This is a genomic window from Hydrogenophaga electricum (genome assembly GCF_030160815.1).
Taxonomy (GTDB): domain Bacteria; phylum Pseudomonadota; class Gammaproteobacteria; order Burkholderiales; family Burkholderiaceae_C; genus Hydrogenophaga; species Hydrogenophaga electricum.
The window spans coordinates 1-57671 of sequence record NZ_BSPB01000001.1 but is presented as its reverse complement, the minus strand read 5'-3'; the positions used below and the strand labels follow the sequence as shown (position 1 = coordinate 57671).

The following is a 57671-nucleotide window of genomic DNA, read 5'->3' as shown; positions in this document are numbered from 1 at the left end:
CAACATCCTCATCGAGCAAACCGATCCCGAGCTGTTCGCCGCCATCCAGGCCGAAAACGCCCGCCAGGAACACCACATCGAACTGATTGCCAGCGAAAACTACGCCTCGCCGGCCGTGATGGCCGCCCAGGGCACCCAGCTGACGAACAAATACGCCGAAGGCTATCCGGGCAAGCGCTACTACGGCGGCTGTGAATTCGTCGACATCGCCGAACAACTGGCCATCGACCGCATCAAGCAACTCTTCGGCGCCGACGCCGCCAACGTCCAGCCGCACTGCGGCGCCTCCGCCAACGAAGCCGTGTTTCTGGCCTTCCTCAAGCCCGGCGACACCATCATGGGCATGAGCCTGGCCGAAGGCGGTCACCTCACGCACGGCATGCCGCTGAACATGTCGGGCAAGTGGTTCAACGTCGTGTCCTACGGCCTGAACGACAAGGAAGAGATCGACTACGACGCCATGGAAGCCAAGGCGCGCGAGCACAAGCCCAAGCTGATCGTGGCAGGCGCCTCTGCCTACAGCCTGCGTATCGACTTCGAACGCTTTGCCAAGGTCGCCAAGGAAATTGGCGCCATCTTCATGGTCGACATGGCCCACTACGCCGGCCTGATCGCTGCCGGCGTGTACCCCAACCCGGTGCCGTTCGCCGACGTGGTGACCTCCACCACGCACAAGAGCCTGCGTGGCCCGCGCGGCGGCTTCATCCTGATGAAGGCCGAGCATGAGAAGGCCATCAACAGCGCCATCTTCCCCGGCCTGCAGGGCGGCCCGCTGATGCACGTGATCGCCGCCAAGGCCGTGGCCTTCAAGGAAGCGCTGAGCCCCGAGTTCAAGGCCTATCAGCAGCAAGTCGCCAAGAACGCCCAGATCGTGGCCGAGACGCTGACCTCGCGCGGCCTGCGCATCGTCAGTGGCCGCACCGAGAGCCACGTCATGCTGGTCGACCTGCGCGCCAAGGGCATCACCGGCAAGGAAGCCGAGGCCGTGCTGGGCAGCGCCCACATGACCATCAACAAGAACGCAATCCCGAACGACCCCGAAAAGCCGTTCGTGACCAGCGGTGTGCGCATCGGTACCCCGGCCATGACCACCCGCGGCTTCAAGGACGAAGAAGCCCGCCTGACTGCCAACCTGGTGGCCGACGTGCTGGACAACCCGCGCGACCCGGCCAACATCGAAGCCGTGCGCGCCAAGGTCAACGCGCTGACCGCCCGCTTCCCGGTCTACAAATGATGTCCGGGCGTCGTCTTGCCCCTGGAGCGCTCGTTTCGGCGGGCACGACGACGCACAGCCACGCCCGTATCACCGGGCAAACCGCAGGCTGATCATGAAATGCCCTTTCTGTGGTCATCTGGAAACCCAGGTCGTCGAGACCCGGGTTTCCGAAGATGCGGACTTCATCCGGCGCCGCCGACAGTGCGGACACTGCGAAAAACGGTTCACCACCTACGAGCGGCCGGAAGTGAGCTTTCCAGCCGTGGTCAAAAAGGATGGGCGGCGCGTCGACTACGTGCCCGCCAAACTCCGCGCGTCGTTCACCCTGGCGCTGCGCAAACGCCCGGTGAGTACCGAGCAGGTCGATGCAGCCATCGAACGGATCGAAGAAAAGCTCCTGAACCTCGGCGCACGCGAGGTACCTGCCACCCGGCTGGGCGAAATGGTCATGCGCGAACTCAAGAAGCTCGACAAAGTGGCCTATATCCGCTTTGCCAGCGTCTACCGCAGCTTCGAAGACATCGACGACTTCCGGGCACTGGTGGATGAAGTGCGGCGCTGACGATTCGCCACCGTCTGCGATATTCCACACAATTGACCATTGATGTGAATTTCTTGGCGCAATTGGCGCCAAGAATAGCCCGATAAATCTTGCGCTTGGCCTAAATTCAGGCTCATAAGATTTCAGGGGGAACGTCATGTCATCTCGCCAACACAGTCTGTGTTGCTGCGGGCGTGGGTTCACGCTCGTGGAAATGGCCGTCACGCTGAGCATATTGGCCATCCTGCTCGGCATCGGGATACCGGCTTTCAGCAAAAGCCTGGCCGCGTGGCAGCGAGATCGCGCCACCAAGGCGCTCATCGCGCACATGCAGCTGGCCCGCACCGAAGCCATCAAACGCTCGCGCAGAGTCGTGATCTGCAACAGCAGCGACGCGTCAACCTGCTCCGCACCAGCCAATAAGGACTGGAAAAACGGCTGGATCGTCTTTGAAGACGACAACGCCAACGGCTTGCGCGACGCCGCCGAACCCCTCATGGCCGCTTCGGGGGCGTTTCCAGGCATTCAGTCCATGCAGGCCAACAACGCCATCAAGCGACTCGTCTACCAGCCCAACGGCCTGATGACATCGGGCATGAGCACGATGTCCGTGACGCCCCGCGCTGGACCGACTCAGAAGATCGTCATCAACCGGATCGGGCGAGTGCGGCTCGATCAGTGAGAAAAAAGTCAAACATCAACCGTTCATCTCACCGGAAAGCGCCGCATGTCTGCCAGACGCAAACCTTTGACTACGGCCCACCTACATTGCAAGGTGGAGCCTACAAGTGAAATACCCTTCCTGCCCTTTCGCCCTCCGAAGCCGCCACCAACGGGGTTTTACCCTGGTGGAGCTGCTCGTGACCATCGTCATCATCGCGATCCTCGCGACGCTGGGTGTCCCCAGCTTCACACAGTTTTTGCGCAACTGGCAGCGCGACAGCGCGACCAGGGCATTCATGAGCCATGTTCAGTTGGCCCGGACCGAAGCGATCAAGACCTCGCGCAAGGTTGTGATGTGCACGAGCGCGAACGGCACGAGTTGCGCCTCTGGCGCCGGAAGCACCAACTGGAAACAAGGCTGGGTCGTCTTTGTGGATGCAGACAGCGACGACGATCTGGACACGAGCAAGGGCGACCGAATTTTGGCTGTCCGCAGCGGCTCTGCAGGCATTGCAAGCATGACCAGTTCAGACAACGTGGCCAAACTGACGTTTTTGTCCAATGGCCTGATGGGATCAAGTGCCACGACAGTGACCGTCACCCCGAGCGGGAGCAGCGGCCTCAAGCTCAACAAAATTGCCATTTCGCGGGTGGGCCGCACCAGCCTCTCGACAGAAGACCAAAGCTGAAATGAAGCCTTTTTCCAACCTGATCGCGCAAGCACGACGACAACGCGGTTCCAGCATGCTGGAAATCCTCGTCTCACTCTTGGTCATCTCTTTGGGGCTGCTCGGTGTCGCGGGGTTGTCTGCGGCCACTTTCAGCTACAACAAGACGGCCCAGGTCCGTTTGACCGGGCTGGGACTGGTCAACGATTATGCAGACAGAGCCAGAGCCAACATCTATGGATACGACCTCAATCAATACAACATCAATTTAACGGATACAACGCCAGATGAAATTGATGCGGCCCCCGATGAGGCGAGCGCAAGCACAGCAGCCACCAACGTCGCGCAAGATGACCGTCGCTACTTCATGACAGCAGCGAGCAACTACCTGCCTCAAGGAAAAGTGGTCGTCACCAGCGATCGAACAGTGCGAAGTATGGATATATGGCTGCTATGGAAAGAGCCTCAAACCGAAGCCAACGACATTCTGTTTTCGGCAGGGCAGGATAGCTGCCCCAACATATCTGGCACAGATGACTACAACTGCATGTATTTCAGGGTGGGGCTGTGAAAAACAAGAATTCAAATCCTCATCTGACATCCCGAAACGCACAAAGGGGTGTGACTCTTGTCGAACTCATGGTTGCCATGGTGATCGGCATCTTTCTGCTGGGAGCGGTCGCAATCATTTATGTGAGCACATCTTCGAGCGCAAGAAGCAGCACGTTCGAATCACAAATGAATGAAGATGCAACGCTGGCGCTTGAAATTCTCGCTCAGCAGATTCGACTGGCCGGATTTTCCGAGCTCGATGGCACGAGCCGAAAATTTTCAGGAATAGCTGTCAGAGGTTGCGACACAGCCTTCCAATCATCGAATGCCGACTTCGGGAGCTTGACTTGCGGAAGCACGGGTAGCAGTGCGATTGCCATCCAGTATGAGGCAACAACACGAAACACACCCAAGACATCGGACGACAAGCCCAGTAATTGCAGCTATTCAGGCATCGATACATGGAATCATGATGGGCTTGGTACCACGGCAGACATTGCACTGGCCGACAACCGGTATTTTGTGCAGAACGACAACACCAACAGCAACGCCCCCACGCTGTATTGCCAAGGCAGAACTGGCGCCACGTTTGAAGACAGCGCAACAGCACTGATTCCGAATATCGAATCGATCCAAATAAAGTACGGGGTAACCTTGGAACCGGAGGCAGACCAGATACTGCCGCACCAAATTACCGCTTACCAAACGGCGAGCGAGGTCGAAGCACTTACCGGGAACTGGTCAAGGGTGGCTGCCGTGCAAATCTGCCTGACTGCGAGATCCTCAGCACCGGTCTCAACCGGGGGCGACAGCAAAGAGAACATTTCATTCTATGTTGACTGCGATGGAAACAGAAAAACGGATATATCCGATCGCTATCTTCGTCGAGCATACACCACCACGGTTCAACTGAGAAATATGCGCCCCGGTGTGCCATTGAGTTTTCAGCTTGACGGCACGAGCGCACGCAACCCCTGGAGCTATGAGGAGGTATCTGAGTAAATTCAGATAGCACCATCATGCAGAGATATCAAAGAAAAAAACAATCACCCAGCGCAATGCAACGGCAAAAACAAGCACAAGGTATTGTTTTGCCCATTGCGCTGATAATGCTGGTCATCATCTCCTTTGCGGGATTGATGGCCGCACGGAACTCAGCGAGCTACGAACAATTTTCCAACAACATGCGCACCAATCAAGTAGCTCGACAAGCAGCTGAGGCCGCGCTGCGCTACTGTGAGCGGGCCGCCATCGACAAAGCGGAGTCGACTGGTGACAGTACTTACAGCGAAGCAGTCGCTAAAGTCTACACAGCAGACCCGGTTTTAACCAACATCGATCAAGGCATCTGGAACTCCAAATCGAATTGGGGAAGCACTGGAGCCAACCTGATTACTGTCAATTTGGCCTACACGAACGATGTGAAGTCAGCATCCCAAATAAAAGATGGCAACAAGCCAACCTGCATCATCGAGTCTTTATCGGATGATCGATATCTGGTGACTTCCCGGGGATTATCCAACGACGCCTCTGTCACTGATGGCACCCTCACGGCAGGCTCTGAAGTCTGGCTACAGTCCATTCTGGTTCCCGGCGCTCCCATTGTCTCCGCGAACAACGGGGTTCAATGACATTTTGATCGGAGAGAAAAATGCAAAAACCTTACATAAATGCATTGAGTGCTTTGACGCTTCTTGCGGTCATTGCTCTGCCTGCTGCTGCCCAGCCGTCGCAAAAGCCGTTGCTTTCGGTGCAAACGGGTGCAAAACCAAACCTTATGATTGCCCTTGACAACTCCGGGTCAATGGCCTTCTCATTTCATGAATCATATGGCGTCACATCGGATGATGAATATGAATCAAAGTATTGCCCTTCCCCTTACTCCAATTCCGATTCAACAAACTCAACCACTTTCAACAATGGTGTAGGAAAGGAAGCGACCCTCTCGGGGAGCACGTACTATTGCTATGAACGTTACCTCAGTCGTGGTCAATGGCGCACTCGCGCATTGACAAATGTAGCGCTCTCTTACTCACCCGCAAAAAAAGTAGCCAAGTGGTCTGCTCAGCGATCAGCGGACGTCAACCCCATTTACTACAACCCCCGCATCACCTACAGACCGCGGGTTGACTCCAATGGCAACCCTCTCGAAGCGGACGACAAAATTGTCTTTATTTCCAACCAGGGAAGTGCCAACTTTTTCTACCGCGCCTTCAGAAGCGACTCGAACACCAATCTGGTCAAAACCCGGCATGCTTTTTATGCGGGAGATGAAAACAGCGGCAGCATGACAGGCTGGACTCAATACACCTGGACCGGCACAAGCGATGTTCGCGTTCCACAACACATCTCTTACACCAGCGCATCCAGCAGCACTCCCGGATTCACGTATGCATATTGCGGCAATGTTGTAACCGAGGGCGGCCTTCAAGTTGATTGCAGCAACCCAACCACGGTCACCATCAAATATGGGACACCGGCCACCATCACTTTGCCATCTGGACACAGCAGAACAGACTGCACGGGCAACATTTGCACGAACGCCGATGAGATCAAAAACATCCTGAACTGGTACCGTTATTATGGATTCCGCTCTCCAGCGGTAACCACAGCCATTGGTCAGGCATTGGCTGACACCGAATACAACGACAAACTCCGCATTGGTTATATCAACATCAATGCCCGCGACAACACCACTGTTTCAGCCATTACCCAAACTCCTGGTGTGGATACTGGCAGCCTAGGCCTGCTTCGTGGCGTTCGAAACCACAAGCTGGGTACAGACTCAACAAAAGAAATATACAACTGGCTTTACGGCCAAGATGGTGCGCGCAACAAAGACAAAACCCTCATTACCACGTTGGACCGACGATACATCCCCAATGGCGGAACGCCGCTGCACAACGTATTGGACAAAACAGCCAATTATTACAAGGTAAGCACCAATGGCGCGAACAACCCTTGGGCAAAGGACCCCTCGCAGAGCGCCAGTGCTGCCAACCCTGAGATGAGTTGCCGGCGCTCATTCACCTTGTTATTTTCAGACGGCGCGTGGAATAGTGGAACCAGCTCATCAGCCACAGACAAAGATTACGACAACACTTTAGGCCCTGTATTTTCTCGAACCTTGGCTGACGGAACAACAGAGAGCATTCGTTACAAGCCACAAGGCGAATCGACAGCTTCTGATAGAAAGAAATACACCCCCTATTCGAGCTCCGCAACCAAAGGACTCTCGGATCTGACAAACCGTTACTTCTGGCATGAAGATTTCCGGAGTGCGCTGTCTAACGACATTCTTACACGGGCAGGCCAGCCAACTTTCTGGCAAAACATGGCAACTTATACTGTGGGATACATGATTCGTCCGCGCGGCGATATTCTGGATGCAACATCAGGATTGACATTCCAGCAAATTGAGGACTATCAAGCAGGGTACATTACCTCTGGCTACGGCGCGACCACCAAGCCATCTTGGGTCACTGGCAATGTTGACACCAGCAGTTCCGATCAAGATCGCGTCGATGATTTCATTCAAGCCGGATTCAGTGGCGGCGGGCGCGGCTTCAACGCTCAATCTGCAGAGGACGTACGAGGCATTTTCAAAACGGTTCTGTCTGATATTTTGAATGCCTCAGGGCAAGACGCCGGCGTGGCAGTGGGCCCAAGCGCCAGCGTTTCCAACACAATTGATGGTCAACTAAAATACCTTGTCAGTTATCGGACACAAGATAACTCTGGCGAGATTGAAGCCCAAGTCCTGGATGCCAGTGGCGACGCCAATTCAGGAACAACCTGGAAAGCCTCATCGCTGATACCATCTCACGCTGATCGAAAAATTTATACCATTTCGGATAGCAATGGCCCGACCGAATTCAAGGGACTTTTCTCTGCACTCCCTACAGACGTTAAAACCGCGCTCCAATCGGGAACAGACCCTTCCAGAATTGCTTCGGATGCCAGTTTCATCGATTATCTGAGAGGTAAGGATGCCGTTGTTGATGCACACGGTAAGCTTTTCCGTCAGCGCAGCAGTCTCATTGGCGCCATGGTCAATCCTCCTTCGCTTTATCTTGGCGGGAGTCATGATCTGCTGTACGACCTCAAAGGCGATGTTACCGGGCAAGACCAATACAAGTCTTTCATAGAGAAAAAGCGCACTGCTCCGCCTTCTTTGTATGTCGCCACGAACGCGGGAATGATGCATGCGCTCAAAGGTGCCTCCGGCGAGGAAATGGGGATTTACATGCCCCGGAGAGGGCTCAAGCGAATGCTCCATTTCTCCGACGCAGACTACACATTTGAGTACATTTTGGATGGACCGATCAGTGAGCAAGACATCTTTAACGCCAAGGATGACCGCTGGGAAAACCTGGCCATCGGGACAGGAGGCCGTGGTGAACGATTGGTTTATGCGGTGCGTGCTCCCCTGAACGGCGAGACAACGCTCAACAGAACGCCCGGTATCAACGATTTTTTATGGGAAACCGGCCCTGACAACATGGACACCAGTTCGGTGAAGACCGGCTACATGACCACCCCTGCGCGCAGTGGTGTGACACGCAGCGGTCACTGGATTGTGGCGGTTACCAGCGGGCACCACAATGGGAGTACCGGGACTGAAAACAATACCCATCATGGTCTGGTGCTCCTGGATGCTTTCACGGGGAAGAATCTGGCTACCCTTCCCATTCCGACCCAATATCAAACGGGCCGCGGCCTCGGTGCGGTCACCATGGTTCGGGACGGAGATCGGCGCGTCGTTGCCGCCTATGCGGGTGATGCCAAGGGCCATCTGTGGAGATTCAACCTGCTGGGAGAGCCTTCTGAATGGACGGTGTCTTATGGCCGCCCTGTTTTCACGACCGAGAACAACAGGCCGATCTATGGCGGCGTGGCATGGCAAGAGCATCCAGAAGGTGGCGCCATCGTGGTGTTCGGGACCGGCATCCTGCTTGATGAGGCTGATGTTAGCGATACCACCCAGCGTGAGGCCATTTATGGCATTTGGGACCCGACTCCTGTTGGCGAATCCGATGTGACCCTCAGTCTTCGGGAAGAAAATCGGCTCGTCGAGCAAACCATCACGGCCAGTTCTGCACAAGGTGCGTTGACAGCCTACAGCTTGTCAAGCAATGCCTTGGAATGGCGTGATGCTTCGGGCAACGAAAACCACCAAGGATGGAAGATCCAACTGGGGGGCGATGAAGAAGGGGAGCGCAATCTTGACCAAGTGCAAAACGCTGGGACAAATGTTTTCCTCACCACCGCAGCTATCAGTGCACCGAAGGAAACCGAAGTCTGCCGTGTTTCGGATCTTCCAGCGAACTACTTGTACATCCTCGATGCCTTGACCGGCACCATGAAGAAAACTGGCTTTACCTTCACGACAGAAGACAGCAACGGCAAAGAAACCCAAACCCGATTCGCCGCAATCAAGGTGGCTTCCGGTGGTTTTTCACGGGGGGTCGGGCTGATTCCTACATGGAAATCGACATCCGGGTCTGGAGACAATGGTTCCGGTGGTTCCGGTGGTTCCGGTGGCTCCGGTGGTAGCGACGGCTATGTTCCAGCGGATATTCGCGAGCTCATCGGCGGTGGCGGAAATATGGGGGAAGATACTGTCGATCCTCCGTGCGGAAGCGTGGGGTGGACGCCAATCGCCACGCCAACCGAAGCTGGACCCCAGATCACCGACAAGTGCACCGTGACGGGTTGGACACGCACGCAATACCAGCTGAGTGCCCCCCCGTCCAACTGAAGATTCTGCAACCATCATGATCAGATCTCTTTCTCTTTCCTCCTGGAGGTCACCTCGCCTCCACCGAGGCTTCACCCTCATCGAACTGATGATCGTGGTGGCCGTGATCGGTATCCTGGCGGCCATTGCCCTGCCGTCCTACACCGAACACGTGAAGGCGTCACGCCGGGCCGATGCGCAGCGGGCACTGATGGAGGCCGACCAGTTCATGCGCCGCTTCTACAGCGCCAAGGACACGTTCAAAGGCGCGGAGTTGCCCGCCAGCATGGCCCAATCCCCCAAGGAAGGCGCCGCCGCCTACAACATCACGCTGATCGAGAACGGCGACGCGGTGGATGAAGCCACGGCCGAAACGACCTATACCCTGCGTGCCGTGCGTACCGGCAGCATGAGCGGCGACCGTTGCGGCGACCTGAGCATCACGCAGACGGGTGCCCGCTCGGTCAGCAACAACGCCAGCGGCAGTGAGCTGGCGGACTGTTTCAAGGGCTGATACCCTCCAGCCCCCGGGCCCGACCCGCCTCGGCCGGTCGGGCTTTTTCTTGTCCCCTCAGCCCCCATGCCCGCCGATCTGTCTGCCTTGACCCTCGCCCAGCAACAGGCCACCCAGGCGCTGCATCTGTCCAACCCCAACCCGCGCGTTGGCTGCGTGCTCACCGATGCCAGCGGTCTGGTGATCGGGCAGGGGCACACCCAACGCGCAGGCGGGCCGCATGCGGAAGTGATGGCGCTGCGCGATGTGCAGGCACGCGGCCTGAGCACCCATGGCGCCACGGCCTGGGTGACGCTGGAGCCCTGCTCCCACCACGGCCGCACCCCACCCTGCTGCGACGCGCTGATCGCCGCGGGCGTGGCGCGCGTGGTGGTGTCCACGGTGGACCCGAATCCCCTGGTGGCCGGCCGAGGTGTCGAGCGCCTGCGCGCCGCAGGCATCGCTGTCGAAGTGTTGCCCCCGGACAGCGACCTGGCGCGGGCGTCGCGCGAGCTGAATATCGGCTTTTTCAGCCGCATGATCCGCGGCCAGCCATGGGTGCGCATGAAGATGGCGGCTTCGCTGGACGGTATTTCGGCCCTGGACAACGGCGTCAGCCAGTGGATCACGGGCGAGGCGGCCCGTGCCGACGGGCACGCCTGGCGCGCACGCGCCTGCGCCGTGCTGACCGGCATCGGCACCGTGCGGGAGGACGACCCGATGCTGGATGTGCGGCTGGCCCCCACCCCACGCCAGCCGCATCTGGTGGTGGTCGACAGCCGCCTGGAGCTCTCTACCGATGCCCGGCTGTTCCAGCCGCCGGCGCACGGCCTGAGCCGGCAGATTCTGGTGGCCCATGCGCTGGACGATGCCACGGCACAGGCGCGTGGCCAGGCCTTGCTGGCGCGCGGTGCCACCCTGCTGAGCCTGCCCGGCCCTGGCGGCAAAGTGGATTTGCCCGCGCTGCTGCGCGAGCTGGGTCGGCGAGAAGTCAACGAACTCCACCTGGAGGCTGGGCACAAGCTCAACGGCTCGTTCCTGCGCGAAGGGCTGGTGGACGAATGCCTGGTCTATCTGGCACCGCAACTACTGGGCTCAGGCCGAGGCCTCGCCAGCCTGGGGCCTTTCCACCGCCTGGACGACGGCACGCCCCTGCATTTCACCGCGATGGATCGCGTCGGCAACGACCTGCGCATCCTCGCCCGCGTGGCCGCGCACGACGGCTTTCTGCACCCCCAAACCGCCGCCTGACCGCCCGCGCCAGCCCTGGTCGGGCAAGCCGGCACAAACCCTGCGAAAATAGCCGGATGTTTACCGGCATCATCACCGCAGTGGGGCGTATCGCCGCCCTGTCCGAACTGGGCGCCTCCGCCCAGCATGGCAAACGCCTCACCCTCGAAACACCGGCCGGCTTTCTGGACGATGTGGGTCTGGGGGACAGCATCGCCCTCAACGGGGCCTGCATGACGGTGACCTCGCTGGACGTGCCGGCCCACCGTTTCACCGTCGACATCTCGGCCGAATCGCTGACCCGCACCACCGGCCTGGCCGAAGCCGGCCGGCGTGTGAACCTGGAAAAGGCGCTGCGTGCCAGCGACCGACTGGGTGGCCATATCGTTTCCGGACACGTTGACGGTATCGGCCAGGTGATCGCCTTCACCGCGGTGGGCGAGAGCTGGACACTGCGCGTGCAGGCGCCGCCCGAGCTGGGCAAGTACCTGGCCTACAAAGGCTCGATCACGGTCAACGGGGTCAGCCTCACGGTCAACACCGTGGAAGACAGCCCCGCAGGCTGCGCTTTCAGCATCAACCTCATTCCCCACACCGTCGAGCACACCACCCTGGGCGATCTCCAGGCGGGCAGCGGTGTGAATCTCGAAATCGACACCGTGGCCCGCTACGTCGAGCGCATGCTGACCGCTGCCGGCCCCGCCTCCCTCAAGGAAACCGCATGAACGCCCCTGAAACCCTGCGGCCTGTGGCCATCTCCCCGGTGGAAGACATCGTGGCCGACATCCGTGCCGGCCGCATGGTCATCCTCGTCGACGAGGAAGACCGCGAGAACGAAGGCGACCTGGTCCTCGCTGCCGACCATGTGACGCCCGAGGCGATCAACTTCATGGCCCGCTTCGGCCGTGGCCTGATCTGCCTGACGCTGTCCAAAGAGCGCTGTGAGCGCCTGCGGCTGCCACCCATGGTGCCGCGCAACGGCACCAAGATGGGCACCGCCTTCACGGTGTCCATCGAAGCCGCCGAAGGCGTGACCACCGGCATCTCCGCCGCCGACCGCGCCCGCACCGTGCAGGCCGCCGTGGCCCCCGATGCCCGGGCCGAAGACCTGGTGCAACCCGGCCACATCTTCCCCCTGCAAGCGGTGGAAGGCGGGGTGCTCATGCGCGCCGGCCACACCGAAGCGGGTTGCGACCTGGCCGCCATGGCCGGCTGTTCGCCCGCCGCCGTGATCTGCGAGATCATGAAGGACGACGGCACCATGGCGCGCCTGCCCGATCTGCAGCTCTTTGCCGCCGAACATGGCGTGAAGATCGGCACCATCGCCGACCTCATCCAGTACCGCAGCCGCCACGAAAGCCTGGTGCAGAAAGTCGGCAGCCGGCCGCTGCACACCGCCTTCGGTGAATTCACCGCGCACGCCTTCCGCGACGAGCCCAGCGGCGCCCTGCATCTGGCCCTGGTGAACGGGCAATGGGACAGCGACGCTGTGGTGGACGTGCGGGTGCACGAGCCGCTGTCGGTGCTCGATGCGCTCGAAATCGACCGCTCCATGCACAGCTGGAGCCTGGAAGCCAGCCTGCGCCACATCGGCCAGTCGGGTGCCGGCGTGGCGGTGCTGCTCAACTGCGGCGAATCCGCCGCGCAGTTGCTGGCCCAGTTCGAAGGCACGGCCCGCTCGGCCCAGGCGCCCGAACGCGGCCGCATGGACCTGCGTACCTATGGCGTGGGCGCCCAGATCCTGCGCGAATGCGGTGTGCACCGCATGCGCCTGATGGGCCAGCCGCGCCGCATGCCCAGCATGGCCGGCTATGGCCTCGAAATCACCGGCTATCTCGGCCGCGATCAGTAACTCTCAACGGATTCCACCATGTTTGGCGCAGACAAAGGCACCTCCGGCCCGCTTGATGGCCGCAAGCTTTCCATCGGCATCGTCCAGGCCCGCTTCAACGAAGGCATCACCAACGCTCTGTACGAAGCCTGCCACGCCGAGCTGCTGGCACTGGGGGTGCAGGAAAAGAACATCAAGCGCGTGACCGTGCCCGGCGCCCTGGAAGTGCCCGTGGTGCTGCAGGCCATGGCCGAGCAGGACGAATACGACGCCCTGATCGCGCTGGGTTGCATCATCCGTGGCGAGACCTACCACTTCGAGCTGGTGTCCAACGAGTCGGGTGCCGGCGTCACGCGCGTCTCGCTCGACACCCACACCCCGATCGCCAACGCCATCCTGACCACCGAAAACGTGTCCCAAGCCGTGGCCCGCCAGGAAGAAAAAGGCCGCGACGCCGCGCGCGTGGCCATTGAAATGGCGCATCTGCTGGAGCAACTGGCCTGATGAACACCGACACCAAGCCCCGCAAGGCCTCGGACAAATCGGCACGGACGCGCGCACGCGAATTCGCGCTGCAGGCGCTGTACCAGCACATTGTCGGCCGCAACGAGGCCACCGACATCGACGTCTTCACGCGCGACCTCTCGGGCTTTCACAAGGCCGACAGCGTGCACTACGACGCGCTGCTGCACGGCTGCATTGCCGAAGCTGCAGAGGCCGACGCCCTGATCGAACCGCTGCTGGACCGCAAGCTGGCCGAAATCTCGCCCATCGAACGCGGCGTGATGTGGATCGGTGTGTACGAATTCCGCCACTGCGCCGACGTGCCCTGGCGCGTGGTGCTCAACGAATGCATCGAACTGGCCAAGAGCTTCGGTGGCACCGACGGCCACAAATACGTCAACGGCGTGCTGCACCCGCTGGCCGAAAAGCTGCGCCCGGTGGAAACGGCTGCGGCCCCCCGCCCGCGCAGTCCCCGCAAGCCGGCCGACGGCAGCCCGGAAGCGGCCTGACCGTCGGCGCACGCAGCATGCGGATCGCCCAACGCGCCCAACGGGTGGCGCCCTTTTACGTCATGGAGCTGGCCAAGACCGCCAGCGAGATGGCAGCCCGGGCCCAGGCCGGCGACCGCCCCATGATCTACCTGAACATCGGCGAGCCGGACTTCACCGCACCACCGCTGGTGCAGATCGCCGCCGAGCGCGCCATCCGCGATGGCCGCAGCCAGTACACGCCCGCCACCGGCCTGCCCGCGCTGCGCGAAGCCATCAGCGGCTGGTACGCCAGCCGCTTCGGCCTGCAGGTTGATCCGGGCCGCATCGTCGTCACGGCCGGTGCTTCGGCCGCGCTGCAACTGGCCTGCCTCGCGCTGATTGAGGCGGGTGACGACATCCTGATGCCCGACCCCTGCTACCCCTGCAACCGGCAGTTCGTGCAGGCGGCCGAAGGGCGACCTGTGCTGATTCCGACCGGGGCCGACAGCCGCTTCCAGCTCAGCGCCGCCCAGGTCGAAACCGCGTGGGGCCCATCCACGCGCGGCGTGCTGCTGGCCTCCCCCTCCAACCCCACCGGCACCAGCATCGCCCGCGACGAACTGGAGCGCACGGCCCGCTTCGTGCGCGAGCGCGGCGGGATCACCCTGGTGGACGAGATCTACCTGGGCCTGAGCTACGAGGACGCCTACGGCCACAGCGCCCTGGGCCTGCCCGACGGGTTGGGCGAACAAATCATCAGCGTCAACAGCTTCAGCAAATACTTCAACATGACGGGTTGGCGCCTGGGCTGGCTGGTGCTGCCCCCTGCGCTGGTGGCGCCGGTGGAAAGGTTGGCGCAGAACCTGTTCATCTGCGCCAGCACCATCGCCCAGCACGCGGCGCTGGCCTGCTTCGAGGCCGAGAGCCTGGCCGAATACGAGCGCCGCCGTGCCGAATTCAAGGCGCGGCGCGACTGGTTCATTCCCGAACTCAGCCGCCTGGGCCTGACCGTGCCCGTCATGCCCGACGGCGCCTTCTACGCCTGGGCCGACGTGCGGGGCCTGTGCCAGCGCTGGGGCATCAGCACCGACCCCAAGGGCGACACGCCCGGCGGCAGTTGGCCCCTGGCCTTCGAGCTCATGAAGCGCACCCAGTTGGCCACCACACCGGGGCGCGATTTCGGCGTCGCCGACCCACAGCATTGGCTGCGCTTTTCCACCGCCAATGCCCTGCCGCAGCTGCAGGAAGCCATTGCCCGGCTGGAGGCCGCGCTGTGAGCGCGCACAGCGTGGGGGCCACCGATCCGGCGCCGGGCCGTTCCCAAGCCGGATCAGCCCCCTCGGGAGGCAGCGACCCGCGCAGCGGTGGAGCGTGGGGATCCACTTTCTCCTGGCCCGTGCGCGTCTACTGGGAAGACACCGACGCTGGCGGCATCGTCTTCTACGCCAACTACCTCAAGTTCTTCGAACGCGCCCGCACCGAGTGGCTGCGCGAGCGTGGCGTGCACCAACGCGCACTGCGCGACGAAGCCGGTGGCATGTTCGTCGTCAGCGACTGCCGGTTGCGCTACCTGCGCAGTGCCCGCCTGGACGATTTGCTTCTGGTTACCGCGCAGGCCACTGAGGTGGGCAAAGCCTCCCTTACCATTGTGCAGAGCGCGCTCCTGAAACCGCAGCAGGAAGGCGAGCCGCCCGTTCTGCTGTGCGAAGGCGAAGTCCGCGCTGGCTGGGTCGATGCCCAGACCTTGCGGCCCGCGCGCATCCCCGCCAGCGTACTGCAGCGCCTGCAAGCCGCGCCCGACTGACGAACTCCGACTGACGAACTTTTTCCCGCCACCTCCGCTCTAGAAACCATGCCGCAAGATCTCTCCATCGTCCAGTTGCTGCTCCACGCCAGCTGGGTGGTCCAGGCCGTGGTCGTCCTGCTGGTGCTGATGTCCGTCATCAGCTGGGCCGCCATCTTCCGCAAGGTCTTCGCGATCAAGCGCGTCAAGGCGCACGACGACGACTTCGAGCGCGAGTTCTGGTCCGGCACCAACCTCAACGACCTGTATGTGGCCGCCGCCCAGAGCGCCCGCCACGGCGGCCCGATGGAGCGCATCTTCGCCAGCGGCATGCGCGAATTCAACAAGCTGCGCGAGCGCCGCATCAACGACAGCGGCACACTGCTCGACGGCGCCCGCCGTGCCATGCGCGCCAGCCTGCAGCGCGAGCTGGACACGCTGGAGTCCAACCTGTCGTTCCTCGGTACCGTCGGTTCGGTCGCACCCTATGTGGGCCTGTTCGGCACGGTCTGGGGGATCATGCATGCCTTCACCGGCCTCGCGGCGCTGGCCCAGGTGACCCTGGCCACGGTGGCGCCCGGTATCGCCGAAGCCCTGGTGGCCACCGCCATCGGCCTGTTTGCCGCCATCCCGGCCGTGGTCGCCTACAACCGTTTCACGCACGACGTCGACCGCGTCGCCATCCGGCTGGAGACCTTCATGGAAGAGTTCTCCAACATCCTGCAGCGCAACCTGGGTCACCAGCCGGCCTCGGCTTCGGCTTCGGGGCACTGACGCGGAGCCGACGCCCATGCCCGCCGCCTCTTCCCGCGGACGCGCCCGCCGCACCAAGAACGAGATCAACATGGTCCCGTTCATCGACGTGATGCTCGTGCTGCTGATCATCTTCATGGTCACGGCGCCGCTGATCACGCCCAGCCAGATCGAAGTGCCCAGCGCCGGCGAGTCAGCCAGCCGGCCACCGGCCAAGTACGTCAGCGTGATCATCGAAAAGGACGAAACCATCGAGATTCGCGAAGGCCCGTCCGGCAAGGACGGCAACACCGTCAAGCTGTCGCAACTGGCGCGCGAAGTGCAGCAGTGGCGCGCGCGCATCGACACCACCCCCGACGCCAAGGTGGCGGTCATGATCAGCGCCGACAAGGGCGTGCAGTACGAAGCCGTGGTCAACGCCATGAGCACCCTGCGCGAAGCGGGCATCGGACCGATCGGCCTGGCGGTCAAGACCTCGCGCTGACGCCGCTGGAAGCCCTGTGATGAAGGCCACCGCCGAAAGCCTGGAATTCAAGCCCCCACAGGCCGGTCGCTGGACCGGGCCGGTCGGCCTGGCGCTGGTGGTGCACGGCCTGCTCATTGCGGCCCTGACCTGGGGCATCCAATGGCGGGACGATCCGGTCCTGGTGGCCTTCGAAACCGAGATCTGGTCCCCCACGGCGCGCCAGGCCGCCCCGGCTCCCGTGCAACCACCGCCCCCGCCGGCACCCGAAACCCCGCCCGCACCGAAACCGGAACCCAAGCCGGTGCCCCAGCCTGCCCCCCCGGCACCGCCAAAGGTCAAGGACGCCGAGATCGCCACCGCCCAGGCGAAAAAGAAGCAGGAAGAAGAGCGCCAGCGGCGCGAAGCCCTGGCGCAGGAAAAGCAGCGCGCCAAGGCCGAAGCTGACAAGCGCGAAAAGGCAGAAAAGGCGGCGCGCGAGAAAAAGCTGGCTGAAGACAAAAAGAAGAAAGAAGCCGAACAAAAGAAACTCGCCGAGCAAAAGCGCGAGGCCGACGAGCAGCGCCGCGCCGACAAGGCCGCCCAGGCCGCGCGCGAAGAGCAGTTGCGCCGCATCATGGGTCAGGCCGGCGCCACCGGGGGCGCCACGGCCACCGGCACCGCCCAGCGCAGCAGCGGCCCCTCATCGGGTTACGCCGGGCGCGTGGTGGCCCGCATCCGGCCCAACATCATCTACCAGCAGGAATTCCCGGCCTCCCTGCGTGCCGAAGTGGAGGTGCGCGCTGCGTCCGACGGCACCATCACCGCCCGCCGCGTGGTGCGCTCCAGCGGCGATCCCGAATGGGACCAGGCCGCCCTGCGCGCCATCGACCGCACCGGCGTGCTCCCACGCGACGTCGATGGCAGCGTGCCTGCCGTCATCACCATCGTGATGCGCCCGCGGGACTGAGCGGCGCCCCCCTGCGGGCCCATCCGGCCACAATCCCCCCGATGAGCACCCCCAACCCGGATCGCGCCCGCGCGGCCAGTGCCGCACCACTGCGCGGCCTGCTGCCCTTCATCCGCCCCTACCGCTGGCAGGTGACGCTGGCGCTGCTGTTCCTGCTGATGGCCGCGGCCGCGACGCTGCTGTTTCCGCTTGCGCTGCGGCAACTGGTCGATGGCGGGCTGACGTCCGGCCAGGCGACCGACCGGGGCGCGCAGGCGCTGGCGCTGCGAGGACACTTCCTGCAGCTCTTTGGCGTGGCGGTGCTGATGGGCGTGGCGTCGGCCTCGCGCTTTTACATGGTCAGCTGGCTGGGCGAGCGCATCACGGCCGATCTGCGCAACGCGGTCTACGCCCACGTGCTCCGGCAAAGCCCGCAGTTCTTCGAAACCACGCAAACCGGCGAGGTGGTCTCGCGGCTGAGCACCGACACCACGCTGGTGCAGACCGTGGTGGGCTCCTCGCTTTCCATGGGGCTGCGCAACGCGGTCACCGGCATCGGCGCCCTGCTGATGCTGGTGATCAGCCACCCCTATGTGATGGTGCCCGTGCTGGCCGTCGTGCTGCTGGTGGTGCTGCCGGCGATGGCCATCGGGCGGCGGGTGCGCCGGCTGTCGCGCGCCAGCCAGGACCGCGTCGCCGACTCCAGCGCCATCGCGGCCGAGGTGCTGGGCGCGGTGCCCGTGGTGCAGAGCTTCACCGGCGAAGCCCACGAAACCCGGCGTTTTGCCGCATCGACGGAAAACGCCTTTGCCACCGCCGTGCGCCGCAGCCGCGCACGGGCCTTCCTGGTAGCATTCATCATCATCGCCAACGCGGCCCTCATTCTCTGGGGGCTCTACCAGGGCACGCAGGCGGTGCTGGCCGGGCAACTGAGCGCCGGCCAACTGGGACAGGCGGTGCTGTACGTGATCATCTTTGCCGGCGCCGTGGCGGTGCTGGGCGAGGTCTACGGCGACCTGCTGCGCGCGGCAGGCGCCAGCGAACGGCTGATGGAATTGCTGGCCCTGCGCTCGCCCGTGCAGTCGCCCCCCCAGCCGCGAGAGGCGCCCCTGCCCGTGGGCGGCTCACAACTGGTCTTTGACAGCGTGGATTTCCACTACCCCTCGCGCCCGGCGCAGGCGGCGCTCAGCGGGTTCTCGCTGGCCGTGACGCCGGGCAGCACGGTGGCACTCGTCGGGCCCAGCGGCGCCGGCAAGACCACGGTGCTGGGCCTGCTGCTGCGGTTCTACGATCCGCAGGCGGGCCGCATCGTGCTGGACGGCGTGCCCATCGACCAGATGGATCTGCAGGCACTGCGCGCGCGCATCGGTGTGGTGCCGCAGGATGCGGTGATCTTCTCCACCACGGCGATGGAGAACATCCGCTACGGTCGTGCCGATGCCAGCGACGACGAGGTGGTCGCCGCCGCCCGCGCCGCGCATGCCGACGCCTTCATCCGCGAATTGCCGGATGGCTACGCCAGCTTCCTGGGCGAGCGTGGGGTGCGTCTGTCGGGCGGTCAGCGCCAGCGCATCGCCATCGCGCGCGCCATGCTCAAGAACCCGCCCCTGCTGCTGCTCGACGAGGCCACCAGCGCGCTGGACGCGCAAAGCGAGCGGGCCGTGCAGGCCGCGCTCGAATCGGCCATGCAGGACCGAACCACCCTGGTGATCGCACACCGCCTGGCCACCGTGCAGCAGGCCGACCGCATTGTGGTGCTGGACCACGGCCGCATCGTCGAGCAAGGGACCCATGCCGAACTGGTCGCGGCTGGCGGTCTTTACGCACGGCTGGCCGCCCTGCAGTTCAGCTGACCAGACAGCCTGCGTTGGCGCCGGACACCACGGCGAGCGCACAACTATGCGTTTGACGCATAACGTCCAGCCAAGCCGGCCTTGGACAGGCTGAAAAGGCCTGCGTAAGCTCTCGATCCGTCGGCTCCACCAGGGGCGACGAACCCCTTTGGAGCTTTTCGCCCATGTCACAAGCACCCTCTTCCACCCCGGTTGTGGCCACGAATTCGCCGGCCGCCTTCACCCACGCCCTGCCCTCCTACCTGGACCCGAACCACCTCGGGCCCTGGGGCACCTACCTGCAACAGGTCGACCGCGTAACACCCTACCTGGGCCCGCTCGCGCGCTGGGTGGAAACGCTCAAGCGCCCCAAACGCATTCTGGTCGTGGACGTGCCGATCGAGCTGGACAACGGCACCATCGCCCACTTCGAGGGCTACCGCGTTCAGCACAACCTCAGCCGCGGCCCCGGCAAGGGCGGTGTGCGCTTTCACCAGGACGTGACGCTCTCGGAAGTGATGGCGCTGTCGGCGTGGATGTCGGTCAAGAACGCTGCCGTCAACGTGCCCTACGGCGGTGCCAAGGGTGGCATCCGCGTCGATCCCAAGCAGCTTTCGCGCGGCGAGCTGGAGCGCCTGACGCGCCGCTACACCAGCGAAATCGGCCTGCTGATCGGCCCCTCCAAGGACATTCCGGCGCCCGACGTGAACACCAACGGCCAGGTCATGGCCTGGATGATGGACACGTATTCCATGAACGTGGGGGCCACCGCCACCGGCGTGGTGACCGGCAAACCAGTGGATCTGGGTGGCTCGCTGGGCCGCGTCGAGGCCACCGGCCGGGGCGTGTTCACCGTCGGCATCGAGGCCGCCAAGCTCACCGGCCTGCCCGTCGAAGGTGCGCGCGTGGCGGTCCAGGGCTTCGGCAATGTGGGTGGTATCGCCGGCAAGCTGTTTGCCGAAGCCGGGGCCAAGGTCGTGGCCGTGCAGGACCACACCGGCACCATCTTCAACACGAATGGCCTCGACGTGCCGGCCCTGCTCGCCCACGTCAAACAGACAGGCGGGGTCGGCGGCTTTGCCGGCGCCGAAACGATGGCCAACGACGACTTCTGGAGCGTGGACTGCGACATCCTCATCCCGGCAGCGCTTGAAGGCCAGATCCACAAGGGCAACGCGGGCCGCATCAAGGCCAAGATGGTGATCGAGGGCGCCAACGGCCCGACGACGCCGGAGGCCGACGACATCCTCAACGACAAGGGTGTGCTGGTGCTGCCCGACGTGATCGCCAACGCCGGCGGCGTGACGGTCAGCTATTTCGAGTGGGTGCAGGACTTCTCGAGCTTCTTCTGGACAGAGGACGAGATCAATGCCCGCCTGGTGCGCATCATGCAGGAAGCCTTTGCAGGCGTCTGGCAGGTGGCCCAGGAGAACAAGGTATCGCTGCGCACAGCGACCTTCATTGTCGCCTGCCAGCGCATCCTGCACGCGCGCGAGATGCGCGGCCTGTACCCCTGACAGGAAAGCGGTTCGCACATGACGCTCACTGCCGGCGGGTGGTTCGGCCACCCTGCCGGGAGCCGCTCAGGCGGCTCTGGTCACTGCAAGGTTTCCTTGATGGCGGGCAGATCGGGCAGGGGCACGACGTCGATACCCTCCTCGATCAAGGCCATCGCCACTTCGGGGCTGGCGCGTCCGCGGATGTTGCGCTGGGCGATGTCGCCCTGGTGCATGGCGCGGGCCTGATCGGCGAATCGCTCACCGACATCTTCGGTCTGGGCCACGATTTCGCGCATGGCCTTCAAAAGGCGGGCTTGAAGCTCGGGCGCCGGCGCCTGTGGCGCCTTCGGCGCATCGGCGGGCAAGCGCGAACCCTCTTCCCGGGGAGTGCCCAGGTTCAAGCGGGGCGCGGAAGGCATCTTCAAGACATGGGCTGCACCGCAGACAGGACACGCAAGCAGACCCCGATCCCGTTGCTGCTGGAAGTCGTCTTCGGAAGCGAACCAGCCTTCAAAAGTGTGCTGGTGCTCGCACTGGAGGTTGAGAACCTTCATGGCGAGATTATCGGGCGACGGCCGCTGGCATTGCCCCCGACCAATCGAGTGACCAAGCGCCCGAGAGCACATTCTGAAGCCACAGTGCCCCGACCAGGGTCTTGCTGTCGATCGTGGTGCCGTCGCGGCAGGCCTGAAGCAAGGCTTCCGGCGTGGCGCTGAAGACGTCCAGGAATTCACCGTCGTCGAGTTGCCGTTCACCGGGCACCAGGCCCCGCGCGAACCAGATATCGATGACCTCGTCGGAATAGGCGATGGTGGGCGCCAAGCGGCCGGCGAACGCCCATTCGGCGGCGGTGTAGCCTGTCTCTTCGAGCAGTTCACGGCGGGCACACGACAGGCTGCCTTCGCCCGCGTCGAGCTTGCCGGCCGGGAATTCGATGATCACCTGCCGCATCGGGTGGCGCCATTGCCGCTCCAGCACCACCTGACCATCGTCGAGCAGGCCGATGACCATCACCGCGCCCGGGTGCAGCACGTATTCCCGCGTCGCTTCCCGCCCCGAAGGGAGGCGGACCGTGTCGCGCACGGCGTGGAGAAAGTGGCCCCGCAACAGCTCCTGTCGGGCCACAGGTTCTTCGCGCAGGTGCGCGTCAGCCGGCGCGTCCACGGCTCAATTCCGGCGCTTGAACAGATAGCGCCACACAAAGCCCGGAAACGCCAGGGTCAGGAACAGCGCTGCGGTGGTGGCATAGAACTCCCAGCCCTGGGAATAGATCTGGCCCGCCGACTGCTCCAGCGCCAGACCAATGCCGCCCACAAAGAAATACATCACCAGCAGTTCAGCCAGACGCACCCCCAGGCTCTTGGGTGCAGCGGACGCACCGCGCGGCCACAGCGCCAGCCATCGGTTGTTCACAAAAGGCAGATTGGCGCCGGTCAGGGCCACGAGCAGGACAAGCCAGACGGAGAAAGAATGCGACATGCGGATGGGATCGCGATGGTGGCGACAGGTTCACACCGCCGCCACCGACCTCAGGCAAACAGCTGAGCCACCGCCTGGGCGCACAGCGCCATGAGGCCGCCAGGCAACAAACCCAGCACCAGCACGAGCGCCCCGTTGAGCGACAGGAGCGAGCGCACTTCGACTGGGGCCTCGATCGGCGCGGTCTGTGCCGGTGCATCGAAGTACATCACCTTCACCACACGCAGGTAGTAGAAGGCGCCGATCAGCGACATGATGACGGCGAACACGGCCAGACCGATATAGAACGAACCGCCATGGGCGAGCAGCGCCTGCAGCACCGACAGCTTGGCGTAGAAGCCGACCAAAGGCGGCACACCGGCGAGCGAAAACATGAAGATCGCCATGATGCCCGCGTACAGCGGACTGCGCTGGTTCAGGCCAGCCAGGTCCTGGACCTCTTCGGACTCGAAACCCTGGCGCGATAGCAGCAGAATGACCCCGAAGGTGCCCAGCGTGGTCAGCACATAGGACACGACGTAGAACATGGCCGAGCCATAGGCGTTGGCCAGATTGCTCTTGTCGTCGCCCACAACACCTGCCACCAGCGCCAGCAACAGGAAGCCCATCTGCGCGATGGTGGAAAACGCCAGCATGCGCTTGAGGTTGCTCTGCGCGATGGCGGTCAGGTTGCCCACCAGCAGCGACAGCACGGCCAGGACGGCCAGCATCTGCTGCCAGTCGACCGCCAGAGGTTGCAGACCTTCGGCCAGCAGTCGCACGACGATGGCAAAGGCGGCCAGCTTGGGTGCACCACCGATGAGCAGTGTCACTGCCGTGGGGGCACCGTGGTAGACGTCAGGCACCCACATGTGGAAAGGCACGACGCCGAGCTTGAAGGCAAGACCCGCCACCACGAACACCAGCCCGAGCACCAGCACCTGGGCCGAACCCTTGAGCGAACCCTCACCGCCAGCGATGGCTTGCATGACCTCGGTCACGTTGAGCGATCCCGTGGCGCCATACACCAGGGACAGGCCATAGAGCAGGAAGCCACTGGCCAGCGCACCCAGCACAAAGTACTTCATCGCGGCCTCGGTCGCGTTGAGGTCGTCACGGCGCAGAGCCACCAGCGCATAGCTGGCCAGGGTCAGCAGTTCCAGACCCAGGTAGATGATCAGGAAGTTGTGACCCGAGATCATCACGAACATGCCCAGCAAGGCCAGGAGCGACAGCGTGAACAGTTCACCGCCCCGCATCATGTCGCGCGCACCCGCATAACCGCGCCCATACACCAGGGTGACGAACACCGCGATGCTGGCAAAGCACTTGAGCCAGTTGCCCATGGGGTCGCTGACGATCATGCCACCGAAGCCGTGGAGGGTTTGGCCGGTGGCCGCGTAGCTGCCCTGAAGGTAGGCAACCACGGCCAGGGTGGCCAGGGTCAGCACGTAGGTGGCACCGCGCAGCGGTGTCTTGACCGCCAGATCCACCAACGCAATCACGCAGGCCATCACCAGCAGGAGGATTTCAGGGTATGCCGTGACCCAGCTGAGGTTGTCAATCATGTGAACGTCTCTCGTGTTTCGCTCGGTCGTGCCTCAGGGGAGTTTGGAGATGGCCACGTGGCGCAGCAGCTCGGCCACCGAAGCGTCCATGACGTCGGTAAAGGGCTTCGGATAGACACCCATGTACAGCACCATGAAGGCCAGCAGCGCCATCACCAGGAATTCCCGCTTGTTGATATCGGTCAACGCCTTCACATCGTCATTGCCCGGTGCGCCCAGATAGACGCGCTTGAACATCCACAGCGAATAGGCGGCGCCAAAGATCAGGGCCGTGGCGGCCAACATGCCGACCCAGAAATTGGCCTTGACCGCGGCAATGATCACCATCCACTCACCGACAAAACCCGCGGTACCCGGAAGACCGGCGTTGGCCATGGTGAACAGCAGGGCAAACGCCGCGAAACGGGGCATGGTGTTGACGACACCACCATAGGCCGCGATCTCGCGCGAATGCACCCGGTCATACAGCACACCGATGGCCAGGAACATGGCCGCCGACACGAAGCCGTGCGAGATCATCTGCACGATGGCGCCGGAAACACCCAGGTCGTTGAAGACGAAGAAGCCCAGGGTCACAAACCCCATGTGGGCGACGGACGAATACGCCACCAGTTTCTTCATGTCCTGCTGGACCATCGCCACCAGGCCAACGTAGATCACGGCGATGAGCGACAGCGCAATCATCAGCCATGCCCATTCGTGCGACGCATCGGGTGCGATGGGCAGCGAGAAACGCAGAAAACCGTAGGCACCCAGCTTCAGCATGATGGCCGCCAGCACGGCCGATCCACCGGTGGGCGCTTCGACGTGCACATCGGGCAGCCAGGTGTGGACGGGCCACATCGGCACCTTCACCGCAAACGCAGCGAAAAAGGCGAAGAACAGCAGGGTCTGGGCATGCGCACCGATCTTGAGCTGGTGCCAGGTCGCCAGGTCGAAACTGCCACCCGAGAGGTTGTACAGATAGACCAGCGCCACCAGCATGAGCAGCGAGCCCATCAGCGTGTAGAGGAAGAACTTGAACGCGGCGTAGATCTTGTTCGGACCACCCCAGATCCCGATGATGAGGTACATCGGGATCAGCGTCGCCTCGAAGAAGACGTAGAACAGCATGGCGTCCAGCGAGGTGAACACGCCGATCATCAGGCCGGAGAGGATCAGGAACGCGCCCATGTACTGGTTGACGCGCTCGGTGATCACCTCCCAGCCGGCCAGCACCACGATCACGGTGATGAAGGCGGTCAGCGGTACGAGCCACAGCGAGATGCCGTCCACACCCAGGTGGTAGTGCACATTGAAACGCTCGATCCAGAGGCTTTTCTCGACCAGTTGCATCGCGGCCGAACCGGTCTCGAAACCGGCGTACACCGGCCACGTCACCGCCAGACCGGCCAGAGCACCAATCAGCGCCATCCAGCGCACGGCGCCGGCGTGCTCGTCGCGCCCGAAGGCGAGCAGCGCGGTGCCGAAAAAGATCGGCACCCAGATCGCAAGGCTCAGCAAACCCATGTTGTTCTTCTCCTTATTTGGCGAGCCACACGAACCAGGTCATGAACAGCATGACGCCCACGATCATCAACAGCGCGTAGTGGTACAGATAGCCCGACTGCAGATGCCGCACGATGGCAGACATCGCACCCACAAGCTTCCAGCTGGCGTTGACGACGCCACCTTCGATGACGCCACGATCACCGCCCTTCCAGAGGCCCATACCGATCAGCCGTGCGCCACGGGCCAGCACGTTTTCGTTGAACCAGTCGAGGTAGTACTTGTTCTCGAGAATCGTCACCAGCGGCTTGAGCGCGCGGGCGATGGCCGCCGGAACGGCCGGGTTGACCATGTACATGTACCAGGCGGACACGGCGCCCGCGAGAGCCAAGTACAACGGGGGCGTCGACACGGCGTGCAGGGCCATCTTCAGCGGACCGTGGAAGACCGAGGCGAACTCCGCCATGGCCGGGTGGGCCGCGTTGTTGACCGTGATGGCATCGGCCAGGAAGTCACCGAACACCAGCGGCGAGATCGTCAGGTAGCCGATGACCACCGACGGAATCGCCAGCAGCAACAGCGGCACTGTCACGACCCAGGGTGATTCGTGCGGCTTGCCGTCGCCATGGTGGCCGTGGTCATCGTGATGATCGTCGTGGTGCACATCCGGGTTCTGGTCGTAGCGTTCCTTGCCGTGGAAAACCAGGAAGTACAGGCGGAACGAGTAGAACGAGGTGACGAACACACCCGCCAACACCGCGAAATGGGCGAAACCGGCGGCGGGCAGGTTGCTGAAGTGCACCGCCTCGATGATCGAGTCCTTGGAATAGAAACCCGAGAAGAAAGGCGTGCCAATGAGGGCCAGCGTACCCAGAAGAGACGTGATCCAGGTGATGGGCATGTACTTGCGCACGTTGCCCATCCAGCGGATGTCCTGGTTGTGGTGCATGCCGATGATGACCGAGCCGGCGGCCAGGAACAGCAGCGCCTTGAAGAAGGCGTGCGTCATCAGGTGGAACACGGCCACCGAATAGGCGGAAGCGCCCAGCGCGACGGTCATGTAGCCCAATTGCGACAGCGTCGAGTAGGCGACCACCCGCTTGATGTCGTTCTGGATGATGCCGAGGAAGCCCATGAACAGGGCCGTGATGGCACCGATGATCAGGATGAAGTTCAGCGCAGCGTCCGACAACTCGAACAGGGGCGACATGCGGCTGACCATGAAGATGCCGGCAGTCACCATCGTGGCGGCATGGATCAGCGCGGAAATCGGGGTGGGGCCTTCCATCGAGTCAGGCAGCCACACATGCAAGGGAAACTGGGCCGACTTGCCCATCGCCCCAATGAACAGGCAGATGCAGATGACGGTCACCAGCAGCGGCTCCTGGCCGAACACGTACCAGGGGAACTCGATGACACCCAGCTCGCCAGCCTTGGCGAAGATCTCGGTGTAGTTCATCGTGCCCGTGTAGGCCACGATCAGACCGATGCCCAGGATGAAGCCGAAGTCACCCACCCGGTTGACCAGGAAGGCCTTCATGTTGGCGAAGATGGCTGTGGGCTTGTTGAACCAGAAACCGATCAGCAGGTACGACACCAGGCCCACGGCTTCCCAGCCGAAGAACAGCTGGAGCAGGTTGTTGCTCATGACCAGCATGAGCATGGAGAAGGTGAACAGCGAGATGTAGGCGAAGAAACGGTTGTAGCCGGCATCCTCTTCCATGTAGCCGATGGTGTAGATGTGCACCATCAGCGACACGAAGGTCACCACGCACATCATCATGGCGGTCAGGCCATCGACCATGAAGCCGATTTCCATCTTCAGGCCACCGATCTGCATCCATTCGTAGATCGTGTCGTTGAAGCGGGCCCCGGCGATCACATCTTTGAGGGTGATCGCCGAGAGGATGAAGGCGATCAGCACGCCCAGGATCGTGAAAGTGTGGGAAGCGCGACGGCCCATCACGTTGCCGCCAAAAGCCGTGCCCAGAATGCCGGCCAGCGCCGAGCCCACCAGGGGCGCAAGCGGTACGGCCAGCAGCGTCGTTGCAGAAAGGGTTGTGCTCATCTGTTTGCCTGTTCTTTTGCGGGCTTAACCCTTGAGCGCGTTGAGTTCCTCGACGCTGATCGACGAGCGGTTGCGGAACAGCAGCACCAGGATGGCCAGACCGATCGCCGACTCGGCGGCCGCCACGGTCAGGATGAAGAACACGAACACCTGACCATGCATGTCGCCCAGGAAATGGGAGAACGCCACAAAGTTCATGTTCACGGCCAGCAGCATCAGCTCGATGGCCATCAGCAGCACGATGAGGTTCTTCCGGTTCAGAAAGATGCCGACAACCGACAGCGCGAAAAGGATCGCACCGACGGCAAGGAAATGTCCGAGTGTGAGACTCATGCCTTCTGGCCCTCCTCCGGGGTCGCCGCGTCTGCCGCAGGTGCGGCCTCGGCCTTGCGCGTGGTGGCCACCGGGACCACCACCAGGCGATCGGCCGCGCGCACGCGCACCTGGTTACCCGCATTGATGAATTTGCTGTCCTTGCGGTGGCGCAGCGTCAGCGCAATCGCCGCCACCATGGCCACCAGCAGGATCACGGCCGCCACCTGGATCGGATACAGGTATTCGGTGTAGAGCAGGAGGCCCAGTGCCTTGGTGTTGGAGACCTCAGCCGCCGCAACAGCCGGCGTGGCCAGTTCGGGGAACCCCACCCACTGGACAGCGATGATCTCGGCGGCCACCAGGCCACCCAATACCGCCGCCAGCGGGAAGTGCTGCCAGAAGCTCCAGCGATCCCCTTCCAGGCGGATGTCCAGCATCATTACCACGAAGAGGAACAGCACCATCACCGCCCCCAGGTACACCAGCACCAGCGTCAGGCCGAGAAATTCGGCCTTGAGCAGAAGCCACAGGCCCGAGGCCTGCGAAAACGCCAGCATCAGGTAGAGCACGGCGTGCACGGGGTTGCGCGAGGTCACGACACGGAAGGCAGCAAACAGCAGCACCGCCGTGAACAGGTAGAAAAAGCCGGTCTGGTAATCCATGTTGTCGTCTTTCGGCTCAGCGGTACTTGGCGTCCGCTGCCTTGGCCGCAGCAATCTCGGGCTCGTACCGGTCGCCCACGGCCAGCAGCATGTCCTTGGTGAAGTACAGATCGCCGCGCTTTTCACCGTGGTATTCGAAGATCTGCGTCTCCACGATGGCGTCGACCGGGCAGGCTTCTTCGCAGAAACCGCAGAAGATGCACTTGGTCAGATCGATGTCGTAGCGGGTGGTACGACGGGTGCCGTCTTCGCGCTCACCGGCCTCGATGGTGATGGCGACGGCAGGGCAGACGGCTTCGCACAGCTTGCAGGCGATGCAACGTTCCTCGCCGTTTTCATAGCGGCGCTGGGCGTGCAGGCCACGGAAACGCGGAGACAGCGGCGTTTTTTCTTCAGGGAACTGCACCGTGACTTTGCGGCGCAAGGCGTAGCGGCCCGTCAGGGCCATGCCCTTGACGAGTTCCACGAGCATGAAGCTCTTCAAAAAATCGCGCAGAGAAAAGGGAGCGACAGCGGTGGTGGACATGGTCGTTCGCCCGGCTTATTTCCAGAGGTTCCACGATGTCTGCATCAGGCCACCGACGAGCAGCAGCCAGATGAGCGTGACGGGAATGAAGATCTTCCAGCCCAGACGCATGATCTGGTCATAGCGGAAGCGCGGGAAGGTGGCGCGGATCCAGATGAAGCACGACACCACGAAGAAGGTCTTGGCAGCCAGCCAGATCCAGCCTGGGACGAAGTCCAGTGCCGCCACGGGCGAGAGCCAACCGCCCAGGAACATCAGCACGGCCAGAATGGACACCAGCCACATGCTCGCGTATTCGGCCAGGAAGAAGATGGCAAAGCCCATGCCCGAGTACTCGACCATGTGGCCGGCCACGATTTCGGCTTCGCCTTCCACCACGTCGAACGGGTGGCGGTTGGTTTCGGCCACGCCGGAGATCAGGTAGACGATGAAGATGGGCAACAGCGGCAGCCAGTTCCACGACAGGAAACCCAGCCCCATGTTGGCGCCCATACCCCGGGACTGCGACGCCACGATCTCGCCCAGTTGTAGGCTGCCAGCGGTCATCACGACGACCAGGAAGCAGAAACCGATGGCGATTTCGTAACTCACCATCTGGGCCGATGCACGCAGCGCCCCCAGAAAAGCGTACTTGGAGTTGGAGGCCCAGCCGGCGATGATCACGCCGTACACCTCGATGGAGGTGATGGCCAGGATGACCAGAATACCGGCGTTGATGTTGGCAATCACGGCCTCGGGGCCGAACGGCACAGCCACCCAGGCAGCCAGCGCCGGCATGATGGCCATGACCGGGCCGAGACGGAACAGACCATTGGCTGCTGCCGAGGGACGGATCAGCTCCTTCGTGAGCAGCTTGAGCGCATCGGCGATCGGTTGCAGCAAACCCAACGGGCCGACGCGGTTGGGACCATGGCGCACCTGCATGAAGCCCAGGAGCTTGCGCTCCCAGAGCGTGAGGTAAGCCACCGCCCCCAGCAGAGGCAGCAGCACGGCCACGATCTTGATCAGGCCCCAGATGACCGGCCAAGCGGCTGCGGTCCACCAGGAGGCGTCGATCAGGCCAAGGCCTCCGTTGTACATCGCATCGATCATGCTTGGACTCCTTGCGCGGCCGCACGGGCTGCGCGCGCATCGCTCGTGAGTTGCAGCGAGGGCGCACGGCGCACCAGCGCATCGAGCTGGTAAATCGAGGCCACACAGGGGGCGGCGCCAGCCGGGCTTTGGTCGGCTGCTGCCGGCCCCACGCCGGCATCGGCGTTGGACAGACGGGCCGCATCGACAAAGGCACCGGCGGTCACGCCAGGCAGCGCGGCAGCAAGCACCGCCTGCGAAGAGTCGGCATCAAAGCCCGCCAGGCCGAGCAGATTGCCCAGTACGCGCAAGACCTTCCAGCCGGGGCGGGTCTCGGCCAGAGGGCGAACCACCGCCTGGAAGCTCTGTAGCCGGCCTTCGGCATTGACGAAAGAGCCAGAGGTTTCGGTAAACGGAGCCATCGGCAGCAGCACGTCGCTGATGTCGAGGTTGGTCTTGAACGGGCTCAGGGTCACGACCAGATCGGCCGACTTCAGACCCGCTTCACCGGCCGCGCTGTCGGCAGCGGGTTCCGTGTTCAGCAAGACGGCCGCCTTGAGCCCACCACCCAGCATCTGGCTGGCGTTCAGGCCGCCCTGCCCCGGCACGGCGCGCACCAGTTGCGCCCCCACGGTGTTGGCGGCTTCGGTGAGGTAACCCACCGTGGCACCGGTCTGCGCACCGATCCAGTTGGCCAGCGACAGCAGGCTGGAGGCTTTTTCGTGATGCGCTGCGGCATTGCCCAGAAGAATGGCTTTGTGTTCCCCACTGAGCAGCGAACGGGCCACGGCGCGGGCCTCGTCGGTCACCGATCCGGCCACCGGCGGTTGCACGCCCGCTTCGGCCGCTACAGCCGCCGCGATCCCGGCCAGTGCCGACACCCACACACTGCTGTCGGCGAGCACGGTGTGCGCAAGCGGCAACGCCCACTCCGGCTGTGCAGCCACCAGAGCCGACACCTCAGCACCCTTGCGGGCGGCCTGCCGAATGCGCTGAGCAAACAGCGGATGGTCCTTGCGCAGGTTGGCGCCCACCACCAGGACGCGCTGCAGCGTCGACAGGCTTGCGATATCGGTGCCCAGCCAGCGGGCGGCGCCGGTGATCGCTGCATTGCCGAAATCGGCATGGCGCAGGCGGCTGTCGATGTTTTCGCTGCCCAGGCCACGCACCAATGCGCCCGCCAGGGCCAGCTCTTCCACCGTGCTGTGCGGGCTGGCCAGCACGCCAATGGCCCCGGCCCCATGTTCCGACTTGACCTGCTTGAGGCCATTGGCCACGTATTCCAGCGCGGTCAGCCAGTCAACGGACTGCCATTCGCCGCCCTGCTTGATCATGGGCTGGGTCAGACGGTCTTCCCCATTGAGCGCCTCGTACGAGAAGCGGTCGCGATCAGCAATCCAGCACTCGTTGACGGCCTCGTTCTCCAGCGGCACCACGCGCATGACCTGGTGGTTCTTCACCTGAACGATCAGGTTGGCGCCGGTCGAATCGTGCGGGCTCACACTCTTGCGGCGCGAGAGCTCCCAGGTGCGGGCGTGGTAACGGAAAGGCTTGCTGGTCAGCGCCCCGACCGGGCAGATGTCGATCATGTTGCCCGAGAGCTCGGAGTCCACCGTCTGGCCGACGAAGGTTTCGATCTCGGAATGTTCACCCCGGTGAGACATGCCCAATTCCATGGCGCCGGCAATTTCCTGACCGAAGCGCACGCAGCGGGTGCAATGGATGCAGCGGCTCATCTCCTCCATGGAGATCAGCGGGCCCACGTTCTTGTGGAACACCACGCGCTTTTCCTCGGCGTAGCGCGAAGCACCACCACCGTAGCCCACGGCCAGATCCTGCAGTTGGCACTCGCCACCCTGGTCGCAGATCGGGCAGTCCAGCGGGTGGTTGATGAGCAGGAACTCCATCACCGACTTCTGGGCCTTGATGGCCTTGTCGGACTTGGTGCGCACGATCATGCCCATCGTCACCGGCGTGGCGCAGGCGGGCATGGGCTTGGGCGCTTTCTCCACATCCACCAGGCACATGCGGCAGTTGGCGGCGATGGACAGCTTCTTGTGGTAGCAGAAATGCGGGATGTAGGTGCCGGCCTTCTCGGCGGCATGCATCACCATGCTGCCTGGCGGGACTTCGACCTTCTGGCCGTCGAGTTCGATTTCAACCATGTGTTTTACTCGTCTCGTCGTGTTCAGGCGGCCTGCGAGGCGGCTGCATCGGCCTTGATCAGGGCCGCGAACTCGGGGCGGAAATGCTTGAGCATGGCGCGCACCGGCATGGCAGCGGCGTCGCCCAGCGCGCAGATGGTGCGGCCCATGATGTTCTCGGCCACGTTGTCCAGCAAATCCATGTCGGCCGGTTTGGCTTCCCCGCGCTGGATCTTGTCGACCAGACGCCAGAGCCAACCCGTCCCCTCGCGGCAGGGGGTGCACTGGCCGCAGGATTCGTGCATGTAGAAATAGGACAGGCGCTTGAGCGACTCGACCATGCAGCGGCTGTCGTCCATCACGATCACGGCACCCGAACCGAGCATCGACCCTGCTTTGGAGATCGAGTCGTAGTCCATGGTGCACTCGTTGATGATGTGCGCAGGCAGCACCGGGGCAGAGGAGCCGCCCGGAATCACCGCCTTGAGCTGGCGGCCCGTGCGCACACCGCCGGCCAGTTCGAGCAGCTTGGTGAACGGCGTGCCCAGTGGCACCTCATAGTTGCCGGGCAGGTTCACGTCGCCCGAGACCGAGAAGATCTTGGTCCCGCCGTTGTTGGGCTTGCCGCATTCCAGATAGGCCTGACCGCCATTGCGGATGATCCAGGGGACCGCCGCAAAGGTCTCGGTGTTGTTGATGGTGGTCGGCTTCCCGTACAGGCCGAAGCTGGCCGGGAACGGCGGCTTGAAGCGGGGTTGGCCCTTCTTGCCTTCCAGCGATTCCAGCAACGCAGTTTCTTCACCACAGATGTAGGCGCCGAAGCCATGGTGCGCATGCAGCTGGAAGCTGAAGTTCGAACCCAGGATCCGGTCACCCAGGAAGCCGGCGGCACGGGCTTCTTCCAGGGCCGCCTCGAAGCGCTCGTACACCTCGAAGATCTCGCCGTGGATGTAGTTGTAGCCGATGGAGATGCCCATCGCGTACGCCGCAATCGCCATCCCTTCGATGACGATGTGCGGGTTGTACATGAGGATGTCGCGGTCTTTGCAAGTGCCGGGCTCGCCCTCGTCGGAATTGCACACCAGGTGCTTCTGGCCAGGGAACTGGCGGGGCATGAAGCTCCACTTCAGGCCGGTCGGGAAACCCGCGCCACCCCGGCCACGCAGGCCCGAGTCCTTCATCGTCGCGATCACCTGGTCCTGCGTCAGGCCTTCACCGCCGTCCTGCCCCAGGATCTTGCGCAGCGCCTGGTAGCCGCCACGGGCCTCGTAGTCCTTGATCGACCAGTTGCTGCCGTTCAAATCGGCGTAGATCTGCGGGTTGATATGCCGGCCATGAAAGCAGGTCTGCACACCGGTGGCGCTGAATTGCTGGATCACCTGCTCGGCGTTCATGCCTTGCCCTCCACCGCCTTGAGGCCGTCAACGAGTTGGTCGAGCTTGTCGTGGCTCATGAAGCTGCACATGTTGCGGTCGTTCACGAGCATCACCGGGGCGTCGGCGCAGGCCCCGAGGCATTCGCATTGCTGCAGCGTGAACAGGCCATCGGCTGTCGTGCCACCCATCTGAATGCCCAGCTTGTGCGCCAGATGCGCAAGCGCTTCGTTGCCGCCACGCAATTGGCAGGGCAGGTTGGTACAGACGTTGAGCTTGTACTTGCCCACCGGCTGCTGGTTGTACATGTTGTAGAAGGTCGTGACCTCATGCACGGCCATGACCGGAATGCCCAGGTACTCGGCAATCGCCAGCTCGGCTTCGCGGCTGACCCAGCCCTGCTCCTGCTGAACGATCGACAGGCAGGCCATCACGGCCGACTGGGCCTGGCCGGCCGGGTACTTGGCCACCTCGCGCGCGAATCGCGTGCGGGTGGATTCGGACAACTGCTGGGCCGCCACCGGGGCGGCGGAAGTCGATGGGGCGCTCATCGGTCGATCTCTCCGAAAACGATGTCCATGGTGCCGATGATGGCCACCGCATCCGCCAGCATGTGGCCGCGGGCCATTTCGTTGAGCGTCGCCAGATGGGCGAAGCCGGGAGCACGGATCTTCAGACGGTAAGGCTTGTTGGCGCCGTCGCTCACCAAATAGATGCCGAACTCCCCCTTGGGATGCTCGACGGCGGCGTAGGCTTCACCTTCGGGCACATGGAAACCTTCAGTAAAGAGCTTGAAATGGTGAATCAGCTCTTCCATGTTGGACTTCATGGATTCGCGCGAAGGCGGCGCCACCTTGTGGTTGTCGGTGATCACCGGGCCCGGGTTCACGCGCAGCCAGTCCACACATTGTTTGATGATGCGGTTGGACTGCTTCATCTCTTCCATGCGGACGAGGTAGCGGTCGTAGGTGTCGCCCGTCTTGCCGACCGGAATGTCGAATTCCATGCGGTCGTACACATCGTACGGCTGCTTCTTGCGAAGGTCCCAGGCAATGCCAGAACCGCGCAGCATGGGACCGGTCATGCCCAGGTTGAGTGCCCGTTCGGGCGGCACCACACCGATACCCACCGTACGCTGCTTCCAGATGCGGTTGTCGGTCAGCAGCGTGTGGTATTCGCCCAGGTAGGTAGGGAAACGCTGGGTGAAATCGTCGATGAAGTCCAGCAGCGAACCCTGACGATTCTGGTTGAGCGCCTCGATGCCCTTGGCATTGCGCACCTTGCTGACCTTGTACTGCGGCATGCTGTCCGGCAGATCACGGTAGACACCACCCGGGCGGAAGTAGGCCGCGTGCATGCGCGCACCCGACACCGCCTCGTACATGTCGAACAGATCTTCACGCTCGCGGAAAGCGTAGATCAGGATGGTCGAGCTGCCGCAGTCGTTGCCGTGCGAGCCCAGCCACATCAGGTGGTTGAGCAGACGGGTGATCTCGCTGAACATCACGCGGATGTATTGGGCGCGGATCGGCACCTCGATGCCCAGCAGTTTTTCGATGGCCAGGCAGTAGGCGTGCTCGTTGCACATCATGGACACGTAATCCAGCCGGTCCATGTAAGGCAGCGACTGGATGAAGGTCTTGTGTTCGGCCAGTTTTTCGGTGGCGCGGTGCAGCAGGCCGATATGGGGGTCCGCGCGCTGGACGACTTCGCCGTCCAGCTCCAGCACCAGGCGCAGCACGCCGTGTGCGGCCGGGTGCTGAGGGCCGAAGTTCAGGGTGTAGTTCTTGATCTCTGCCATGTGATTTCCGCCAGACGGGCTGCCGCCCTCAGTGCAGGCCCCCGTAGTTGTCCTCGCGGATCACGCGCGGGGTGATTTCGCGCGGCTCGATGCTCACCGGTTCGTACACCACGCGTTGACGCTCGGCGTCGTAGCGCATTTCCACATGCCCCGACAGCGGGAAATCCTTGCGGAACGGATGGCCGATGAAACCGTAGTCGGTGAGGATCCGGCGCAGATCGTCGTGCCCTTCGAACACGATGCCATACAGATCGAAGGCCTCGCGCTCGTACCAGTTGGCCGAGTTCCACAGCCCCGCCACCGAGGCCACCACGGGAAAGTCGTCGTCGGCACAGAAGACACGCACCCGCACGCGCTGATTGAGACTCACCGAAAGCAGGTGCGAAACCACGGCAAAACGGGCGCCTTCCCAGCGACCGTCGCCGTAGCTCGCGTAGTCGACACCACACAGGTCGATCAGCTGCTCGAAACTGGCCTGAGGCGCATCGCGCAAAACCTGCATGACCTCCAGGTAGTTCGCCGCCGAGACGGTGACCGTCACCTCATCGCGCACGAGATCGACAGTCAGCACACGCCCACCGAGCAAAGTCGCCAAGCTGGCGCGCAAAGCCTCGGGATGGATGGCAACGGAGGAATCTGTATCACTCATGGGAGCGTCTTTCGCAACGCCGGGTCAGGCCCGTGCAATCGTGTTGGTGCGGCGAATCTTTTGCTGCAGCTGGATGATCCCGTACAGCAGCGCCTCGGCAGTGGGCGGACAACCCGGCACATACACATCCACGGGCACGATGCGATCACACCCGCGCACCACCGAATAGCTGTAGTGGTAATAGCCCCCGCCATTGGCGCAGGAGCCCATGGATAACACCCAGCGCGGCTCGGCCATTTGGTCATACACCTTGCGCAAAGCCGGTGCCATCTTGTTGCACAGCGTCCCTGCCACGATCATCAGATCTGACTGGCGCGGACTGGCGCGAAACACCTCGGCACCGAAACGGCCGATGTCGTAACGCGCCGCGGCCGCGTGCATCATTTCGACCGCACAGCAAGCCAGACCAAAGGTCATGGGCCAGAGCGATCCGGTCTTGGCCCAGTTCACCACAGCGTCGTAGCTGGTGGTGACGAACCCTTCCTTGAACACACCTTCAATCATGCACAGCTCCATCGCACGCGAACAGCATGTCCGCACGCATTGACAGGGCCCGACAAGGGATCACTCCCAGTCGAGCGCGCCCTTTTTCCATTCGTATGCGAAGCCGACCACCAGGATCGCCAGGAACACCACACCCGCCCAGAACCCGGTGACACCGATGTCGGTGAAAGCCACGGCCCAGGGAATGAGGAAGGCGATTTCGAGGTCGAAGAGAATGAAGAGGATGGCCACGAGGTAGTAGCGGACATCAAACTTCATGCGCGCGTCTTCGAAAGCCTCGAAGCCGCATTCATACGGAGAGTTTTTGGCGGCGTCAGGCCGGTTGGGACCGAGGATGTAGCCGAGAACCTGGGGAAGAATACCGACAGCGATACCAACCAGAATGAACAAAAGCACAGGAAGGTATTGCTGGAGGCTCATCTTGGTTTTTCCGCGTGCATGGCATGGGCTGCCATGGATGCCAAAGATCTGGTGCCGACGGCGAGACTCGAACTCGCACAGCTTTCGCCACTACCCCCTCAAGATAGCGTGTCTACCAATTTCACCACGTCGGCTGGTCTGCTTGCCGGGTCCAAAAAGGTCGTGGGGTACCCGGCTGGCAATCCTTAGAGTTTACCCTGAAACACCCTCGGTTTTCGAGGCGTGCTTCTGAATTTCCGAACAAATGCGTTGGGATGGTGCGATGCAAAAAACCGCAGACAGGACATGCCCGCCCGCGGTGCATCTCGCCCTGTTATTGCCCAGGAATCTGCGCGGCACCGGCCGGCGCCGCGTCACCTGCGGGCACCTCGGTGGTTCCCGGCTGGGCCGCCGGTTGCGACGTGGCTGGCGCAGGGGCCATCACGCCTTCCAGCACGCTGCCTGACGGTGCCGCCGTCGTGCGCAAGTTGCCGAAGTAGGCCAGTGCGAGCGTACTGGCCAGAAACACCGTCGCCAGCACGGCCGTGGTACGCGAAAGGAAGTTCGCCCCGCCACTGGCGCCGAACAGGCTCGCCGAGCCCGAGCCACCACCACCAAAGGCCGCACCAGCATCGGCCCCCTTGCCGTGCTGCATCAGGATCAGGCCAATCATGCCGATGGCGGTCAGGATCTGCACCGCCTGCAGGATGGTCAACAGAATGTTCATGCTTGCTCCAGGATAGACAGGCGCAGCCGGCTCAGCCAGCCGCCGCCACAATGGTCAGAAAATCGGCAGCCTTGAGCGACGCACCGCCGATCAAGCCTCCGTCGATGTCGGGCTGAGCCAGCAGACTGGCCGCATTGGCGGCGTTCATGCTGCCCCCATAGACAATCGGCACCCGCTTCGGGTTGGTCGTCGCCGCCGCCAGTTGCGCCCGCAGCACGGCGTGCACCTGCTGTGCCTGCTCGGGTGTGGCGGTCTTGCCCGTCCCGATGGCCCAGACCGGCTCATAGGCCACCACGATTTCGGTGATGCAGTGGCCCACTGCGTGAATCACCGCCGCCAGTTGGCGCTTGACCACCAGCTCGGTCTCACCGGCTTCGCGTTGCGCCAGCGTCTCACCGACACACACGATCGGGGTGATGCCGGCGGCCAGCGCGCGCTGCGCCTTGGTCGCCACCGTCTCATCGGTTTCACCGTGGTACTGCCGCCGCTCGGAATGACCGACCAGGGCATAGCGGCAGGCAAAGTCCTTGAGCATGGCCGCGCTCACCTCACCGGTGAAAGCACCCTGCTCGTGGGCAGACACGTCTTGCGCTCCCCAGGCGATCGGACTGCCTTGCAGCAGCTCCTGCAACTGCGCCAGATACGGCGCCGGCGCGCACAAGGCCACGTCACAGGCGGGCGCGGCCAAACCGGCCAGCATGGCCTTGACCAGGCTTTCGTTGGCGGCGAGGCCACCATTCATCTTCCAGTTGCCTGCGATCAGTTTTCTGCTCATCCGAAATCTCCGCGGGATTCAGGACCAGGTCAGCACGATCTTGCCGATGTGCTGGTTGGTCTCCATGAGGGCGTGCGCTTCGGCAGCGCGCGCCGCTTCAAAAGTGGCGTGAACCACAGGCCGCACCAGCCCTTGTTCGAGCCAGGGCCAGACTTGCTGGCGCAACGAGGTGGCAATCGCCGCCTTGAAGGCCACTGGCCGCGGGCGCAGGGTCGAACCGGTGATCACCAGCCGGCGACGAAGCACCAGACCCGCATTGAAGCCGGACTGCACCCCGCCCTGCACCGCAATGATGACCAGCCGGCCGTCTTCGGCCAGGCACTCCACCTCGCGCGCCACATAGTCGCCTGCCACCATGTCGAGCACCACGTCGACGCCACGGCCACCGGTCAGTTCCCGCGCCACCGCCACAAAGTCCTGCTCGCGGTAGTTGATGGCATGGTCAGCACCCAGGGCCAGGCAGGCCGCGCATTTGTGGGCACTCCCGGCGGTGGCGATCACGTGCGCCCCGGCAGCCTTGGCCAGCTGGATCGCCGTCACGCCAATGCCACTGGTACCCCCCTGCACCAGCAGGGTTTCACCGGGCTGCAGACGGCCGCGATCGAACACGTTGCTCCAGACCGTGAAGAAGGTCTCGGGCAAGGAGGCCGCCTGCACATCATCCAGACCCGCCGGGACAGGCAGACACTGCGCCACGGGCGCGACGCAGTATTCGGCATACCCACCGCCAGCGACGAGCGCGCAGACGCGATCTCCGACACTCAGGCCTGCAGCCGACAGCGCAGCCGCATCCCCCGAAACGATGACGCCAGCCACTTCCAGTCCCGGCAGATCCGGAGCGCCGGGCGGTGGCGGATAAGCCCCCTTGCGCTGCAGGACATCGGGCCGGTTCACCCCGGAGGCGTGCACGCGGATCAGCACCTCTCCGCTACCGGCCTCCGGAAGTGGGCGCTGCACCAGGCGCAAGACCTCGGGCGCGCCGAAAGCGCTGATTTCGACCGCTTGCATCGTGGTCACGGCCTGCCGCTTATTGCTGCTGTTGCTGTTGCTGCTGGGCAGCCTCCATGTCCGCCGGTGCGCGTTCAGCGCGCTCCGGGCGTTCGGCACGCTCCGGACGATCCAGCAGGGCCTTCATGGACAGCTTGACGCGTCCCTTTTCGTCGGTCTCGAGCACCTTGACCTTCACGATCTGGCCTTCCTTGAGGTAGTCCGTGACCTTCTCGACGCGCTCGTGGGCGATCTGGCTGATGTGCAGCAGACCGTCCTTGCCGGGCAACAGGTTCACCAGGGCGCCGAAGTCCAGGATCTTGGTGATCGGGCCTTCGTAGACCTTGCCGATTTCGACTTCGGCCGTGATCTGCTCGATGCGGCGCTTGGCTTCGTCGGCCTTGGCACCATCGGTGGAGGCGATGGTGATGGTGCCGTCTTCGTCGATGTTGATCTGGGTGCCGGTCTCTTCGGTCAGCGCGCGGATCACGGCGCCACCCTTGCCGATCACGTCACGGATCTTCTCCGGATTGATCTTCATGGTGTAGAGCTTGGGCGCGAAGTTGCTCACCTCGGTCTTGGCTTCGCCCATGGCTTCCTGCATCTTGCCCAGGATGTGCATGCGCGCCTCCTTGGCCTGGGCCAGGGCGACCTGCATGATTTCCTTGGTGATACCCTGGATCTTGATGTCCATCTGCAGAGCGGTCACGCCATTGGTGGTACCAGCCACCTTGAAGTCCATGTCGCCCAGGTGGTCCTCATCGCCCAAGATGTCGGTCAGCACCGCAAAGCGGTTACCTTCCTTGATCAGACCCATGGCGATACCAGCCACGTGTGCCTTCATGGGCACGCCGGCATCCATCAGGGCCAGGCAGCCACCGCAAACAGAAGCCATCGACGAGGAGCCATTGGATTCGGTGATTTCCGAGACCACACGGATGGTGTAGGGGAAGTCTTCCTTGCTCGGCAGCGCGGCCACCAGGGCGCGCTTGGCCAGACGGCCGTGGCCGATTTCGCGGCGCTTGGGGCTGCCCACGCGACCGGTTTCGCCAGTGGCGAACGGCGGCATGTTGTAGTGCAGCATGAAGCGGTCTTCGAACTCGCCGGCCAGCGCGTCGATGCGCTGGGCGTCGCGGTCGGTACCGAGCGTGGCAACCACCAGGGCCTGGGTTTCACCGCGGGTGAACAGGGCCGAGCCGTGGGTGCGCGGCAGCACACTGTTGCGAATTTCGATGGGACGCACGGTGCGGGTATCGCGACCGTCGATGCGCGGCTCACCGGCCAGGATCTGGCCACGGACGATCGCGGCTTCGATGTTGAACAGAAGGCCTTCGACGGCCACGCCGTCGAATTCGACGCCTTCGGCCTTCAGGCCATCCATGACCGCGGCATAGGCTTCGCGGCAGGCTTGCGTGCGGGCCTGCTTGTTGCGGATCTGATAGGCGGCTTCGAGCTTGGCCTTGCCCAGGGCTTCCACCTTGGCGATCAGCGGCTCGTCCTTGGCCGGCGGCTGCCAGCTCCATTCGGGCTTGCCCGCATCGCGCACCAGTTCATTGATGGCGGCGATGGCGATGTTGCCCTGCTCGTGGCCGAACACCACAGCGCCCAGCATGATCTCTTCCGACAGTTGCTGGGCTTCAGATTCGACCATCAGCACCGCAGCCTGCGTGCCCGCCACCACCAGATCCATCTGGCTGTTCTGGCGCTCGGTCTGACCCGGATTGAGCACGTACTGGCCGTTGACGTAGCCCACGCGGGCGGCGCCGATCGGGCCGTTGAAGGGGATGCCGGACACCGACAGGGCCGCCGAGGTGGCGATCATGGCCGCGATGTCAGCGTCCACTTCGGGATTCAACGACACCGTGTGGATGACGACCTGGACTTCGTTGAAGAAGCCTTCCGGGAACAGCGGGCGGATCGGGCGGTCGATCAGGCGGCTGGTCAGCGTCTCGAACTCGCTGGGGCGGCCTTCGCGCTTGAAGAAGCTGCCCGGGATCTTGCCGGCAGCGTACGACTTTTCGAGGTAGTCAACGGTCAGCGGGAAGAAGTCCTGGCCGGCCTTGGCTTCCTTGCGCGCCACCACGGTGGCCAGCACCACGGTGCCATCCATGTCGAGCAGCACGGCGCCGCTGGACTGACGGGCGATTTCGCCGGTTTCCATGCGGACCGTGTGCTGGCCCCACTGGAAGGTCTTGGTGACTTTGTTGAACATCGTCATGGATATCTCCTGTTGATTGGGTGCCTGAGGCAGCACCCGGAGCCCGGAAACACCACGTTCGGAACACGATGCCATTCCAGAGGGACTGAAAAACAGCGGCCGAAGCCGGCTTCAGCCCCCTTGGAATGACACAGCTTCGCTCGTCGTGCGGAATCTCCGAAGGAATGAAGCGCAAAACGCCTGAGCCAGCGAACCAACCCAGGCGTTTCGAGCATCCGGACCCGTGCGATTACTTGCGCAGGCCCAGCTTCTTGATCAGGGCCACGTAGCGGTCAGCGTCCTTGGTCTTGAGGTAGTCCAGCAGCTTGCGACGGCGGCTGACCATGCGCAGCAGGCCGCGGCGACCATGGTGATCCTTGGCGTGCTGCTTGAAGTGGGGGGTGAGTTCGTTGATGCGAGCGGTCAGGATGGCCACTTGCACTTCCGGGCTGCCGGTATCGGCGGCTGCACGGGCGTTGGCCGCAATGACGTCGGCCTTGACTTGTTTGTCGATCATGGTGATTCCTTTACAGGGACAGGCGACCCATCGCAGCGCGCACGTGCCGGACAACCCCGCACACGGCCGCAACGGGCGTGAACTTGCCATCCGAATCGGCGGCAACCGGCAATTATAGCCCAGTGCCGTGGGTACCGGGCTGGACGGCCAGCCAGCGGCGCAGGCGTTCCACCCCTTCGGTCAGCCGCCCCAAATCACGGCTGGCAAAACACCAGCGCAGCCAGCCCGTCGCCTCGGCGCCGAACGCACTGCCGGGCGCCAAGCCGAGTCCGGCTTCGCGCACCAGGCGCTTGGCCAGTTCCAGGCAATCGCCCTGGCCCTCCACGCGGAAAAAGGCGTACATGCCGCCTGGCGGATTGGCCAGCGTCACCCCAGGCAACGCCGCCAGCAAGGGGATCAAGGTGTCGCGGCAGCGCTGCAGGTGGCGCACCAGCGCCGGGGTGATGTCCTCGGTGTATTGCAGCGCCACCGTGGCACCCCGTTGCACAAACACCGGCGCGCAGGAGGTGTTGAACTCGATCAATTTGCCCATGACCGGCGTCATCGTCGGCGGCAGCACCAGCCAGCCCAGGCGCCAGCCGGTCATGAGAAAACTCTTGGAAAAGCTGTGCGCCACGATCAGGCGGTCGTCCGGCCGGGCCACATCCAGAAAGCTGGGCGCGGCGCCGTTGGCGGTGTCGCCGGCGTAGTACAGGCGCTCGTACACCTCATCGGCCAGCACCCAGGTGCCGGTGCCGCGGCAGTGCGCCAGGATGGTGGCCTGCTCGTCGGCCGAGAGCGTCCAGCCCGTGGGGTTGTTGGGTGCGTTGACGATCAGCAGCCGCGTCGCCGGGGTGATGGCGGCCAGCAGGGCCGGCATGTCCAGGCACCAGGCGCCGCGGTCGTCCACCACCAGCGGCACCGTGCGCACCCGGGCACCGAGAATGCGCGGCTGCGCCACCAGGTTGGGCCAGACCGGTGTGACGATGACGACCTCGTCGCCCGCGTCCACCACCGCCTGCACCGCCAGCATCAGGCCGTTGACGCCCCCGGACGTGACCGCGATGCGGTCGAACCACGCATCGGTGTGCTGCCCCGGGTGGAGGTGGTGTGTGTAGCCGGCGATGGCGTGGCGAAGCTCCGGCAGGCCCAGGTTGTGGGCGTAGAAGGTTTCGCCGGCCTGCAGGGAGGCGATGGCCGCCTCCCGGATGATCTCGGGCGTGACCTCGTCACTTTCGCCGAACCAGAACTTGAGCACGCCCTCGCGGCCCAGGCCTTCGTTGGCCACTTCGCGGATCCGCGACTCTTCCAGGCTTTGCACGACCTCACGCATGAAAACTCCCGCACAAAGCAGCGATCATGCCAGTGCTGGCACGCCGTGTTCAAGCGGGCCGCCCCTTCCCGGGCGGTGCGCGTCTGCAGGCCTGGCCAAGACACCAGGCTGCAGCCTGCGCCCCCCCCGGAGCACCCGGACTCAGGGCCGCTGCATCGCGCACTGGTGCGGCATTTCGGCCTGTTCCGGGGTCAGTTGCCGGATGATGCGGAAGCCGTAACCGGACCCTTCGACATCGAACCGGACGCCCGGCGCGCCCTGGCGGTCCATCACGGCGACCGCCAGCGTCTGCTGCACCTGGTGGTCGGCGGCCCGCATGCGTGCCGTCTGGCCCGCCAGCGTGACCTCCGCCTTTTCCAGTTGGGCGGCGATCGCGCCCGCTTCGACCGAGCCCGCGCGCTCGATGGCCTGGGCCAGGGCTTCGATCATGAGCTGCATGCGCATGTGCACGTAGTCGTCGGCCGGATTCGGGAAGCGCTGGCGAAATGCCTGGTAGAAGGTCTCGGATGCTTTGGTCGGCACGTTCGGGAACCAGTCGGCCACCGCCACCACCTTGCCGATGCCGGCGTCGCCCATGGCCGCCGGGGCGCCCAGTGCGTTGCCGTAGAAGGTGTAGAAGGTGCCATCGAAGCCGGCCTCGCGCGCCGCCTTGACCAGCAGCGTCAGGTCGTTGCCCCAGTTGCCCGTGAGCACCGCCTGGGCGCCGCTGGCCTTGATCTTGGCCGCGTAGGGCGCAAAGTCCTTCACGCGAGCCATGGGGTGCAGTTCGTCACCGACGATCTTCACGTCGGGGCGCTGCGCGGCCAGTTGCCTGCGCCCTTCGCGCAACACCGCTTGGCCAAACGAATAGTCCTGCCCGATCAGGTAAATGCTCTTGAGCGCCTTGTCCTCGCGCAGCACGCTCATCAGCGCCGACAGGCGCATGTCGGCATGCGCGTCGAAGCGGAAGTGCCAGTAGCTGCAGCGCTCGTTGGTCAGCAGCGGATCGACCGCCGAGTAGTTGAGGAACACCACGCGCCGCGACGGATCGCGCTCGTTGTGCTTGGTGATGGCGTCGATCAGACCGGCAGCGGCGGCGGACGAATTGCCCTGCACCACCACGCCGATGCCCCGGTCAATGGCCGCACGCAGGCCGGACAGCGCCTCTTCGGTCTGCCCTTTGCTGTCAAAGCGCACGATCTCCAGCGGCCGGCTGCCACCCGGCAGCTTCACGCCGCCCCGGGCGTTGACGCGCTCGGTCGCCCAGACCAGATTGCGGTACACCGCCTCCCCGGTATTGGCCATGGGGCCGGACAGGCCTTCGATCATGGCGATGCGGATCGGCGCCGCGTCCGCAGACGCAGCGGGCTGGGCCTGGGCAGCCGCCCCGGTCAGGGCGCCGGCAAACAGGGCCGCCAGGAAACGGCGGCGGAAAAAAGCAAGGCGTTGCATGAAAACGGTCTCTCCAACGGATCGGGGCCTGTGCGAACACGCGCCCCGGCACCTTCTTTGCCGGCCTGGTGGACACCAGGCCCTGGCTTCAGGGAGGCGCAGTGTAATTCATAATTACAGAACCGACTTGCGCCCAGGCGCTGTCAGGCCCCGACGGTCGAGAGCGCCGCCAGCTCGGCCAAAGGCCAGCGCGGGCGCACGTCGAAACGGTAGCTGGACGCCGCGTCCACCACCGGCGGCAGCAAACCGGCCTGCGCGCGCAAGCCGGCCGCCAGCGCGATCATGGCGCCGTTGTCGGTGCACAGGTGCAGTTCGGGGTAGTGGACCCGCACGCCGCGCCGCTGGCAGGCCGCGTTCAGTTCCTGGCGCAGCAGCGCATTGGCCCCCACCCCGCCAGCCACCACCAGCCGCCGCAGGCCGGTGGCCTGCAACGCCGCCAGCGCCTTTTTCACCAGCACGTCGACGATGGCAGCCTGCACGCTGGCCGCCACGTCGGCCTTCTGCTGCGCACTCAGCGGGTCGGCCAGGTGGGCGGTGGCGGGGCCTTCGGGTGCCGCGTGCGCCAGGCGCTTGACCTGGGTGAGCACGGCCGTCTTGAGGCCGGCAAAAGAAAAGTCCAGATCGCCGCTGTGCAGCAGCGGCCGCGGAAAAGCGTAGGCCTTGCCGTCGCCGGACTGCGCCAGCCGCGACAGCGCCGGCCCGCCCGGGTAGCCCAGACCCAGCAGCTTGGCCGATTTGTCGAAGGCTTCGCCGGCGGCGTCGTCGATGGTCTCGCCCAGCAGTTCATAGCGCCCGACGCCGTCGACGCGCATCAGTTGCGTGTGACCACCCGAAACCAGCAGCGCCACGAAGGGGAATGCGGGCGGGTCGGCGCTGAGGAATGGCGACAGCAGATGGCCTTCCAGGTGGTGCACGCCGATCACCGGTTTGCCCAGCGCCATGCCGAGCGCGCAGGCCACGCCCGAACCGACCAGCAGCGCGCCCGCCAGCCCGGGCCCCCGGGTGTGGGCCACCGCGTCCACCGCCGACAGCGGCAGGCCGGCCTGTTCGAGCACGGCGTCGGTCAGCGGCAGCACGCGCCGGATGTGGTCGCGGCTGGCGAGCTCGGGCACCACGCCGCCGTAGGCCTGGTGCATCTCGATCTGGCTGTGCAAGGCGTGGCCGAGCAGGCGCGGCACGCCGCTGCCGCTGGCATCGACCAGGGCCACACCGGTTTCGTCGCAGGAGGATTCGATTCCCAGGATCCGCATGGGCCGCGAGTGTACGTGCGCGGCCCCGACCATCCGCATAATGCGGCCTTCCCCGCCACCCTGTACCGCATCGATTGCCTTGCCCATGAGCGTCCGCATCACCCTCATTTCTTCCATGGCCACCAAGAAGCTGCTGGCCGAACTGACCGCCCGCTATACCGAGCTGCACCCGGACCACGAGGTGGTGGTGGAATCGGTCGGCGGCGTCGACGCCGCCAAGCGCGTGCAGGCCGGCGAGGTGTTCGACGTCGTGGCGCTCGCGGCCGACGCGATCGAAAAGCTCGCCGCTGGCGGCCACGTGGTGGGCGCCAGCCGCATCGACATGGTGCGCTCGCCGGTGGCCGTGGCCATCAAAGCCGGCGCGCCGCGTCCCGACATCGCGACCGAAGAAGCCCTCAAACAGGCGGTGCTGGCCGCCCCCACGCTCGGTTACTCCACCGGTCCCAGCGGTGTGCAACTGGCCCGGCTGTTCGAGCGCTGGGGCATCGCCGACGTGGTCCAGAGCCGCATCGTGACGCCGCCGCCCGGCGTGCCGGTGGGCTCGCTGGTGGCCAGCGGCGACGTGGCGCTGGGCTTCCAGCAACTGAGCGAGCTCATGAGCCTGCCGGGCATCGACCTGCTGGGCGGTCTGCCCGAAGCGGTGCAGATCGTCACCACGTTCTCGGCCGCCCAGGCCACGGCCTCGCCCCAGGCCCAGGCCGTGCAGGCGTTCCTGCAGTTCCTGGTCTCGCCCGACACCGCGGCCATCAAGCAGCGCAACGGCATGTCGCCCGCCTGACCCGGGCCGTCCGAACCAAGCCGCCCGATTCAGGCGGCACGCATGTTGCTGGCGTCATTCCACCTCCCTGCGATGCCACCTGCACCATGAAATCGGGCCTGTCTTTCCTCATCGAGGCGCGGCGATGCGAAATCGCCGGCCTGCAGCAACTGGCGCTGACGAGCGCCCTGGTCAATGCGACCGGGCGGCTGGTGCACGCGCTGCAGCGCGAACGGGGCCTGTCCAATCTGTATGTCGGCTCCCAGGGCAGACGCTGGCAGACCGAGCGCACTGGGCAGATCACCCAGTGCGAGCAGTTGCAGGCCGAGGTGCAGGCCTGCTTCGACCAGCTTGACACCCAGTCGCTGCAGACCGCCAACGGCGCCCGCCTGTTCAGCCGCATCGCCTACGTGCTCCAGGGGCTGGACGCCCTGCCCCGCCTGCGCGGGCGTGTCGCGGCCGGCGCGCTGAGCGCACAGCAGACCACCGCCGCCTTCGTGCGCCTGATCAACGGCCTGCTGGCCGTGGTGTTCGAAGCCGCCGACAGCGCCCCCGACCCGGACATCTCCCGCCGCCTGGTGGCGCTGTTCAACTTCATGCAGGGCAAGGAATTCGCCGGCCAGGAACGGGCCACGGGCTCGGGCCTGTTCGCCTCCGGCCTGGCCGATCCGGACGAGCAGCACCACCTGCTGGACCTGGTCGAATCGCAGGAACGCTGCCTCCAGGTCTTCACCGACTTCGCCAGCGAAACCCTGCGGGCCGAATGGCAGCGCTCACAGCGCCCCGAGGTGCTGGCCGGGCTGGAGCGCCTGCGCCGCATCCTGGGCACGATGCCGGCAGGCAGCGCCCTCGACGTGAACCTGAGCCAGACCTGGTTCGACGCCTGCACCGCCCGCATCGACGCGATGAAAGCGGTTGAAGACGCGCTGGCCGCCGAGCTGCTGACGCTGTGCACGCAGCGGCTGGACACCACGCGCCGCGAGCTGGCGACGCTCGAACAGGTTGCGGCAGAGCAACGCGACGCCCTGCCGGACCGGGCAGACTTCTTCGACAGCCGCGAAGACCCCCTGCTCGCGTTGCCCCCCAGCGTGGCGGCAGCGGGGGGCGCGGTGCAGGCCTACGGCCCCCAGGTGGACCGCTCCATCCTCGAACTGGTGCAGGACCAGTCGCGCCGCCTCCAGCACATGAGCGACGAGCTCGACACCGTGCGCGCCAGCCTGAACGAGCGCAAGCTCATCGAACGCGCCAAGGGCCTGCTCATGGCCCACCGCCACCTGAGCGAAGAAGACGCGCACAAGACCCTGCGCCAGATGGCGATGAACCAGAACCGCCGCCTGGTGGACGTGGCCGACGCGGTGCTCGCCATGGCCGACGTGCTCTCCGACCGTCCCCGCTGAAGCCCGGCCCTCACACGGGTGCTGCCATGCACAAAAACTGCGTGCGCCTGCACCAGTTTGAGCGCCCGACGGCGCAGCAGGACGCAGGCAGGCAGACCGCAGAAACACGCCGCCTCCGGGATTTTCTCCTGCAAAAACAAATATCTTTCCGAAATTTGATCGCCTGAAGCGCTGCACAGCCATCGGCTGGCACACAAGCTGCTAGATGAGCCACAACCCAGCCAACGACGGCCAGGTACTCATCAGTCTTCCCAGACACGGACAACGGCGTCCATTGCTCTCCGGGCTTCCAGCCCGGGATGCGATGGGCGCCGTTGTCGTTTTGGGCTTCCGATTTTGTTCATCTCACAGGAGTCGACCATGAAGCAGCCTTTGAACACCCCGTCTTTCTCGCGCCGGGCCGTCATCCAGAAAGCCTCGGCATTGGGAGGCGCCGCCCTGCTGGGCAACGCCTTCATGGCGCCCGCCCGTGCGTCCACCGCGCTGGAAACCAAGACCGCCAAGCTGGGCTTCATCGCCCTGACCGACGCGGCCCCGCTGTTCGTCGCCGACGAAAAAGGCTTCTTCAAGAAGCACGGCATGACCGAGGTGGAGGTGCTCAAGCAATCCTCGTGGGGCACCACGCGCGACAACCTGGTGCTGGGCTCGGGCAAAGGTGGCATCGATGGCGCCCACATCCTCACGCCCATGCCCTACCTCATCAGCACCGGTGCGGTCACGGCCAACAACGTGCCGGTACCGATGACCATTCTGGCGCGCCTGAACCTGGGCGGCCAGTGCATCTCGGTGGGAGACGAGTACAAGGACCTCAAGGTCGGCCTGGACACCAAGGTCTTCGCCAAGGCCCTGCTCGCCAAGCGCGTGAAGACCGGCAAGCCGGTCAACGCCGCCATGACCTTCCCCGGCGGCACGCACGACATGTGGATCCGCTACTGGATGGCCGCCGGTGGCGTGGACCCGAACAAGGACATCTCCACCATCGTCGTGCCGCCCGCCCAGATGGTGGCCAACATGAAGGTCGGCAGCATGGACACCTTCTGCGTCTGCGAGCCCTGGAACCGGCAGCTCATCAACCAGAAGATCGGCTACACCGCCATCACCACCAGCGAACTCTGGATGAACCACCCGGAGAAGGCGTTTGCCATGCGCGCCGACTACGTGCAGGCCAACCCCAACGCCACCAAAGCGCTGCTCAAGGCGGTGATGGAGGCGCAGATGTGGTGCGAAGACCCGGCCAACCGCGCCGAGGTGGCCGAGATCTGTTCGCGCCGACGCTGGATCAACGCCCCGGTGGCCGACGTGATCGACCGCGTCAAGGGCGACTTCGACTACGGCACCGGCCGCGTGGAGACGAACAGCAAGTTCCAGATGCGCTTCTGGAAAGACCACGCCAGCTACCCGTTCCAGAGCCACGACCTGTGGTTCCTCACGGAAAACCAGCGCTGGGGTTACCTGCCGACCAACCTGGACACCCAGGCCCTGATCGCCAAGGTCAACCGCGAAGACCTCTGGCGCGAAGCCGCCAAGGAGCTGGGCGTGGCCGCCAAGGACATCCCCACGTCCACCTCGCGCGGCGTGGAGAAATTCTTCGACGGCAAGGTCTTCGATCCGGCCAACCCGAAGAAGTACCTGGAAAGCCTGTCCATCAAGGCCACCAGGTCGGCCTGACCCCACCCCCTGCTCCACGACGAGGAACACCATGTCCACGACCGACACCATCGAGCCGATCCGGCTCACCCCCACGGCTGCGGCCGCTCCCGCCGCGCCGGCCTGGCTGGGCAACACCGTGCGCAAGCTGGTGACCCACGTGCTGCCGCCGGTGATCATCCTGGCCGTGCTGCTGCTGATCTGGGAAGCGCTGGGCAGTCGGCCCGGCGCCGCCCTGCCGCCACCGAGCAAGGTGGTGGCCGACACCTGGGAGCTGATCATCGACCCGTTCTACGACAACGGCGGCAACGACGTGGGCATGGCCTGGCAACTGCTGGCCAGCCTCAAGCGCGTGGCCTACGGCTACGCATTGGCGGTGGTGGTCGGCGTGGGCCTGGGCGTGCTGGTGGGCCAGTCGACCTGGGCGCTGCGCGGGCTGGACCCGATCTTCCAGGTGCTGCGCACCGTGCCGCCACTGGCCTGGCTGCCGATTTCGCTGGCGGGCTTTCGCGACGGCAACCCGTCGGCCATCTTCGTGATCTTCATCACCGCGATCTGGCCGATCATCATCAACACCTCCATCGGCATCCGCAACATCCCCGAGGACTACCGCAACGTGGCCAAGGTGATCCGCCTCAACGGCCTGGAGTACTTCGGCCAGATCATGCTGCCGGCCGCCGCCCCCTTCATCTTCTCGGGGCTGCGCATCGGGGTCGGCCTGTCGTGGCTGGCCATCGTGGCGGCCGAGATGCTGATCGGCGGTGTGGGCATCGGCTTCTTCATCTGGGACGCCTGGAACTCCTCGCGCATCAGCGACATCATCCTGGCGCTGCTCTACGTCGGCCTGATCGGCTTCGTGCTCGACCGCCTCGTGGCCTGGATCGGCCACCTCGTCACCCGCGGCACCGCGGCCCACTGACCCCCCGGACACCTTCACGGAGCCTCACCATGAGCAGCGCCTACCTCAGCCTCTCACACGTCGACATGAGCTTTGCCGGTCGCAACGGCGCGGTCAACCCCGTCCTCAAGGGCATCAACCTCGACGTCCAGCGCGGCGAATTCATCTCGCTGATCGGCCACTCCGGCTGCGGCAAGTCCACCGTGCTCAACATCGTGGCCGGCCTGCTGCGCGCCACCGCCGGGGGCGTGATCCTCGACGGCCGCGAGATCGGCGCCCCCGGCCCGGACCGCGCCGTGGTGTTCCAGAACCACTCGCTGCTGCCCTGGCTCACCGTGTGGCAGAACGTCGAGCTGGCGGTGGACAAAATCTTCCGCGACACCAAGACCCCGTCCGAGCGCAAGGCCTGGATCCGGCACAACCTGGAGATGGTGAACATGGGCCATGCGCTGCACCGCTTGCCCTCGGAAATTTCCGGTGGCATGAAGCAGCGCGTGGGCATTGCCCGTGCGCTGGCGATGGAACCCAAGGTGCTGCTGCTGGACGAGCCCTTCGGCGCGCTCGACGCGCTGACCCGTGCGCACCTGCAGGACGAGGTGATCCGCATCCAGAGCGAGCTCGGCAACACCGTGCTGATGATCACGCACGACGTGGACGAGGCGGTGCTGCTGTCCGACCGCGTGGTGATGATGACCAACGGGCCGGGGGCCACCATCGGCCAGATCATGGACGTGCCGCTGGCGCGCCCGCGCAACCGCATCGCGCTGGCCGAAGACGCGGTCTACAACCGCTGCCGGCAGGAGATCCTGAGCTTCCTGTACGAGAAGCAGCGCAAGGTCGAGCCGATCGCGCCCTCGTCGCGCGCGACGCCCGACACCCCGGTGGCCCTGCAGGCCTGATCGCCCGCCGGGACCTCCGGCCCCACCCCCGCCCGCCATCCCCGGTTTGCCGGGGATGAGGGTGGCTGCCGCCCGGTGAACCTTTTGCCCGAGACAACCCCATGACGACAACCTCCGCTCCCACCCACATCGTCGTGGCCGGCCACGGCATGGTCGGCCACCGCTTCGTCGAAGCGCTGCTGCAGCACTGCCCCGACCTGCCGGCCGCCGGGTTGCGCGTGACCGTGCTGGGCGAAGAGCCGCGCCCGGCCTACGACCGCGTGCACCTGTCGGACTTCTTCAGTGGCCGCAGCGCCGAAGCGCTGTCGCTGGTGCCCGACGGCTTCTACGACCGCCCCGGCCTGAGCCTGCGCCTGAACGCCCGCGTCGTGGCGATCGAACGCCGCGCGCGCACGCTGCAGCTGGCCGACGGTGAGGTCATTGCCTACGACCGCCTGGTGCTGGCCACCGGCTCCACGCCGTTCGTGCCCGGCGTGCCCGGGCGGGACCGCGCGCACTGCCACGTCTACCGCACCATCGAAGACCTCGAAGGCATGCAGGCGTCGGGGGCGGTATCCCAAAGCGGCGTGGTCGTCGGCGGTGGCCTGCTCGGCCTGGAATGCGCCAAGGCGCTGCGCGACCTCGGGCTGGCCACACACGTGGTGGAGTTCGCGCCGCGCCTGATGAGCGTGCAGGTCGACGAGGCCGGCGGCCGGGTGCTGCGCAACAAGATCGAGGCGCTGGGCGTGCAGGTGCACACCGGCCGCAACACGGTGGACATCACCGACGGCGCCACCGCGCGCCACCGCATGGTGTTTGCCGACGGCACACACCTGGAGACCGACATGATCGTGTTCTCCGCCGGCATCCGGCCACGCGACGAGCTGGCGCGCCAGTGCGCGCTGGCCATCGGCCCGCGCGGCGGCGTGGCCATCGACGACCAGTGCCGCAGCAGCGACCCGGCCATCTATGCCATCGGCGAATGCGCCGCCTGGAACGGGCAGGTGTTCGGCCTGGTCGCACCGGGTTACGACATGGCACGCGTGGCGGCCGCGCACGTGGCCGGCGAAGCCGGCGCCGCGTTCCACGGTGCCGACCTGTCCACCAAGCTCAAGCTGATGTGCGTGGACGTGGCCAGCATCGGCGACGCCCACGGCCGCACGCCCGGCTGCCGCAGCGTGAGCTTCACCGACGACCTCAAGCAGGTCTACAAGCGCCTGGTGGTCAGCGAGGACGGCCAGCGCCTGCTGGGCGCAGTGCTGGTGGGCGACGCGGCCGAATACGCGACGCTGCTGCCCATGGTGCTCAACGGCATCGCCCTGCCCGCCGCGCCCGAACAGCTCATCCTGCCGGCGGCCGAAGGCGGCAAGCCCGGCCTGGGTGTGGATGCCCTGCCCGACAACGCCGTGCTGTGCTCGTGCAACAACGTCAGCAAGGCCCAGCTCTGCGCGGCCATCGAAGGCGGCGCCCACACCGTCGGTGCGCTGAAGGCCTGCACCCGCGCCGGCACCTCGTGCGGCGGCTGCGTGCCCATGGTCACGCAGGTGCTCAAGGCCGAACTCACGCGCCAGGGCGTGGCCGTCAGCAACCACCTGTGCGAACACTTCCCCCATTCGCGCCAGGCGCTCTACCACCTGGTGCGGGTGGGCGAGATCAAGACCTTTTCCGAGCTCATCGCCCGGCACGGCCAGGGCCACGGCTGCGACATCTGCAAGCCCACGGTGGCCAGCATCCTGGCCAGTTGCTGGAACGGCTTCGTGCTCTCGCCGCAGAACGCGCCGCTGCAGGACAGCAACGACCACTTCCTGGGCAACATCCAGAAAGATGGCACCTACTCCGTGGTGCCGCGTGTGCCGGCCGGCGAGATCACGCCGGACCAGCTCATCACCATCGGCGACATAGCCAAGCGCTACCGGCTCTACACCAAGATCACCGGCGGCCAGCGCATCGACCTGTTCGGCGCGCAGGCGCACCAGTTGCCACGGATCTGGCGCGAGCTGGTCGACGCCGGCTTCGAAAGCGGCCACGCCTACGGCAAGAGCCTGCGCACGGTCAAGAGCTGCGTGGGCAGCACCTGGTGCCGCTACGGCGTGCAGGACTCGGTGGCCATGGCCCTGCGCCTGGAGCACCGCTACAAGGGCCTGCGCGCGCCGCACAAGATCAAGTTCGGCGTCTCCGGCTGCACGCGCGAATGCGCCGAAGCGCAGGGCAAGGACGTGGGCGTCATCGCCACCGAACGCGGCTGGAACCTCTATGTGTGCGGCAACGGCGGCATCAAGCCGCGCCACGCCGAACTGCTGGCCAGCGACCTCGACGAGGCCACGCTGATCCGCAGCATCGACCGCTTCCTGATGTTCTACATCCGCACCGCCGACCGGCTGCAGCGCACCAGCACCTGGCGCGACCAGCTCGAAGGCGGGTTGGACTACCTCAAGGCCGTGGTGATGGCCGACAGCCTGGGGCTGGGCGCCGAACTGGAGGCCCAGATGGCGCACCACGTGGCGAGCTACGCCGACGAATGGAAAGTGGCCCTGGAAACCCCGGCCACGCTGCAGCGCCTGCGCACCTTCGTCAACAGCGCCGCGGGCGACCCCAACGTGGTGTTTGTGCAGGAGCGCGGCCAGCCGCGCCCGGCCACCGCCGCCGAAAAACAGGCACTGCCCGCCGGCCGCGCCACCGAACCGGTCTCGGCCTGACCCGGGAGCAGCCCCCCATGGACACCTCCCACCCCGCCTGGCAGCGCATCTGCGCGCTCACCGACATCCTGCCCGACACCGGCGTCTGCGCGCTGGTCGGCGAGCGGCAGATCGCCGTCTTCCGGCTCGGCGACGACAGCCTGTATGCGCTGGACAACCACGACCCGCACAGCGGCGCCAACGTGCTCTCGCGCGGCATCGTGGGCGATCTGCGCGGCGAGCCCGTGGTCGCCTCGCCGATCTACAAGCAGCACTACGCGCTGCGCACCGGCGCCTGCCTGGAAGACGCCACCACCACGCTGCAGACCTACGCCGTGCAGGCGCGCGAAGGTGCGGTCTGGTTGCTGGCCTGAAGCGCGCATGAAAACCGTTCGCAGCGTCTGCCCGTACTGCGGCGTCGGTTGCGGCATCGTCATGACCGTGGGCGACGATGGCCATGTCGCCCAGGTGCGCGGCGACCCGGACCACCCCGCCAACCGTGGCCGCCTGTGCACCAAGGGCCAGACCTGCGCGCAGGCGCTCAGCGCGCCCGGGCGGCTGACGCAGGCCTTCGTGCGCGAAGCCCGTGCACAGGACCCGGTGCCGCTGGCGCTGGACGCGGCCATTGCCGACACCGCCCGGCGCCTGCGCCACACCATCGACACCCACGGCCCCGACAGCGTGGCGCTCTACGTGTCGGGCCAGATGTCGCTGGAGGCGCAGTACCTGGCCAACAAGCTGGCCAAGGGCTACATCCGCACACCGCACATCGAGTCCAACTCGCGGCTGTGCATGGCCAGCGCGGGCAGCGGCTACAAGGGCAGCTTCGGCGCCGACGCGCCCCCTGGCAGCTACGACGATTTCGACCACGCCGACCTGTTCTTCGTCATCGGCGCCAACATGGCCGACTGCCACCCCATCCTGTACCTGCGCATGATGGACCGCGTCAAGGCGGGCGCAAAGCTGGTCGTGGTCGACCCACGCCGCACGCCCACCGCCGACAAGGCGCACCTGCACCTGCCGATCCGCCCCGGCACCGACCTGGTCCTGCTCAACGGCCTGCTGCACCTGCTGGTGCTCAACGGCCACACCGACCCGACCTTCATCGCCGCCCACACCGAAGGCTGGGACGCCATGCCCGCGCTGCTGGCCGACTACCCGCCAGCCACCGTGGCCGCCCTGACCGGGCTGCCCGAAGCCCAGATCCGCCAGGTGGCCGACTGGATCGGCCAGGCCCCGAACTGGATGAGCTGCTGGACCATGGGCCTGAACCAGAGCACCCAGGGCACGGCGCACACGCACGCGGTGTGCAACCTGCACCTGGCCACCGGCGCCCTCTGCCGCACCGGCAGCGGCCCGTTTTCGCTCACCGGCCAGCCCAACGCCATGGGCGGGCGCGACATGGGCTACATGGGCCCCGGCCTGCCGGGCCAGCGCTTGGCCTTGTCCGCCGCCGACCGCCGCTTCGTCGAAGACCACTGGCAACTGCCGCCGGGCACCCTGCGCACCGATGCCGGCCCGGGCACCGTGGCCCTGTTCGACGCCCTGGCCGCCGGCGACGTCAAGGCCTGCTGGATCATCTGCACCAACCCGGTCGCCACCGTGCCGGACCGGCAGCGCGTGATCGCGGGCCTGCAGGCGGCCGAACTCGTGATCGTGCAGGACGCCTTCCTCGACACCGAAACCACCCGCCACGCCGACATCCTGCTGCCCGGCGCGCTCTGGGCCGAAGGCGAAGGCGTGATGGTCAATTCCGAGCGCAACCTCACGCTGGCGCCGCAGGCGGTGGCCGCGCCGGGCGACGCCCTGCCCGACTGGGCCCTCATCGTGCGCGTGGCCCGCGCCATGGGCTACACGCAGGGCTTCAACCACACCAGCGCGGCCGAGGTGTTCGACGAAATCCGCGCCTTCGCCAACCCGGCCACCGGCTACGACATCGGCGGCGCGAGCCACGAGCGCCTGCGCGAAGCCCCCCTGCAATGGCCCTGCCCAGCCGGCGATCCGCACAGCCGCCACCCGATCCGCTACCGCGTCGACGGCGGCCTGCGCTTCGCCACGCCCAGCGGCAAGGCCCGCTTCGTCGCCTGCCCGCACCAGCCACCGGCCGAGACCACCGACGACGCCTACCCCCTGGTGCTCAACACCGGCCGCGTGCAGCACCAGTGGCACACGCGCACCAAGACCGGCCGCATCACCACCCTCAATCGCCTCAACCCGGGGCCTTTCATCGAGATCCACCCCGACGACGCGGCCGCGCACGGCCTGGCCGAGCAGGCGCCTGTGCAGGTGCGCTCACGGCGCGGGCAGGCCGTGCTGCCGGCCCGGCTGACCGACCGGGTGCCGCGCGGCCAGTGTTTCGTGCCCTTCCACTGGAACGACTGCTTCGGCGACAACCTGGCCATCAACGCCGTGACCGGCAACGCCGTCGACCCGGTGTCCCTGCAGCCCGCGCTCAAGCACAGCACCGTCCGCATCGGGCTTGCGCCATCGGTAGCCGGCCGCGTCCTGCCGGCGGCCGGCCAACAGCCCGAGGCCGCCCCCGCGCTGTCCGGCGTGGCCGTGCTCTGGGCTTCGCAGACCGGCAAGGCCGAGGCCTTCGCCACCCGCTGCGCCGAACGCCTGCGCGCCGAAGGCCATGCGGTCACGCTGGGCGGCATGGACCGCTTCCCCGCCGCCGGCCTCGCCGGGGCGCAACAGATCCTGCTGCTGGCCAGCACCTTCGGCGACGGCGAACCGCCGGAGCACGCGCAGGGCTTCTGGTCGCAGTTGCAGGCCGAGGCCGCGCCGCCGCTGGCGGGCACCCCATTCGCCGTGCTCGCTTTCGGCGACCCGGCCTACGACCAGTTCTGCGGCTTCGGCCGCCAGCTGGACGCGCGACTGGAAACCCTGGGCGGCCAGCGCCTGCTGCCGCGCACCGACTGCGAGCCCGACCACGAAGCCGACGCCAGCCAGTGGCTGGAACGGCTGGTGCACCGGCTGGCCGGCCGGCCGCTCCCCGCGGGCGACGCACCCGCCACCGAGCGCCCCCGGC

The 57671-nt window shown here is 64.8% G+C and carries 54 protein-coding genes and 1 tRNA gene (1 of these 55 running past the window's edge); 29 read left to right on the top strand and 26 right to left on the bottom strand.

All coding sequences use genetic code 11. The features are described from left to right. The 21 genes from glyA to QQK43_RS00175 form a co-directional block, all read left to right on the top strand. A protein-coding gene (gene glyA, locus QQK43_RS00275) for a serine hydroxymethyltransferase (protein ID WP_284306143.1) crosses the window boundary here: on the top strand, positions 1 to 1234 show its 3' portion. The gene continues 11 nt to the left of window position 1, outside the view; only the last 1234 of its 1245 coding nucleotides appear in the window; its start codon lies off the left edge, out of view; the stop codon is at positions 1232 to 1234. A 94-nt stretch (positions 1235 to 1328) separates the two neighbouring features. Beyond that, complete coding sequence (nrdR, locus tag QQK43_RS00270; protein ID WP_234265740.1) at positions 1329 to 1778, top strand: transcriptional regulator NrdR; 450 nt, start codon at positions 1329 to 1331, stop codon at positions 1776 to 1778. A 136-nt stretch (positions 1779 to 1914) separates the two neighbouring features. Next, positions 1915 to 2439, top strand: a complete 525-nt coding sequence (locus QQK43_RS00265; RefSeq protein ID WP_267966464.1) for a GspH/FimT family pseudopilin — start codon at positions 1915 to 1917, stop codon at positions 2437 to 2439. A gap of 106 nt (positions 2440 to 2545) precedes the next feature. After that, positions 2546 to 3109 carry a GspH/FimT family pseudopilin gene (locus QQK43_RS00260; RefSeq protein WP_284306140.1) on the top strand — a complete coding sequence of 188 codons (564 nt, stop codon included), beginning with the start codon at positions 2546 to 2548 and terminating at the stop codon, positions 3107 to 3109. Between the two features lies 1 nt (position 3110). Beyond that, complete coding sequence (gene pilV / locus QQK43_RS00255) at positions 3111 to 3659, top strand: type IV pilus modification protein PilV (RefSeq protein ID WP_284306138.1); 549 nt, start codon at positions 3111 to 3113, stop codon at positions 3657 to 3659. Further along, a complete protein-coding gene (locus tag QQK43_RS00250; RefSeq protein WP_284306137.1) occupies positions 3656 to 4642 on the top strand; it encodes a PilW family protein in 987 nt (328 codons plus the stop codon). The genes pilV and QQK43_RS00250 overlap by 4 nt, the downstream gene beginning before the upstream one ends. A gap of 17 nt (positions 4643 to 4659) precedes the next feature. Further along, positions 4660 to 5271 (top strand): pilus assembly PilX family protein, encoded by a 612-nt coding sequence (locus QQK43_RS00245; RefSeq protein WP_284306136.1) that lies wholly within the window; start codon positions 4660 to 4662, stop codon positions 5269 to 5271. A 20-nt stretch (positions 5272 to 5291) separates the two neighbouring features. Beyond that, positions 5292 to 9401: a pilus assembly protein gene (locus tag QQK43_RS00240; protein WP_284306135.1), complete on the top strand. Its 4110-nt coding sequence runs from the start codon at positions 5292 to 5294 to the stop codon at positions 9399 to 9401. Between the two features lie 16 nt (positions 9402 to 9417). Then, a complete protein-coding gene (locus QQK43_RS00235; RefSeq protein ID WP_284306134.1) occupies positions 9418 to 9894 on the top strand; it encodes a type IV pilin protein in 477 nt (158 codons plus the stop codon). Between the two features lie 66 nt (positions 9895 to 9960). Further along, positions 9961 to 11124 carry a bifunctional diaminohydroxyphosphoribosylaminopyrimidine deaminase/5-amino-6-(5-phosphoribosylamino)uracil reductase RibD gene (gene ribD / locus QQK43_RS00230; RefSeq protein ID WP_284306133.1) on the top strand — a complete coding sequence of 388 codons (1164 nt, stop codon included), beginning with the start codon at positions 9961 to 9963 and terminating at the stop codon, positions 11122 to 11124. Between the two features lie 56 nt (positions 11125 to 11180). Next, complete coding sequence (locus tag QQK43_RS00225) at positions 11181 to 11828, top strand: riboflavin synthase (protein ID WP_284306132.1); 648 nt, start codon at positions 11181 to 11183, stop codon at positions 11826 to 11828. Further along, positions 11825 to 12955, top strand: a complete 1131-nt coding sequence (gene ribBA / locus QQK43_RS00220) for a bifunctional 3,4-dihydroxy-2-butanone-4-phosphate synthase/GTP cyclohydrolase II (protein ID WP_234265732.1) — start codon at positions 11825 to 11827, stop codon at positions 12953 to 12955. Before QQK43_RS00225 ends, ribBA begins: the two co-directional genes overlap by 4 nt. 18 nt (positions 12956 to 12973) lie before the next feature. Continuing rightward, on the top strand, positions 12974 to 13438 hold the full coding sequence (gene ribH, locus QQK43_RS00215) for a 6,7-dimethyl-8-ribityllumazine synthase (RefSeq protein ID WP_234265731.1): 465 nt from the start codon (positions 12974 to 12976) through the stop codon (positions 13436 to 13438). Further along, positions 13438 to 13947, top strand: coding sequence for a transcription antitermination factor NusB (gene nusB, locus QQK43_RS00210; protein ID WP_234265730.1), 510 nt, complete (start codon positions 13438 to 13440; stop codon positions 13945 to 13947). Before ribH ends, nusB begins: the two co-directional genes overlap by 1 nt. A gap of 17 nt (positions 13948 to 13964) precedes the next feature. Next, positions 13965 to 15185, top strand: a complete 1221-nt coding sequence (locus QQK43_RS00205; RefSeq protein WP_284306130.1) for a pyridoxal phosphate-dependent aminotransferase — start codon at positions 13965 to 13967, stop codon at positions 15183 to 15185. 119 nt (positions 15186 to 15304) lie between these two features. Further along, positions 15305 to 15712, top strand: a complete 408-nt coding sequence (locus QQK43_RS00200) for a YbgC/FadM family acyl-CoA thioesterase (protein WP_234265728.1) — start codon at positions 15305 to 15307, stop codon at positions 15710 to 15712. 48 nt (positions 15713 to 15760) lie between these two features. Then, entirely contained in the window at positions 15761 to 16465 is a 705-nt protein-coding gene (tolQ, locus tag QQK43_RS00195) for a protein TolQ (RefSeq protein ID WP_234265727.1), read from the top strand. A 16-nt stretch (positions 16466 to 16481) separates the two neighbouring features. After that, positions 16482 to 16928, top strand: coding sequence for an ExbD/TolR family protein (locus QQK43_RS00190; protein ID WP_284306128.1), 447 nt, complete (start codon positions 16482 to 16484; stop codon positions 16926 to 16928). 19 nt (positions 16929 to 16947) lie between these two features. Further along, complete coding sequence (gene tolA / locus QQK43_RS00185) at positions 16948 to 17856, top strand: cell envelope integrity protein TolA (RefSeq protein ID WP_284306125.1); 909 nt, start codon at positions 16948 to 16950, stop codon at positions 17854 to 17856. 41 nt (positions 17857 to 17897) lie between these two features. After that, positions 17898 to 19688 carry an ABC transporter transmembrane domain-containing protein gene (locus QQK43_RS00180; RefSeq protein WP_284306123.1) on the top strand — a complete coding sequence of 597 codons (1791 nt, stop codon included), beginning with the start codon at positions 17898 to 17900 and terminating at the stop codon, positions 19686 to 19688. 164 nt (positions 19689 to 19852) lie between these two features. Beyond that, positions 19853 to 21184: a Glu/Leu/Phe/Val family dehydrogenase gene (locus QQK43_RS00175; protein WP_284306122.1), complete on the top strand. Its 1332-nt coding sequence runs from the start codon at positions 19853 to 19855 to the stop codon at positions 21182 to 21184. Between the two features lie 80 nt (positions 21185 to 21264). On the opposite strand, the gene QQK43_RS00170 is transcribed toward QQK43_RS00175, so the two are convergent. The 26 genes from QQK43_RS00170 to tsaD form a co-directional block, all read right to left on the bottom strand. Further along, the gene (locus QQK43_RS00170; RefSeq protein WP_234265722.1) at positions 21265 to 21720 is read right to left on the bottom strand and encodes a DUF1178 family protein; all 456 of its coding nucleotides are present in this window, start codon (positions 21718 to 21720) and stop codon (positions 21265 to 21267) included. Between the two features lie 7 nt (positions 21721 to 21727). Beyond that, positions 21728 to 22330 (bottom strand): NUDIX domain-containing protein, encoded by a 603-nt coding sequence (locus tag QQK43_RS00165; RefSeq protein ID WP_284306120.1) that lies wholly within the window; start codon positions 22328 to 22330, stop codon positions 21728 to 21730. Between the two features lie 3 nt (positions 22331 to 22333). Next, the gene (locus tag QQK43_RS00160) at positions 22334 to 22645 is read right to left on the bottom strand and encodes a DUF2818 family protein (protein ID WP_284306119.1); all 312 of its coding nucleotides are present in this window, start codon (positions 22643 to 22645) and stop codon (positions 22334 to 22336) included. A 50-nt stretch (positions 22646 to 22695) separates the two neighbouring features. Then, positions 22696 to 24192, bottom strand: a complete 1497-nt coding sequence (gene nuoN / locus QQK43_RS00155) for an NADH-quinone oxidoreductase subunit NuoN (protein WP_284306118.1) — start codon at positions 24190 to 24192, stop codon at positions 22696 to 22698. Between the two features lie 33 nt (positions 24193 to 24225). Continuing rightward, positions 24226 to 25701 carry an NADH-quinone oxidoreductase subunit M gene (locus QQK43_RS00150; RefSeq protein ID WP_234265718.1) on the bottom strand — a complete coding sequence of 492 codons (1476 nt, stop codon included), beginning with the start codon at positions 25699 to 25701 and terminating at the stop codon, positions 24226 to 24228. A 13-nt stretch (positions 25702 to 25714) separates the two neighbouring features. Next, positions 25715 to 27748 carry an NADH-quinone oxidoreductase subunit L gene (nuoL, locus tag QQK43_RS00145; protein WP_234265717.1) on the bottom strand — a complete coding sequence of 678 codons (2034 nt, stop codon included), beginning with the start codon at positions 27746 to 27748 and terminating at the stop codon, positions 25715 to 25717. 24 nt (positions 27749 to 27772) lie between these two features. After that, on the bottom strand, positions 27773 to 28081 hold the full coding sequence (gene nuoK / locus QQK43_RS00140; RefSeq protein ID WP_234265716.1) for an NADH-quinone oxidoreductase subunit NuoK: 309 nt from the start codon (positions 28079 to 28081) through the stop codon (positions 27773 to 27775). After that, positions 28078 to 28725 carry an NADH-quinone oxidoreductase subunit J gene (locus QQK43_RS00135; RefSeq protein WP_284306117.1) on the bottom strand — a complete coding sequence of 216 codons (648 nt, stop codon included), beginning with the start codon at positions 28723 to 28725 and terminating at the stop codon, positions 28078 to 28080. The genes nuoK and QQK43_RS00135 overlap by 4 nt, the downstream gene beginning before the upstream one ends. A gap of 16 nt (positions 28726 to 28741) precedes the next feature. After that, positions 28742 to 29251 (bottom strand): NADH-quinone oxidoreductase subunit NuoI, encoded by a 510-nt coding sequence (nuoI, locus tag QQK43_RS00130; protein WP_234265714.1) that lies wholly within the window; start codon positions 29249 to 29251, stop codon positions 28742 to 28744. Positions 29252 to 29266: 15 nt separating this feature from the next. Further along, complete coding sequence (gene nuoH / locus QQK43_RS00125; RefSeq protein ID WP_234265713.1) at positions 29267 to 30343, bottom strand: NADH-quinone oxidoreductase subunit NuoH; 1077 nt, start codon at positions 30341 to 30343, stop codon at positions 29267 to 29269. Then, positions 30340 to 32487 carry an NADH-quinone oxidoreductase subunit NuoG gene (gene nuoG, locus QQK43_RS00120; protein ID WP_284306116.1) on the bottom strand — a complete coding sequence of 716 codons (2148 nt, stop codon included), beginning with the start codon at positions 32485 to 32487 and terminating at the stop codon, positions 30340 to 30342. The genes nuoH and nuoG overlap by 4 nt, the downstream gene beginning before the upstream one ends. A 23-nt stretch (positions 32488 to 32510) precedes the next feature. Beyond that, positions 32511 to 33860: an NADH-quinone oxidoreductase subunit NuoF gene (gene nuoF / locus QQK43_RS00115; protein ID WP_234265711.1), complete on the bottom strand. Its 1350-nt coding sequence runs from the start codon at positions 33858 to 33860 to the stop codon at positions 32511 to 32513. Further along, positions 33857 to 34390: an NADH-quinone oxidoreductase subunit NuoE gene (nuoE, locus tag QQK43_RS00110; RefSeq protein WP_234265710.1), complete on the bottom strand. Its 534-nt coding sequence runs from the start codon at positions 34388 to 34390 to the stop codon at positions 33857 to 33859. Before nuoE ends, nuoF begins: the two co-directional genes overlap by 4 nt. Continuing rightward, a complete protein-coding gene (locus tag QQK43_RS00105; RefSeq protein ID WP_234265709.1) occupies positions 34387 to 35640 on the bottom strand; it encodes an NADH-quinone oxidoreductase subunit D in 1254 nt (417 codons plus the stop codon). Before QQK43_RS00105 ends, nuoE begins: the two co-directional genes overlap by 4 nt. A gap of 28 nt (positions 35641 to 35668) precedes the next feature. Then, positions 35669 to 36289 (bottom strand): NADH-quinone oxidoreductase subunit C, encoded by a 621-nt coding sequence (locus tag QQK43_RS00100; RefSeq protein WP_284306115.1) that lies wholly within the window; start codon positions 36287 to 36289, stop codon positions 35669 to 35671. 24 nt (positions 36290 to 36313) lie between these two features. Beyond that, positions 36314 to 36793: a NuoB/complex I 20 kDa subunit family protein gene (locus tag QQK43_RS00095; RefSeq protein ID WP_234265707.1), complete on the bottom strand. Its 480-nt coding sequence runs from the start codon at positions 36791 to 36793 to the stop codon at positions 36314 to 36316. Positions 36794 to 36853: 60 nt separating this feature from the next. Continuing rightward, a complete protein-coding gene (locus QQK43_RS00090) occupies positions 36854 to 37213 on the bottom strand; it encodes an NADH-quinone oxidoreductase subunit A (RefSeq protein WP_234265706.1) in 360 nt (119 codons plus the stop codon). 49 nt (positions 37214 to 37262) lie between these two features. Beyond that, positions 37263 to 37347 (bottom strand) — tRNA-Leu (locus QQK43_RS00085). Positions 37348 to 37526: 179 nt separating this feature from the next. Further along, positions 37527 to 37919, bottom strand: a complete 393-nt coding sequence (gene secG / locus QQK43_RS00080) for a preprotein translocase subunit SecG (RefSeq protein ID WP_234265705.1) — start codon at positions 37917 to 37919, stop codon at positions 37527 to 37529. Positions 37920 to 37950: 31 nt separating this feature from the next. After that, complete coding sequence (tpiA, locus tag QQK43_RS00075) at positions 37951 to 38694, bottom strand: triose-phosphate isomerase (RefSeq protein WP_284306114.1); 744 nt, start codon at positions 38692 to 38694, stop codon at positions 37951 to 37953. Between the two features lie 18 nt (positions 38695 to 38712). After that, positions 38713 to 39702 carry an NAD(P)H-quinone oxidoreductase gene (locus QQK43_RS00070; RefSeq protein WP_284306310.1) on the bottom strand — a complete coding sequence of 330 codons (990 nt, stop codon included), beginning with the start codon at positions 39700 to 39702 and terminating at the stop codon, positions 38713 to 38715. A 19-nt stretch (positions 39703 to 39721) separates the two neighbouring features. Then, positions 39722 to 41899, bottom strand: coding sequence for a polyribonucleotide nucleotidyltransferase (gene pnp, locus QQK43_RS00065; protein WP_234265703.1), 2178 nt, complete (start codon positions 41897 to 41899; stop codon positions 39722 to 39724). 229 nt (positions 41900 to 42128) lie between these two features. After that, positions 42129 to 42395, bottom strand: a complete 267-nt coding sequence (rpsO, locus tag QQK43_RS00060) for a 30S ribosomal protein S15 (protein ID WP_234265702.1) — start codon at positions 42393 to 42395, stop codon at positions 42129 to 42131. Positions 42396 to 42507: 112 nt separating this feature from the next. Further along, a complete protein-coding gene (locus QQK43_RS00055) occupies positions 42508 to 43707 on the bottom strand; it encodes a pyridoxal phosphate-dependent aminotransferase (RefSeq protein WP_284306111.1) in 1200 nt (399 codons plus the stop codon). Positions 43708 to 43848: 141 nt separating this feature from the next. Further along, positions 43849 to 45138, bottom strand: coding sequence for a branched-chain amino acid ABC transporter substrate-binding protein (locus QQK43_RS00050; RefSeq protein WP_284306109.1), 1290 nt, complete (start codon positions 45136 to 45138; stop codon positions 43849 to 43851). Positions 45139 to 45281: 143 nt separating this feature from the next. Next, on the bottom strand, positions 45282 to 46388 hold the full coding sequence (gene tsaD, locus QQK43_RS00045) for a tRNA (adenosine(37)-N6)-threonylcarbamoyltransferase complex transferase subunit TsaD (protein ID WP_284306108.1): 1107 nt from the start codon (positions 46386 to 46388) through the stop codon (positions 45282 to 45284). Between the two features lie 85 nt (positions 46389 to 46473). Between tsaD and QQK43_RS00040 the strand changes: the two genes are divergently transcribed. The 8 genes from QQK43_RS00040 to QQK43_RS00005 all read left to right on the top strand — a co-directional run. Continuing rightward, a complete protein-coding gene (locus tag QQK43_RS00040) occupies positions 46474 to 47166 on the top strand; it encodes a substrate-binding domain-containing protein (RefSeq protein WP_234265698.1) in 693 nt (230 codons plus the stop codon). A gap of 86 nt (positions 47167 to 47252) precedes the next feature. Beyond that, positions 47253 to 48542 (top strand): nitrate regulatory protein, encoded by a 1290-nt coding sequence (locus QQK43_RS00035; RefSeq protein ID WP_234265697.1) that lies wholly within the window; start codon positions 47253 to 47255, stop codon positions 48540 to 48542. A gap of 360 nt (positions 48543 to 48902) precedes the next feature. After that, entirely contained in the window at positions 48903 to 50210 is a 1308-nt protein-coding gene (locus tag QQK43_RS00030) for a CmpA/NrtA family ABC transporter substrate-binding protein (protein WP_284306107.1), read from the top strand. Positions 50211 to 50241: 31 nt separating this feature from the next. Then, a complete protein-coding gene (gene ntrB, locus QQK43_RS00025; protein WP_234265695.1) occupies positions 50242 to 51108 on the top strand; it encodes a nitrate ABC transporter permease in 867 nt (288 codons plus the stop codon). Positions 51109 to 51137: 29 nt separating this feature from the next. After that, positions 51138 to 51986, top strand: coding sequence for an ABC transporter ATP-binding protein (locus QQK43_RS00020; RefSeq protein ID WP_284306106.1), 849 nt, complete (start codon positions 51138 to 51140; stop codon positions 51984 to 51986). Between the two features lie 101 nt (positions 51987 to 52087). After that, positions 52088 to 54661, top strand: a complete 2574-nt coding sequence (gene nirB, locus QQK43_RS00015) for a nitrite reductase large subunit NirB (RefSeq protein WP_284306105.1) — start codon at positions 52088 to 52090, stop codon at positions 54659 to 54661. Positions 54662 to 54678: 17 nt separating this feature from the next. Then, positions 54679 to 55014 carry a nitrite reductase small subunit NirD gene (gene nirD, locus QQK43_RS00010; RefSeq protein WP_234265692.1) on the top strand — a complete coding sequence of 112 codons (336 nt, stop codon included), beginning with the start codon at positions 54679 to 54681 and terminating at the stop codon, positions 55012 to 55014. A gap of 7 nt (positions 55015 to 55021) precedes the next feature. Further along, positions 55022 to 57671, top strand: a 2650-nt coding sequence (locus QQK43_RS00005; RefSeq protein ID WP_284306104.1) for a bifunctional nitrate reductase/sulfite reductase flavoprotein subunit alpha, incomplete at its 3' end; no start/stop codon positions are given.

Bases quoted from the DNA above. Each gene is read 5' to 3' on its own strand.
- nuoN (WP_284306118.1), bottom strand. From the start codon at position 24,192: ATGATTGACAACCTCAGCTGGGTCACGGCATACCCTGAAATCCTCCTG.
- pilV (WP_284306138.1), top strand. From the start codon at position 3,111: ATGAAGCCTTTTTCCAACCTGATCGCGCAAGCACGACGACAACGCGGT.
- nuoK (WP_234265716.1), bottom strand. From the start codon at position 28,081: ATGAGTCTCACACTCGGACATTTCCTTGCCGTCGGTGCGATCCTTTTC.
- QQK43_RS00180 (WP_284306123.1), top strand. From the start codon at position 17,898: ATGAGCACCCCCAACCCGGATCGCGCCCGCGCGGCCAGTGCCGCACCA.
- nuoE (WP_234265710.1), bottom strand. From the start codon at position 34,390: ATGAGCGCCCCATCGACTTCCGCCGCCCCGGTGGCGGCCCAGCAGTTG.
- QQK43_RS00175 (WP_284306122.1), top strand. From the start codon at position 19,853: ATGTCACAAGCACCCTCTTCCACCCCGGTTGTGGCCACGAATTCGCCG.
- QQK43_RS00055 (WP_284306111.1), bottom strand. From the start codon at position 43,707: ATGCGTGAGGTCGTGCAAAGCCTGGAAGAGTCGCGGATCCGCGAAGTG.
- nuoH (WP_234265713.1), bottom strand. From the start codon at position 30,343: ATGATCGATGCGATGTACAACGGAGGCCTTGGCCTGATCGACGCCTCC.
- QQK43_RS00235 (WP_284306134.1), top strand. From the start codon at position 9,418: ATGATCAGATCTCTTTCTCTTTCCTCCTGGAGGTCACCTCGCCTCCAC.
- tpiA (WP_284306114.1), bottom strand. From the start codon at position 38,694: ATGAGCAGAAAACTGATCGCAGGCAACTGGAAGATGAATGGTGGCCTC.
- QQK43_RS00050 (WP_284306109.1), bottom strand. From the start codon at position 45,138: ATGCAACGCCTTGCTTTTTTCCGCCGCCGTTTCCTGGCGGCCCTGTTT.
- QQK43_RS00100 (WP_284306115.1), bottom strand. From the start codon at position 36,289: ATGAGTGATACAGATTCCTCCGTTGCCATCCATCCCGAGGCTTTGCGC.
- secG (WP_234265705.1), bottom strand. From the start codon at position 37,919: ATGAACATTCTGTTGACCATCCTGCAGGCGGTGCAGATCCTGACCGCC.
- QQK43_RS00225 (WP_284306132.1), top strand. From the start codon at position 11,181: ATGTTTACCGGCATCATCACCGCAGTGGGGCGTATCGCCGCCCTGTCC.
- tolA (WP_284306125.1), top strand. From the start codon at position 16,948: ATGAAGGCCACCGCCGAAAGCCTGGAATTCAAGCCCCCACAGGCCGGT.
- ribH (WP_234265731.1), top strand. From the start codon at position 12,974: ATGTTTGGCGCAGACAAAGGCACCTCCGGCCCGCTTGATGGCCGCAAG.
- nuoL (WP_234265717.1), bottom strand. From the start codon at position 27,748: ATGAGCACAACCCTTTCTGCAACGACGCTGCTGGCCGTACCGCTTGCG.
- QQK43_RS00070 (WP_284306310.1), bottom strand. From the start codon at position 39,702: ATGCAAGCGGTCGAAATCAGCGCTTTCGGCGCGCCCGAGGTCTTGCGC.
- QQK43_RS00035 (WP_234265697.1), top strand. From the start codon at position 47,253: ATGAAATCGGGCCTGTCTTTCCTCATCGAGGCGCGGCGATGCGAAATC.
- ribD (WP_284306133.1), top strand. From the start codon at position 9,961: ATGCCCGCCGATCTGTCTGCCTTGACCCTCGCCCAGCAACAGGCCACC.
- QQK43_RS00160 (WP_284306119.1), bottom strand. From the start codon at position 22,645: ATGTCGCATTCTTTCTCCGTCTGGCTTGTCCTGCTCGTGGCCCTGACC.
- nusB (WP_234265730.1), top strand. From the start codon at position 13,438: ATGAACACCGACACCAAGCCCCGCAAGGCCTCGGACAAATCGGCACGG.
- nuoG (WP_284306116.1), bottom strand. From the start codon at position 32,487: ATGGTTGAAATCGAACTCGACGGCCAGAAGGTCGAAGTCCCGCCAGGC.
- QQK43_RS00170 (WP_234265722.1), bottom strand. From the start codon at position 21,720: ATGAAGGTTCTCAACCTCCAGTGCGAGCACCAGCACACTTTTGAAGGC.
- nirD (WP_234265692.1), top strand. From the start codon at position 54,679: ATGGACACCTCCCACCCCGCCTGGCAGCGCATCTGCGCGCTCACCGAC.
- nuoI (WP_234265714.1), bottom strand. From the start codon at position 29,251: ATGTCCACCACCGCTGTCGCTCCCTTTTCTCTGCGCGATTTTTTGAAG.
- rpsO (WP_234265702.1), bottom strand. From the start codon at position 42,395: ATGATCGACAAACAAGTCAAGGCCGACGTCATTGCGGCCAACGCCCGT.
- ribBA (WP_234265732.1), top strand. From the start codon at position 11,825: ATGAACGCCCCTGAAACCCTGCGGCCTGTGGCCATCTCCCCGGTGGAA.
- tolQ (WP_234265727.1), top strand. From the start codon at position 15,761: ATGCCGCAAGATCTCTCCATCGTCCAGTTGCTGCTCCACGCCAGCTGG.
- QQK43_RS00090 (WP_234265706.1), bottom strand. From the start codon at position 37,213: ATGAGCCTCCAGCAATACCTTCCTGTGCTTTTGTTCATTCTGGTTGGT.
- nrdR (WP_234265740.1), top strand. From the start codon at position 1,329: ATGAAATGCCCTTTCTGTGGTCATCTGGAAACCCAGGTCGTCGAGACC.
- QQK43_RS00135 (WP_284306117.1), bottom strand. From the start codon at position 28,725: ATGGATTACCAGACCGGCTTTTTCTACCTGTTCACGGCGGTGCTGCTG.
- nuoF (WP_234265711.1), bottom strand. From the start codon at position 33,860: ATGAACGCCGAGCAGGTGATCCAGCAATTCAGCGCCACCGGTGTGCAG.
- QQK43_RS00240 (WP_284306135.1), top strand. From the start codon at position 5,292: ATGCAAAAACCTTACATAAATGCATTGAGTGCTTTGACGCTTCTTGCG.
- ntrB (WP_234265695.1), top strand. From the start codon at position 50,242: ATGTCCACGACCGACACCATCGAGCCGATCCGGCTCACCCCCACGGCT.
- tsaD (WP_284306108.1), bottom strand. From the start codon at position 46,388: ATGCGGATCCTGGGAATCGAATCCTCCTGCGACGAAACCGGTGTGGCC.
- QQK43_RS00190 (WP_284306128.1), top strand. From the start codon at position 16,482: ATGCCCGCCGCCTCTTCCCGCGGACGCGCCCGCCGCACCAAGAACGAG.
- QQK43_RS00245 (WP_284306136.1), top strand. From the start codon at position 4,660: ATGCAGAGATATCAAAGAAAAAAACAATCACCCAGCGCAATGCAACGG.
- QQK43_RS00205 (WP_284306130.1), top strand. From the start codon at position 13,965: ATGCGGATCGCCCAACGCGCCCAACGGGTGGCGCCCTTTTACGTCATG.
- QQK43_RS00105 (WP_234265709.1), bottom strand. From the start codon at position 35,640: ATGGCAGAGATCAAGAACTACACCCTGAACTTCGGCCCTCAGCACCCG.
- QQK43_RS00265 (WP_267966464.1), top strand. From the start codon at position 1,915: ATGTCATCTCGCCAACACAGTCTGTGTTGCTGCGGGCGTGGGTTCACG.
- QQK43_RS00095 (WP_234265707.1), bottom strand. From the start codon at position 36,793: ATGATTGAAGGTGTGTTCAAGGAAGGGTTCGTCACCACCAGCTACGAC.
- QQK43_RS00030 (WP_284306107.1), top strand. From the start codon at position 48,903: ATGAAGCAGCCTTTGAACACCCCGTCTTTCTCGCGCCGGGCCGTCATC.
- QQK43_RS00040 (WP_234265698.1), top strand. From the start codon at position 46,474: ATGAGCGTCCGCATCACCCTCATTTCTTCCATGGCCACCAAGAAGCTG.
- QQK43_RS00150 (WP_234265718.1), bottom strand. From the start codon at position 25,701: ATGGGTTTGCTGAGCCTTGCGATCTGGGTGCCGATCTTTTTCGGCACC.
- nirB (WP_284306105.1), top strand. From the start codon at position 52,088: ATGACGACAACCTCCGCTCCCACCCACATCGTCGTGGCCGGCCACGGC.
- pnp (WP_234265703.1), bottom strand. From the start codon at position 41,899: ATGACGATGTTCAACAAAGTCACCAAGACCTTCCAGTGGGGCCAGCAC.
- QQK43_RS00020 (WP_284306106.1), top strand. From the start codon at position 51,138: ATGAGCAGCGCCTACCTCAGCCTCTCACACGTCGACATGAGCTTTGCC.